Genomic DNA, 57,671 nt, shown 5'->3' on the forward strand with positions numbered 1-57,671 from the left:
CCTGCTTAATACAAAAAAGCCAGATACTCAGGGTATCTGGCTTAGCAAAAACTATCAATCTATTTTAGGACGAGACAATTAACTAATTTCTACTAACTTATTTCTTTCATAGCCTGCTTAAGCATTGGCTTTAAGAACTCACCAGTATACGAGCCTTTCACTTCCGCCACTTCTTCAGGTGTACCTTCCGCGATAATAAGTCCGCCACCTTTACCGCCTTCAGGGCCAAGGTCAATCACCCAATCCGCCGTTTTGATAACGTCAAGATTGTGCTCGATGACCACGATGGTATTACCTTTATCGCGTAGGGTATGCAAGATATTGAGCAGCTTATCGATATCATGGAAATGCAAACCAGTGGTGGGCTCATCCAAGATATAGAGCGTCTGTCCGGTATCACGTTTGGCAAGCTCACGTGCTAATTTAACCCGCTGCGCTTCACCACCTGATAACGTCGGTGCAGACTGACCCAAGCGGATATAGCTAAGACCAACATCCATTAATGCTTGCAAACGACGGTAAATCGCTGGAATAGCTGAGAAGAACTCAGTGGCATCTTCAACGGTCATATCGAGCACGTCGGCGATGTTTTTACCTTTATAGTGAATCTCTAAAGTCTCGCGGTTATAGCGCTTGCCTTCACAGGTATCACACGGCACATACATATCAGGTAAGAAATGCATCTCAACTTTAATGAGACCATCACCTTGACACATCTCACAGCGTCCGCCTTTGACGTTAAAGCTAAAGCGACCGGCTTTATAACCACGGGCGCGCGCTTCTTGCGTTTGTGCAAACATTTCACGAACTGGTGTAAACACGCCGGTATACGTCGCTGGGTTTGAGCGCGGCGTACGACCAATCGGGCTTTGATCGATATCGACCATTTTATCCAAATGCTCAAGACCACTAATGCTGTCATGCTTATCCGCAATGAGCGTTGAGGCATTATTTAGCTGTGTTGCGGCAAGTGGCATCAAAGTACGGTTAATCAGCGTCGATTTACCAGAGCCAGACACGCCAGTGATACAAGTCATGATGCCAATAGGTATCGTCAAATCCACGTCGTGTAAGTTGTTGCCTGACGCGCCTTTCAGCTCAATCGTCATCGGGACTTGTTTAGGCTTGGCTTTCCCTTTGACTTCCATATCGATCGTTTTGGCTTTATGGCGTATGCTTGGAATCTCGATTCTTTTCTTACCAGACATATATTGTCCAGTCAGCGATTCTTTGTTTGCCATGATGTCATCGACCGTACCTTGAGCGATGATATGACCACCATGTATGCCAGCGCCCACTCCGATATCGATAACGTGATCCGCTTGACGAATCGCATCTTCATCATGCTCAACGACCAATACCGTATTACCCAAATCACGCAAGCGCGTTAAGGTCTTGAGCAAGCGATCATTATCACGTTGATGCAAACCAATCGATGGTTCATCGAGTACATACATCACACCCATCAGACCTGCGCCGATTTGGCTAGCCAAACGAATACGCTGTGCTTCACCGCCCGATAGCGTTTCAGCAGAGCGTGCAAGTGATAGGTAATCAAGCCCGACACTGACGAGGAAGTTGAGGCGCTCATTAATCTCTTTAAAGATTTTTTCCGCAACTTCACCTTTATGACCGCCAATTTTAATGGTCTTGTAATATTCAGCCGCATCACCGATAGACAGCTTCACGATTTGAGCGATGGTTTGATCGTCAACGCGGACGTTGCGTGAAATTTCATTGAGACGCGCACCATCGCAGACATTACAAGTGGTATCAGCCAAGTATTTGGCCAACTCGTCACGGACTAGGTTGCTTTGGGTTTTGGCATAACGGCGCTCTAAGTATGGAAGCACACCTTCGAATGGTACGGTCTTGTTGGTTTTACGACCGCGTTCATCAGTAAAGTTAAACGTCAGCTTCTCTTTACCAGAGCCTTGCATAATAAGGTCTTGCTGTTCTTTTGGTAAATCTTGCCACGGTGCATCCATGTCAATTTTGAAATGATTGCAAACGGTTGAAAGCAGACCAAAGTAATAGGCGTGGCGCTTATCCCAACCATTAATCGCGCCTTGATTGAGTGACTTTTCATGATGGGTGATTAGTTTTTCGGCTGAGAAATATTGACGTTTACCAAGGCCATCACAGCTTGGGCAAGCACCGTACGGATTGTTAAAACTGAACATGCGCGGCTCAAGCTCAGAGACTGCACGATCACAGACAGGGCAAGAATGCTTAGCAGACATGACTTGGTTTTCATCGCCGCCTTCTTTTGGATTACCATCCATAAAGTGTAGCGTCACCAAACCTTGACCTAAACGCAGAGCCGTCTCCAAACTTTCAGCGACGCGGTTACCCAAATCATCACGAACTTTAAAGCGGTCAACGACGACTTCAATGGTATGTTTTTTCTTTTTATCGAGTGTTGGTAGCTCATCAGTATCGTAAACATCGCCATCGACACGTACGCGCACAAAGCCTTGACCAATTAATTGCTCAAGCAAGACCGTATGCTCACCTTTACGCTCACGAATCACCGGCGCAAGAATCATAATCTTCGTGTCATCTGGCAATGCCATAACTTGATCGACCATCTCAGTGACCGACTGCGCGACCATTGGCTCGCCATGCTCTGGGCAAAACGGTGTACCAATACGTGCATAAAGCAGACGCAGATAGTCATAAATTTCGGTAATCGTACCGACAGTTGAGCGCGGATTATGGTTAGTCGATTTTTGCTCGATAGCAATCGCTGGCGATAAACCCTCGATACTATCGACGTCGGGCTTTTCCATTTGAGATAAGAACTGACGTGCATAAGCCGATAAGCTCTCGACATAACGACGTTGCCCTTCGGCATACAAGGTATCGAATGCCAATGAAGATTTACCAGAACCTGATAAACCCGTAATGACCACAAATTTATCTCGTGGAATGTCTAAATCGATATTTTTTAGATTATGAGTGCGTGCGCCGCGAACCTTAATATACTCGTGTGCCATCGGTGATAGGTTTCCTATTTGCTAAATGATATTTTCAAAAAAATTAAAAGGAGCAATCAATATGAGTCAAATGATTCATCAAAAACGTGGATAATTTTAAAATTGCCATTCAAATTAATACGGCTTTATAAAAATATGCAGTTTTCACAAAGCGATAGTAATGGCTGTCTATATTAGAATATGCTTTTAATACTTGAAATGGATAAAGGTAATCTAAATAAAGATTAACTAATATGAGTGGTTTGTTATAGATTTGGCAGAATAACGTCGTTTTGTAAAAAAATTATTATAAATTTTTTCAGACCACAACGTTCTCAACGTCTTACTTTATTGTCATGATAGCTGCATTATTCAAGGTGCAATGACCCATCAGATGCACTCGGTAACAAAATTATCGCGTAAAATGAATGGCTTAAGTCGGTGGCCGCTATGATGCTGAAGTGGGAGGGCAAAAGTCTCGGCAAGCAAACGGCGAATGTCTTATACTAGTGAGCTTAATTTGTAGGCTAAAGCCTTGATACAGTCGTAATAATACAAGCAGAGCTGCCGTGATAAACCAGCAATGATGAACCAGTGAGGCAAGTATGAATAGCGTAGAAAAACGGGCAATCCTCGGGGTCGGTGGCATCTTTGCCTTGCGGATGATTGGTTTGTTTATGATTGTGCCAGTATTTTCTGTGTATGGTGATAATTATGCGCATGCGACCCCGTTTCTGATTGGTTTGGCAGTCGGTATTTATGGGTTAGGACAAGCGATATTTCAGATTCCGATGAGCCTTGCCGCGGATAAGTTCCCGCGTAAGCCGATTATATTTTTAGGTCTTGTCTTGTTTGCCATCGGCGGTATTATTGCTGCCAATGCCACAGATATTTACGAGGTCATTATTGGTCGAGCACTGGCAGGTAGTGGCGCGGTCTCTGCGGTATTGATGGCGTTACTTGCCGATGTAACTCGTGAGGAGATGCGCACCAAAGCGATGGCGACGATGGGTTTGACGATTGCGACCTCTATCATGCTTGCTTTTGCCTTTGGGCCTCTATTAGTAGGCTCGCTTGGCATCTCAGGATTGTTTTGGTTGACTGCAGGCTTTGCAGTTTTGGCGATGTTATTGTTACTGTTCGTCCCGACACCGCTACGGGTACTTAAGCACAATTTAGACAATAAATCGATTGGTCAGCAGTTGGCAACAGTCCTAAAAATTGGCGATCTAAATCGCTTGCACATTGGCATATTTGCTCTGCATCTGACCATGACCGCTATCTTTGTTATTTTACCGCATCAGCTTAATGACGTACTAGGGTTGTCGGTACGTCAGCAAGGCTTGGTCTATTTGCCTTTATTGTTCATCGGTTTTGCCGTCGCGATACCTTTTATTATCATTGCCGAAAAGAAACGCAAAATGCGCCAAGTATTCTTGGCCGCGATTGCACTGATGACGGTTGCCTTAGTATTATTGGCGCTCGGTGGTCAGGTTGGCGTCGGTATTATATTAGGATTATTGCTGTACTTTATGGGCTTTAACTTGCTTGAAGCAACGATTCCTTCGTGGATATCCAAGCGTGCACCAGTTGCCAATAAAGCCACGGCTATGGGGTTAAATTCATCCAGTCAGTTCTTTGGCGCTTTTGTTGGTGGCGCGATGGGCGGGTTGTTATTAAGTCAGCCTAATTTGTTGGCATGGGGCATATTGGCAATTATAATGGCCGCCTCTTTATTGCTGATTATTCCTATTGCTGATCCACCATATTTGTCAAGTACGACTGTGACGATACCAAAGAATATCGATATTCAGGACTGGTCACGGCAAATGCTGGCAGTAGATGGTGTTGATGAGCTGGTGGTCATGGCAAAAGAACAGGTCGCTTATTTAAAATTGGACAAGACGCAGCTCACAGATACTTCGCGACAGGAGCTGTCGCATTTGGCACAAAGCACTCTAGATATTTAACAGAAAAATGGTTAAAGTAAAAGTATATTACTGCTAAGATTGAGGCTTTATATTAAAGACTCGATTAAAGCTGGTAATAAAATTATTCATAAGTAAAAGGACGATATCATGCGCGGTGTTAATAAAGTTATCATCATCGGTAACCTCGGTGCAGACCCTGAGGCACGTCAATTCAATAACGGCGGTAGCGTGACCAATATTTCGGTTGCGACGTCAGAGCAGTGGACAGACAAGCAAAGCGGTGAAAAAAGAGAAGCAACGGAATGGCATCGTATCTCACTATTCAATCGCTTGGGCGAAATCGCTGCGCAGTATCTTCGTAAAGGCAGTAAGGTATATATCGAAGGCAGCTTACGTACCCGTAAATATCAAGATCCTAACGGACAAGACCGTTATATCACTGAAATTCGTGCTGAACAAATGCAAATGCTAGATGGCTCGACAGGTGGTAGTAATGATGCTGGTGGTGGCTTTGGTAGCAATAACCAAGGTGGTCAAAGCAACCAAGGTAGCTATGGTAATCAGGGCGGCGGGTTTAGTAACCAAGGTGGCCAGAATGACTATGGTCAGCAAGGAGGTAATCAGCCCGCTCAACAAGGCGGTTATAATCAAGGCGGCAGTGCGTCACAGGGTGGTCATCAAAATAGCTTTAACAATCAGAATGCGCCCGCTCAGCAGAATCAATTTAATAAACCGACTCAAGCACCAGCGCAGTCGAAGCCTACAGCGATGCCAGATGGCCCTGTAGACGATGACATTCCGTTCTGAGGAATACATAACTAGTAACTGTTGATTAAATCAGATGGGGTCTATATAAATAGACCCTTTTTTTATATTTAAAGAAAGATTAATAAATAAAGCTATTTATTTAATATCATTGATTGTCATCGAATTAACTGTCATTTACTGATTTTAGTAGAAAATAATGATAAGTCATTGTTATTGTCAGTATTTTTGTTTATATTAGCGTTGCTTATAATTTTAAGCATTCACACCATATTTATCAATAGACAATCAAATTTTTATCAATATGCGAAAGATTTATTATTTAATAATTACTGTATTTAGTAGTTCTTGATAAATCTATTTTTAGTATAAATGCTATTTATTTATACCCTTTATTTTAATGTGGAAAATACTATGAACAAAAGTAATGTTATTGATTTAAACAGCTTAAATGTTGATGAGCTACGTGCTATTACTGAAAATGCACAGCAGCTTATTGCTCAAAAGCAACACCAGCGCTTGTATGATGCTTATACGCAGTTTGAAAAAATCGCTGAAGAAAGCAACGCCAGTATCGAGGAGATTTTACAAGCGGGCGAAAAACTAGAAAAGAAGCGTAGCATTAAATACCGTAATACCGACAATGACGAAGAAACATGGACTGGTCGCGGACGTAAACCAACATGGTTAGTAGAGGCCTTAGCTGGAGGTCGTCGTCTTGAAGATTTTGCTATTTAATTTTCTAATGGATAGTCGCTGTTATATTTAGCAACGAACGCTCTGTCTGTAAAGTTCTGTTTGATTAACAAGTAGATCGAACCTTTATAGGCAGATAAAAGCCAGTATCTTTTTACCAAAATAGTGGTAAAAAGATACTGGCTTTTTTGCTGTCATCTGTATGCTATTGTTTGCTATGATAATGACGTTTTTACCTGATATAAGAGTTATGCCATCGTGCCCCAAGTATCTGCCTCGTCTCATAAGCATCCCCGTAAGCTGTGGTGGTTGATTGGGCTTGTCTTGTTCGCGCTATTTGCTGTTTTGCAAATGCCCGCAGCATGGCTACTTGAAAAATATGCACCAGAGACGCCTTATATACAGCACGTGTCCGGTAATGTATGGCAGGGCGCTGCAATTTGGCAGATACCTCTGTCAGCGACGCCATTGATCGGGGCGGCTGAATGGTCATGGCAGCCGTGGCATTTATTATTGGGTAAGTTTGGTGCGAAGATTGATATTTTATCAGAGCAAACTCGCCTCAATGGTCAGGTAAAAATAGGCGCAAATTCTTGGGAAGTAAAAGACATGAGCGGTAAAATTGCGCCTGAGACTCTGACTCGGGTTGTCGATTGGCAATTACCAAATACGCCAATTCAGGTCAATAATATCTCGCTCAAACGTCAGTCTGGTTCAAACGATGGTGACTCAAACAGTGACTCTAATAGAAACACGTCGGGCTTTCGTCAAGCGTCAGGTCAGCTGACATGGATTGGCGGCGAGCTTGGCTATCCTAGCGGCGGCAAAATATTTTATCTCACCATACCTGCGCTGCGTGCTGAGCTGAGCACCGAGCAAAAAAATAACAAAAATCTGCTGCATATCAATCTTGTCAACAATCAAGACAAGCGTTTAGGCGACTTGTATCTTGATGGCGATAATATGTTGGATGTCAGCTTGACCCAGCGTCTGCTCGAGAGTATGCCTGAATACAAGGGGAAAGCGCCGCAAGATACGCCTGTGGTTAGTGTGCGTCAACCACTGTTAAATGGGCTAGGGGCACGCTAGATGATGACGCTCCCTACAAGTTTAAAACCTGTGCTAAATACTTTTAACCGCTTTGCCGTTTGGCTGCTATTATTGGCAATCACTTGGTTAAGCTGGACGGCAGCGCGACTCCTATGGCTGCTGCTTGCGCCACCGTTAGCGCCGGCATTACCACTGGTACCTTTACAGGATAACGCCTTATCCGCTCCAGATTATAGTAGTCTATTTGCTATTTTTGCTGACCCTGATCCTATCGCTGCTGTAGTGCAGCCGCCGCCTAATATTGTGCTAAAGGGTGTATTGCTGGCCATTCCAGAGAGTTTGTCTTCGGCACTTTTAGAGGTCAACGGTGAAGTCAAAAACTACCGAATTGGTGACACCTTAAAAGACAGCGATTACACGTTGGTTGCGGTTGCTTGGAACGAGATTATTATAGCTGATACTATTGACAAGGAAACGGTGATTCGTATGCCAGAAGCCATGCCACTTGATCAAAGTGCGATGATCGCAGGCGGGGTCAGTAATCAGCGCTTGCAAGATGGCAATATGCTACCTAATGCGCCTGTGCCTGACCTAAGCAATACTGGTAATCAACCGGCTGCCGAAGCACCTAGCGACAGCGCGCCCAAATCTGCAATTGACGAAGCAGTGACTGAATTACAAGAAAACCCTGCCAGTTATTTAAGTAGAATGGGTGTAATGGCGGGAGGCGATAACTATCAAGTCACAGCAGCGATGCCTGCTAATATACGCAATCGCTTGGGACTTGAATCTGGTGATCGAGTGCTGAAAGTCAACGGGCAAAGCGTCGGTAGTAATCCTGCTCAGGATGCTCGCGTATTACAACAAGTGAAGCAATCAGGGGAAGCACAGATAGAAGTACAACGTGGCGATCAAGTTATTACGATTCGGCAGCAGTTTTAGCATATATAAGTGACAAAAAGGATTCTTCAAAATAAATATTTGTTGGTTGATATGATTGGCGATATGATGGCCAACATAACTTAGTATCAATTAAAATTATGACTTATCAAAAGAATTAAAGAATCAGGACTTATCAAATCCAGTAACCATTAAATTCAATAGTCATTGAATTCAGTACATACCAAGCGCCATCACTGTAGGTAATCATCAATATGGTCAGTTCTTATAATTTTTCAGTCACACCTTTGCATCATATTTTGCAGCGTTTGATGCGATTGTGCCGTCCTCTCTGCTTGGCCATACCACTATGGGCGGCTAGTACTGGGCTGGTGAGTGCTGAAAGCTGGAAGGTCAATTTGCAAGATGCTGATATCAAAGCCTTTATCAATGAAGTGGCGACGATTACCAATCAAAACTTCGTCCTTGATCCGCGCATCAACGGTAATGTGACTGTGATCTCCAACAAGCCTTTATCGCGTGATGAGATTTATCAGCTATTTTTGAGTGTGATGCAAGTCAACGGTATCGCTGCTATTGATTCAGGAACAACGATTAAACTGGTGCCAGATAACGTTGCCAAACAAACCGGTGTTGCTGTTGATTTACGTGGTGAGAGCGTCGGTGAAACCTTGGCAACGCGGGTGATTTATCTGACCAATACCCAAGCAGCAGAAGTCTTGGGCGTTATCCGTCCGCTCATGCCACCGTCTGCACATGCCGCTGCTGTGTCTGGAGTCAATGCCTTAGTGCTGTCCGATCGTGCTGATAGCCTAAATCAGCTGACAGCGCTTATCCGTGATTTAGACAGTAATGTGAATGACAGCTTACAAGTCATACCACTACGTCATGTCGATGCCGAACGTATGATGGAGTTGATTAGCGCACTGGTGGCGAGTGCTGGTAGCGGGCAAGCGCAAGGTGGCAACAATCAGCTAAAGGTTATCGCCGACACGGCGAGCGATAGACTGTTGGTTAAAGGCAGTCCTGAGATGATTGCCAAAGTTCAAGAGATGGTCAATCAATTGGACACAACGCCATCAAGGCGCTTAAGTGGTCTGCGTGTTTTCCGCCTAAAATATGCCAGTGCCGGTCATATTGCTGAGATGCTGCGCGGTCTCCTTGCCAGCCAATCCATCAATAGCTCTGGTGGTTCTTCAACATTAGAGTCAGCATCATTGAATGATGCCGCTGCTACAGGGTCGTCGCTAACTGGTGGCGCTAATAGTAAGGTAGGTAGCAATAGTATCGGTGGTACTGCTGCTACGCCTTTACCGAATAATAGTTCCGCGGGTACAAGTATCGGTATCGGTGGTCGACCTTTTAGTATTATCGCTGATGAAACTCAAAACGCCGTCATTGTTAATGCAGCACCTGAGCTGATGTTTGAGATTGAAGATGCTGTCAATCAGTTAGACAGCCGCCGCTCGCAAGTATTGATTCAAGCAGCTATTGTTGAAGTATCAGGCGATGATGCAACGCAGCTTGGGGTTCAGTGGGCGCTGGGTAATGCCAATAGCGGTTATGGCGTGGTGAACTTTAATAACGTGGGCGCAAGTGCGGTTTCACTTGCCGCTGCTGCTTTGTCAGGTGGTACAGGGATAAGCGCGGCAGCAGGCTCCATTGCTGGTGCTTTGTTAGGTATTGGCAGTAGTAGTAAAGACAGCAAAGGCAATGCGCAATTCTATGGTGCTATCTTGCAAGCGCTTGATTCTTCTACCAGCGCCAATCTGCTATCTATGCCATCGATTTTGACCTTGGACAATGAAAAAGCCAGTATCTTAGTGGGTCAAAACGTGCCGTTTGTGACAGGCTCCTACACCACGGGTAGTGACTCTTCGACGAACCCCTTTCAAACCATCGATCGCCAAGATATTGGTATCAATCTAAACGTCATCCCGCATATTGGTGCAAACGGCACCGTACGTTTAGAGGTATCACAGGAAGTTTCTTCAGTCGTACCGGGTAGTGCTGGGAATGCCAGCGGTCTTATCACCAATAAAAGCCTGATTAATACCACGATTTTGGCAGATGATCAGCAGACCATTGCTTTAGGTGGCTTGATGCGCGACAACTCCACTACGCGCCAACAAAAAGTGCCAGGTTTGGGTAATGTACCCCTTATCGGTCGACTGTTCCGCTCGGATAATGACAATAGCCAAAAAAGCAATTTAATCATATTTTTACAGCCGACTATCCTCCGTGATGGCGGCGCAGTAGCAAGCGTGACAGAGCGTAAATACAATCAGATGCGCGTTCTTCAGCTGGTTATTGATAAAAACGGTACGATTAAACAGCTGCCATTAAGCGGTACCGAAGGTTGGAATGGTGATATTAGTGCCGATTACGAGCTCATGCCACTCAATCCTTTGATTCCTAAACGGGATCAAAAGCCAAAAACAACTTCCAAAGGTTTTACTCGTGTTGATAGTCCAAGCACAGGTATCACAACTTATCCCTTAAATCGTTAAGCGCTTTTATGGCTGTTTGCTAATAAGTCTGCTAATAATCTAGCTAGGATTTTAGCGCTTACCAAACTCTGCTTTCATATCTCTCTCAAAGTTTTACTATACTTAAAAGTACGGTGTATTACATACACCGTACTTTAGTTTGCGTATTCATATAATAGATAAACATATGCCTTGGCTATACGCGTATAATAAAAACAGATAACATAGGTATGTCACGCTTTTGCTGATAGTACGATATATTTGTTAAAATAAATAAAGGTCATCTATAAAGCCGTATTCATCAGATATCAGCTAAGTACTATTCGTCAGTTAATTTTAAAAGGTAACTATAATGGCAAGCACTAATAATAAAAAAAAGTGGCTGGCATTAAGCGTAGTGGGTATTGCATTGGTACTGATACCAAGACGCAGTAGTCAAAAGGCGCACAAACCAGTGCCTGAAAATTATGACCCTATAAAAAAAGCTAAAAGTACAGATAGTGAGTAAAATGATTCTTTAGAAAGTAGTTAATGGGAAAGCTGACTTATCATAGCAATGATGAATTTTGGAGTTTCTTGATGACAGAGATTGATACATCAGCTATCAATAATAAAGTAAGAACGAAGATTTTTCCTTTAATTGATACTCATACGCATTTTGATGCTCCTGTGTTTGATGAGGATAGAGGTGAGCAGGCGCAATTTGCCTATGATAAAGGTGTGCGCCATTTAGTTTTGGTTGGCTACTTGCACCGATATTTTTCACGGCTTTATGAGAATCAGCAGCAGATAAATAATCTTTGTCAATTGGATAAAAAAAATTGTTTGAACCAAAAAAAACGTTTTCCTAAAGTACATATTGCACTAGGTTTACATCCTTTTTATATTGAGCAGCATACAGAAGCCCATTTGGAAGAAATGGCGCAAATGCTAAATGAACAACGTCCATTGGCCATTGGTGAAATAGGTTTAGATACTTTTACCGATGCCATGAAGCAGCCTGAAACGTTTGCCAAACAACAGCGGTTTTTTATTGCGCAGTTAGATATGGCAGTGGCACATCAGCTACCTGTTATGCTGCATATTCGTAAAGCACATGCCGAAGCACTGGCTTTACTAAAAGCGCATAATTATGACGCGCATAAGCTTGGCGGCATTGCCCATAGTTTTAGTGGCGGTGTACAAGAAGCCAAAGCCTTTGCGAAATTAGGGTTTAAGCTTGGCGTGACTGGGCAAATAACCAATCCCAATGCGAAAAAACTGCGCCTTGCCATTCAAGCTGCGGTTGAGAGTTATGGTATTGACTGTTTGGTTATCGAGACAGATTGCCCCGATATGATGCCTATCCTAGGCCAGACGCTAGATAATAATTTAGAAGGTGCGTCATCTAATAACGCGTCTGTGCTTGGACGAGATAAAAATAGCGAACGGGGTGATACATCTATGCATAGTAGGAATGTTCCTGCTAATTTGCTTTACGTATTACATAGCTTGAGCGAATTACTAAATGTTTCTGCGGCTATTCTCGCTCAGCAATTGTGGCTCAACAGTTGTAATGCTTTGCAAACTAAGTGGTCTTATTCACTTTGAAGTTTTTAGCGAATACTGATTAATATACAAATGGTTTAACAATAAGATTCTTAAGAGTTTCTACATCGTTATGAATGAAGATATACAGATGCAGTCAGATATTATCCAGCCAGAGCCTATTGAAAAGCAGATACTTGTACCTGAAGTATTGACAATACCCGATAGGGATGCCACGCAATATGAGCGTCGTTTTAAAGGCACTCAGACACTGTACGGTAATGCCGCAGTAGATACATTTTTTGCTGCACATGTCTATGTTATTGGTGTTGGCGGTGTGGGTTCTTGGGCAGCAGAAGCTTTGGCGCGTACGGCTGTTGGTACTATTACGTTAATTGATTTGGATATATTGGTAGTATCCAATGTCAATCGGCAGCTGCCCGCTTTAGATAGTACCTTTGGGCAAAGTAAAATTGAGGCGATGGCAGCCCGTATCCGTGAGATAAATCCGAAAGCTACCCTGCATTTGGTTGATGATTTTTTGACCACTGAAAACGTCGCGATATTGCTGCCCAGCCGCGCACAAGCAAAAATGACGGCTCAAACGGCTCCGATTGTGATTTTAGATTGTGTCGATGATATGGAGGCCAAACTTGCTATTGCCTTGCATTGCCGCTTTAACAAACTAAAATTGGTTTGCGCTGGCGGGGCAGGGGGTAAAATAGACCCCAGTCAAATTAGAGTCGGCGATTTACGTGACACCTATCAAGATCCGTTATTGGCCAAATTACGTAATAAATTACGCCATGAAAAAGGCATCAATAGTGCCTTAAAAGAGAAATTTGGTATCAAGTGTGTCTATTCGACAGAACCTCCCCGCGTAGACAAAAGCTGTCAAACAGGTGGTTTGCACTGTGGTGGTTATGGTTCGGCGGTCGTCGTCACCTCAGTGGTTGCCATGCTTATGGTGAGTGAGGCATTACAATTATTGCTTAAGCAGGCGGCTGTTAAACCAAGCCTCTGATATGAATTTATGGAGTCCACCTTGTCTATATCCAACGTACCAGACTTTGATTACCCTATCGCAGAAGATGATGCGGAGCGTATCAATAGGCTCAAAAAATATCAGGTATTTAATACCAATCAAGAGTCTTCTTTTGCACGTTTGACTGAGCTTGCGAAACTGTTTTTTAATGTGCCGATGGTGGCGATTACTTTTATAGATGAAGAAACTCAGTACCTAAAATCTGGTATTGGTCTTGACGAGGTATGTACCACGACACGTAATGTGGCTATTTGTAATTATACTATATTGTCTGATAGCATTTTTGTGGTAGCTGATTTGGCAAACGATGAGCGCTTCAATACAAATCCATTTGTCGCCCAATGGCCTAACCTACGCTTTTATGCTGGCGCTCCTATCATTATGCATGAAGATGGCAAACAGTACCGTTTTGGCTCTTTATGTCTGATGGATATAGAGCCTCATCATGATTTTAGTGATGAAAAAGCCGATGTCTTATCCCAATTTGCGACGATGGCAGCCGACGCTTTAAAGCTACAAGAGCAGCAGCGTAATGCTAAATATGCCAATGAGATGAAGTCAGCGTTTTTGGCCAATATGAGTCATGAGATACGCACACCGATGAACGGTATCATCGGTATGGTTGAGATGCTCAGTGACACCATGCTGAGCGTTGAACAAAGAGAGTATATCGAGAATATAAAAGTATCAAATGAGCATTTGCTCGCGATTATCAATGGTATTTTAGACTTATCAAAAGTCGAAGCCGGTAAAATGACTATCGATTCTATCCCGATGAATCTATCTAGTCTCTGTAATGAGGTCGTTAGCTTATTTGCTATCAAAGCTCGCCAACGTGGCTTGGTTTTAGACTATCACTATACCGAGTCACTATCGCCTTATGTTAAAGGGGATCCCGTACGTCTTAAGCAGGTCATGGTAAATTTGGTCAATAATGCGATTAAATTTACCCGTGAAGGCGGGCGTGTAACGATTGATGTTAAACATATGCAAGACAATCCTTGTCTAGATAATAAGGATTGCGATCAGACTAAAGGCAGTAATGATAGTCGTTTAGATTTTGCCATTGATGATAAAAATGACACAACGATTCATCAAGAAATGACTTTATGTATTGAGGTTACGGATACGGGCGTCGGTATTAAGTCTGAATCATTAGAGGCAATATTCGATGCTTATGATCAAGCAAATAAATATACCCATAGGCTTTATGGTGGTACCGGACTTGGATTGTCTGTTTGTAAGTCTCTAGTGGAGCTAATGGGTGGCTATATTGAAGTAGATAGCGTAGTCGGTATTGGCACGACCTTTAGAGTATTATTGCCGCTACCGTGTATTGCTACAGAAGATTATGAGATATGGCAAGCGGACAATGACTTTACAATAACGTTGCCGAGTGATGAGCTGGTCGGTCATATCTTGTTGGTTGAAGATGATAGTGTGAACGCGATGATTGCCAAAAAAGCCCTTAATAATGGTGGTCATACGGTCACTCACGTCAATGACGGGCAACAAGCTATCGAGATATTTGCCTTATATCCTGAGCGCTATGATGTGATTTTGATGGATCATCACATGCCGATTATGGATGGGGTACAGGCAACCATCAAACTTCACGAGCTCTATGCTCCTCAAGACTTGCCGCCTATTATTGCGTTGACTGCCAATGCAATGGATGGCGAGCGTAAAAAATACCTTGATGTGGGTATGCAGGATTATTGTACAAAGCCTTTCAAACAAGAGCAGCTGAATGCGTTGGTGCAATATTGGTTGATGCATAAGCAATCATTAGAACAATAACTGGCAGTTTAATTCCACCCTTTATTATTCATGACTTATTTGCTAGCCATTAAAAAGCTTAACCTCTCTCTGAGCGGTTAAGCTTTTTTGTTTTTACAGACAGACTAGAGCTATCTATTAATAGCTTTAGCTAACGCGCGTTTGATAATCGCCAGTACGAGTATCTACACGTACTACTTCACCTTGCTGCACAAATAATGGTACACGTACCACAGCGCCAGTCTCTAACGTTGCAGGCTTGCCGCCGCCGCCTGAGGTATCACCACGTACACCCGGATCGGTTTCAGTGATTTGCAATTCAACGAAGTTTGGCGGTGTTACTGAAAGAGGAGCACCGTTGAATAAAGTGATGGTACATAGTGCATTGCTGTTTTCTTTTAACCACTTTATTGAATCGCTCATCGCTGTTTTGTCCGCTTGAATCTGCTCAAAACTCTCAGGATGCATGAAATGCCAAAATTCACCATCGTTATAGAGATAGTTCATTTCAGTGTCCATGACATCAGCAGCTTCTAAGCTATCGCCTGACTTAAAGGTTTGTTCTAATACTTTACCACTACGAAGATTGCGCAATTTAACACGGTTAAAGGCCTGTCCTTTACCTGGTTTGACAAACTCGTTTTCAAGAATGGCACAAGGGTTGCCATCGAGCATGACTTTGAGACCAGATTTAAATTCATTGGTAGAAAAACTTGCCACGGAAGACTCCTAAGGGTTTAGAAAAAGGGTTGAAAAAAAGGATGGTAAATATTTTTAGTGAAAATGGAGTGCCAGATTTACCGTGCTAAAAGATATGAGCCATTCTGCTACATAAACGATAGGACGTTTGCTTTGATAGGCGACGCCCTAACAGCGTATAATATCGGCTTTTGGGCACAGGTATTAGGTTGTCATGATAAACCATTTAATCACACAAAAAAACTGGCAAACGCAATTATCCGAAGCCATTACCTCTATTGATGAGCTGCTTGAGATATTAGAGCTACAATCTCTGCGCTCAGAAGTCTACGTGCCTAAGCATTTTGAGCTGCGAGTACCGCGTGCCTTTGTGGCAAAAATGACCGTTGGTGATCATGATGATCCTTTATTAAGGCAGGTGTTACCCAATCATAAAGAGCAAATGGCAGTAGCGGGCTATGTGGCTGACCCACTAGCCGAAAATGCGCATAATCCTGTCAAAGGCGTACTGCATAAATATCAATCAAGACTGCTATTAACCATTACTGGTGCTTGCGCGATTCATTGTCGTTACTGCTTTCGTCAGCATTTTGACTATAGTGCCAATATGCCAACTGCCAGCGCAAAACAGGATATTATCGATTATATCAGCGCCCATCCTGAGATTAATGAAGTTATCTTAAGTGGCGGTGATCCATTAAATGTGACCAATAGACGTCTATTTGCTTGGCTAGATACTTTAGAGGCGATTGGGCAACTGACAACCATTCGTATACATACCCGTCTACCGCTCGTGATTCCAGCAAGGCTTGATGATGCGTTATTAGAGCGTTTGGCACAAAGCCGTTGTCAAATCGTTATGGTCATTCATGGTAATCATGCCAATGAGATTGATGCGTTGACCGCAGAGTATTTGCAGCGCGCTCGTGCCGCAGGAATTACTTTATTAAATCAAGCGGTACTTTTAAAAGGTATCAATGACAGCGTTAGTGCGCAAACGGCATTGAGTCAGCGTTTATTTGCAGCGGGCGTGTTGCCCTATTATCTACATGTACTAGATAAAGTGGCGGGCGCGGCTCATTTTGACAGTGATGAGAAATTTGCCATTGAGCTTTATTGGTCGCTATTGGCTAAATTACCGGGCTACCTAGTACCCAAACTGGTCAGAGAATTGCCAAACGAACCTTTCAAGGTGCCAATTAATGTTTACAATAATAGGTAAATTGTGCACTATGATAGGGTTTTTATTTTGGCAAATACATAACAAGAAATAGATTTGAGAAAATTATAAATAAGCAACATATATAGAAGAATGGTTAGGTATGATAGCAATATTCTTTTTTAAGAATATATCCTTCTACACTCATGGATAACTTACGCAATTACTAAGGATGGTAATGGTAAATTTATCGACGTTTCAAGCGTATTTAGCGGCTGAACCCCCTTTTTTAGAAGCTTGCAATAAGTTTAAGAGTAGCAATGAGCCGCACTTGCATAAATGGGCGGCACTATTGCCAGCGCAAACAGAGGCCCAGCAAGTCGAACAAATAGAAAAAGTATTAACAGAATTGCGCCTGATTCCTACTGATGATAGGCAGCGTTTAAGATTGATTAAGATTGTCACTAATGCCGCCAGTCAGCTAATTGCGGCGCTACGCCAACAGTACATTTATGAGACAGGGGCGCTCAATGAGGCTCAGCTTGGCTATGTTGCTCAGGTGAAGTCGCTGTACTATTCATTGATTATGACCTATGACGGCGTGATACGCCGCGAAATTACCCTTTTAAAGGATAAGCAGCAAGCACCTTCAAGTAATCTGTTGCAGCGCTATTTTACCAGTGAAAAATCATCTCCTGTTACCTTGGCGATTGCCACTTACCAAACGCTACTGATGTATCAAAAACTGCTATTTGAAGATGGCTTTTGTTATCAAAAGTCGCCAGCCTATATATGGGCCAATGTAAATAACTTATATCTTAACGCATGCCAGCAGCGAGTCTCACATATTGTACTGAGTGCTTACATTCCAGCGCTGCAAGGTGATACTATCCATCATTTATATTGCCAAATATGCTTGCATGAGTTGCTAAATGTACGAGCACTGCGTCGACCTCATATCTTACTGCTACAGCGTCTGCTGCCAGCGTGGAGTGCACATATAATTGCTACCATAGAGCCGCGCACAGCAACGCGAGTGTTCGTCAATCTACAGAGTAAAGAGCCGCCTACTTATTTAACTGCATTATCTACTATCAACCCATATGATGCTCATCACACCTGCTTATTTATAGAGCTTGAACCTTTAGTGACGTATTTACAATCGCGTATGAAAACCTTAACTGATACTGATCGAAGAGGGGTTGAATATTTTCTGATTAATACCGTTTCAATGGCGATAAGATATCGTTATATTCAACCAAAGCGCATGCCTCCTATTGATCAGAATACAAAGCAGACGGTAACGATAATAGCGGGTTTTAATGAGATGCATTATCGTATCAGTAACGGTGAAGCTTTCAGCAATTTAATAGCATCTAAAAACCTGCCAGAGTATCAGCAGCCGCGTTATGATACCTTACCAAAAAATTTTGCTACCCATAAAGAATTAAGGGCGGATACATCTGAGGGTGATAATCAGTTGTCACACTTTCGTACCCTACGCTTATTTCTAGATTCATCTGAGCCAATTGATAAAATTGATGATCTCACTTCCATCGCACCACCTTTACAAATAATGAGCCTTTTTTTATTGTGTCGCAAAGATAAGGCTACCGCGCCTAAATGGTCCATGGGAGTAGTGCGTTGGCTTAATTTGGATAGCGCAAAACTCGAGCTTGAATGGCAAATCCTTGGTCATAAGATAATCGCCTGTGGAATTTGTCTACAAGATAGACAGAATCGCAGTCAGCATTTTGTGCCAGCGTTTGTCATCGGAGCAGATGAACACTTACAAACGTCTTATAGTCTATTGTTACCAACCTCTCATTTTCAAACAGATGATAAGGTTATCATGCGTATTAATGACCAACAGAAATCTTTGCGCTTGGGTCGTAGTCTAATGGTGACTGATGAATTTAGCCAATATGAAGGGGTGCAGGGTTAATGACGTTAATCTACATAAAAGCCGGACCTCTAAAGACCTAGTTACTCGTGTCATATAAAATTGCTATGTCGAATTATTTAACAATTACCATGATAAGTTAAGCAACAGTCGGCTAAATTATTGTTTATAATGACAACAATAACTACGACGCTGTTTCTTAATATTCTGCTATCTTTTATATATTTGACGACAGCTCAGCGGCGATTCATATTATTTTTTAAGATTAAAAAGGCTTTCTATGCGTACTCAGTCTCTCTTGAACTTATTGGTTATCGATGCTGATCAGCTTTATGCTGAGCGCCTTGTAGACTTGCTCGGTTCATACTATGACAGTGTGAATTTAGGTTTTTTGGACGATAAAGATGAGTTGCTAAAATCATTGCGTCAATCATGGGATGTGTTGGTTTTTGGTCAAGCGTATGATATGAGTTTTACCGACGTGGTTGCTATTATTCAAGAGCAAGATATTGACTTACCATCGGTTTGTTTGATAAGTAAAAACACGGTAGCCAACGCTCACAATGACGAAGGCTTACCGTCTATTATGAATGGTACGATGGTTAAGGCACTCTATGTAGAGCAAGAAACGGCAGTCATCATGGCTATTCGCTTATTGCACGAAAACTTGCACAGTCGCCAACAGCTTAAGACATTGCAGTCTGTGCTCTCTGAGGCAGAACAGCGCGCAAACGTATTGATTAAAAACTCAAAAAGTGCAGTTGCATACATTGATCAAGGGATTCATATCTTTGCCAATGATCCGTATCTGCAGTTATTTGGTTTTGAGGCGATGAACGATATTATCGGTATACCTGTGATTGATTTGATTGCAGGCGGTGATAATGTTAAGGCTGTTAAACAGTTTTTACGTCAGTTCGATAAAGGGAACCGTAAAGACGTTGAGTTTAATTTTGAGAGTAGACGTAAGGATGGCAGTACGTTTGAAGCAAAACTACAGTTGGCAATAGCGACACTAGATGGTGAGCCGGTCACCCAGATTATTATTCAACAAAATAATAGCAATAGCATTGAGGTCGCCAAACGTTTGGCTGAAGCTGAGCGTAAAGACAGCTTAACGGGCATTGATAATCGCCACAGCTTTGAAGAGCAGCTGGCGGCAGCATATGAGCAGGCAAGAAAAGGGGCTTTGACGGCGGCACTTTTGTATGTGCAACTCGATAATGTCGGAAAAATTAGAAGCAGTTTAGGTCTGCAAGGTATTGATAGCACGGTGAAACAAGTCGCTAATACCTTAGATGAGCTGGTAGTCGATGGTCATGTCAGCCGCTTTAGTGATACAGCATTCACTATTTTGGTCGAAAATCAGACGACAGCTGCGCTTGAAAAGCTGGCTGAACAGATTGGTATGAGTATCAGTAAGATGCTTATTGAAGTGGATAAGCGCACAACCAATACGACAGCAAGTACTGCTATTGTTAAAATTGAAAAAAATACGCCTGAGCCTAGAGTGCTGCTTGAGCGCGCCATGGATGCCATCAATCAAATCATGATAGAGACCTCCAATCATGGCGGCCGCTATCATTTATATGATGCAAGTGAACACGCCAATAGTGACGATCATGCGCTAGCAGAATCTCTGGTTGATGCCATTACCAATAATCGCTTTGAGTTATTGTTCCAGCCCATATATGACATCAATAATGACCGTAGTGATTTCTTTGAAGTATTCCTGCGGCTACCGCTAGCAGATGCTGAGAATACCGTATTGACTCCAGAACAGTTTATGGCGGTTGCAAAATCTCATCAATTATTAGAAAAAATAGACCGCTGGGTATTAATTAATGCCTGTAAGAGAATCAATGAAGTACGTAAAACTCATCCAGAGGCGCGGTTACTGGTACAGCTAACCAGTGCGTCCTTAATCGATAAAAAACTGCCCAGTGTTGCAAGCCAGCTTATCAATGCCATCGGTGGTAAAGCTGGGGCGTTGACACTGCAGTTCAATGAAAAAGACATCTCAGATTACTTAACGGTAGCGAAATCTCAATTCACCGCGCTCAGTCAGGTAAACTGCCAGCTTAGCATCAATAATTTTGGCTCATCCATAAAATCTGTGGAGCTTGCCAATTTTGTTCATCCTAATATGGTGCGTTTAGCCCATAATTATGTCGAAGGGATTGATGCCTCTGACAATTTAGAAACGGTCAAATCAATTATCGTACGTACCAATGAGATTAATGTTGATGTATTGATACCTTATATTGAAGATGCTGCAACCATGTCTGTTGCATGGAGTGTCGGCGCACGCTACCTACAAGGCAATTATTTAGAAATGCCGAGTAACAGTATCAAAGTCTCTAATGAGAGTTAAGTCTTATTTTATATTCATAAATACTATATAGATACTCTGCATTTATGGTCTACAGACGGCTATCGATGTCTATCAACCTTTGCATTATAGAATGTTTGATGTAGACTCATCGACATCAATACCTATTAATTAAAGATGACACCATGTCTATAGTCAATAAATATCAACTGGTCGGTATGCTTGTTGCCGCTTTGCTACTAAGTGCTTGTGAGAAAACGCCGCCTGATTATCGTCCTACTGTCACGCTACCGCTTTATATTGAAGGCGATGCCGATAATGGTGCACTCATATATCAAGATGCTTGTGGTCAGTGTCATCAGTTAAACCCCGGTCTCAATAAAAAAGGCCCGCAGCTGATGAATATTTATGGCGCGCCGGCAGCGGAACTTGCAGATTATACTTATAGTGAAGGACTTAAAGCCTCGGGTTGGGTATGGGATGCTCAAACGCTTGATACTTATATTGCGGATGCTGAAAAAGCCATGCCAGATTCTAAAATGCTGTCAGACCCGATGCCAGATTCTAAAGAGCGCGCTGATGTGATCGCTTACTTGTCTACCCTTCGCGCAGCTGCCCCAAGTGTTGAAAATGATAAATAACCCTTACCTGATACCTTTTTTTCCTCACAAATTAAACCCATAATCGCCTTAACGCAGCCACTAATATGCCCCTTTCATCGAAACATCAGCTGATATCAGAAACGCGTCCTCAAACGGTGCCTAGTGCTGCTGATTATAGCCATAATCAGCAAAAAATTGCTCAGTTAATGGCGCAATTGAATCAAATCGTATTGGATAAATCGCAAGTAGTTAAGCTTGCGCTTAGTGGTATTTTAGCAGGCGGTCATTTATTGCTACAAGACTTGCCGGGTATGGGTAAGACGACCTTGGCACAAGGTTTAGCCCAGTTATTAGGCTTAAGCTTTAGCCGTGTGCAGTTCACCAATGATATGCTGCCTGCCGATATATTGGGCATGAGTATCTATGATCAAAATAAGCGCCAATTTGAGTTTCGAGCAGGTCCTATCTTTACCCAGCTGCTGCTCGCTGATGAGATCAATCGCTCAAGTCCCAAAACCCAGAGCGCTTTACTTGAAGCGATGGAGGAGCGGCAAGTGACACAAGATGGGCAAAGTTATCCCTTACCCAGGCCATTTTTTGTGATAGCCACTCAAAACCCTTTGCAGCAAGCAGGTGTTTACCCACTTCCTGAGTCGCAGCTAGATCGATTTTTATTGTGCTTATCGCTTGGTTATCCATCAGCTGCAGCAGAGCGGGCATTGTTAAAAGGTCAAGATCGCCGCGAGCTTTTAAACAGTTTGGGTGCGGTGCTTGATACGGAAGCGGTGTTATTGGCGCAGCAAGGGGTTAAGCAGGTATACATCGCAGATGTGGTCTTGGATTATCTTCAGCGTCTGGTCGCAAAGACGCGAGCAAGCCAAGAGTATCATGGGCTGTCGCCGCGCGGTTTATTGTCGCTACAGCGCGCCGCGCAGGCTTACGCCTATGTATCAGGACATATGGAGGTCACGCCTGAAGATATTCAAGCGGTATTTGCTGCAGTCACTGACCATCGTTTGGGTCAGCGTTTTGTGCCAGCCCATGTCACTGGCGGGCAAGCTACCCCGACCATTTCTCAACGTATTTTGGCAGAAGTAGCAGTTATTGTTTAAATGTTTATGATTCGATAAATGCTCATCTAAAATCATTTAACACTGAAGGCGATTCTCTAAGTGGTTATTCAACATATTGGTATCGAACGCTTTCTCTGAATATCAATGATATTGTCAATTTTATGGTAACGATAGGGTAGCCATGAGCCTTTTGCCAAAAGCTTTCACCGTAACAGCTGCCTCAGCAGCCAATCGATGGTTCGCTTCGCGTGCGCCCAAAAGTGACAGCGCCACCCTCAATTTGCGTAATGTCTATATATTTTTTAGCCGGGAAGGCATGCTATTTGCGGTGCTGCTGATCATTACTTTTATTGCCGGTATTAACTATGGCAATAACTTGGTGTTAGGTTTATGTTTTTATTTGATTAGCGTTTGGCTGATCAGCTTTCATGTAACCTTTGCGCACATTTCAGGTTTGCAAGTACGTTTGCTTGAAGTGACTATGGCAGAAGCGGGTGCGCCTGTTTGGGTAACTTTGCAGCTGCGCAGTGAGAGCCGTCAACCAAGACGGCAGTTGTTATTTAGCTTTGAGCAGACTGATGACAGGGCTAATAGCAAGAAAGATAAAAACATCAGCAAAAAAATTAAACATAACGCTGATAATAAACAGTCAATACTGGTGGCACGACTGCAAAACGAGCAAATTATTCGCTTGCCTGTACCGACGCAGAATCGTGGGCAGTTTGAATTACCACGGTTAAAAATAAAAACGGTTTACCCTTTGGGTATCATGCGGGCATGGTCCTATGTTTATTTTGCCCGTACTGCTTGGGTCTATCCAAAACCTGAAGTATTCGATTGGCAAGCGCAGTATGCAGTTGCCAGTTTGGAGGATTTACCTATAGGCGGGCAATATCGGCAAGGTCAAGATGACTTTGAGCGGCTAGATGTCTATATCGAAGGAGAGTCACTGGCACGAGTTTCTTGGGGACATGTGGCACGCGGTCAGGGTATGCTTACCAAGCATTTTGCCGATCCTGTTGGTCACGAGCAAACCTTGGATTATGCCGATATGCCAGCTGCGCAGCATGAACAGAAGCTGGCACAACTGGCTCACGGGGCGCTCACACTAGGGAAATTGGGTGTGCCGTTTAATATGTGTTTACCAAATGAGGCACCGTCTGAATTTTCCTCTGCGGTAATGACGGGCGAGGGCGACAGCTTTGCACAAGCGTGCTTACTAAGATTGGCAAAAGCGCCATGAACAATTCTAAACGATCTTCCTCAAATGACATTGAAAATGTATCGATCGATTTTCTTACTAAAAATTCTACAGAGACAGCCATTTTTGAGCAATTGGCAACGGGTCAAAGCACCCGCGCTAGTGTTGACCACGGTTACGCTAGAAAATGGTATCGCAATTTTTTAGCGCTACCAGCCTATTATTGGGTATTAATTGCCCAAGTCATTGTTATCTTACCTCATGCGGCACACTTACCATTATGGCTAATGGGTTTTGCTGTCGTCAGTATTATTGCCCAATTGCCACGCATCAAAGTGCGTTTTAAAAAAATAGCATATTTAAAACGCGTCTATCAAGGCATGCAAATGCTCGGTTTCTTGCTGGGTCTTGTCGGTCTATGGCTGACCTACAATACTGCATTTGGACTGGATATGGGCGTGGCATTTTTAGTGCTCTGCCTTATCAGTAAACTGTGGGAGCTTTACAAGCGGCGCGATGCTTATGTGGTGTTGAATCTTTCACTGTTTGTACTTGCAGCGTTGTTTTTGATGGATCAAGGGTTAATAACGACGTTAGAAGTGATTGTTGGCACGATTGTTGTGTTGCTGGCATTTATCGCGCTAAATGATGATGGGAATAGTCGCGGTGATGGTCGTCTGCGCACCTTGGGTGTATTGGGTATTGGAGCATTGCCATTATTGGTGGTGCTATTCCTATTCTTTCCGCGTTTGCCCCCACTATGGTCAGTACAGTTATCAGGTCAGCAAGCGACCACAGGCGTCTCTGATAGTATGTCGCCAGGTGATTTTGCTAATTTAGGTCAGTCAACCGAATTGGCTTTCCGCGTAGAGTTTACAGACAATAGACCCCCGCAGCAGGAGTTGTATTGGCGAGGCTTGGTATTTAGCGATTTTGATGGCATTACTTGGCGTCAAAGCCCTCAGCAACAACAATGGCGACCTGGACCGCAAATGCCTGTTTGGATTGAGAACGCCTTTGCTACTATCCCCGATGAAGTGAAAGTTGCGCCTACCAGCTATGAGGTTATTTTAGAACCCACACAACAAAACTGGTTATTTGGACTCGATTATCCGTTTACCCAGCAGCAAGATGTCAGTGTCACCTCAGACTTTACCCTGTTAAAAGACCAGCCTGTTACTCAGCAATTACGCTACGATGTAGCACAGTTTACGCCGATGCAGATTGACCCTATACTCACTGACGAGGCACGACGACTAAATCTTGCCTTGCCTAATAAAGGCAACCCACAAGCACGAGCATTAGCCCAGCAGCTTTTTGCCCAGTCAGGCTCAGATCCTCTACGCTATATGGCAGCTATTGAGCGCTGGATTCATAAAACAGACTTTCGTTATACACTATCTCCGCCACGGCTGAATAATAATCGTATTGATGAGTTTTTATTTGAGACCAAAGCGGGGTTTTGTGAGCACTATTCTTCCAGCTTTACCTTTATGATGCGCGCCGCTGGCATACCTGCACGGGTCGTGGCAGGCTATCAAGGTGGCGAGCTAAGCCGCAGTGGGAATGTTTGGGAGGTGCGACAAAAGGATGCGCACGCTTGGACGGAAGTTTGGCTTGAGGGTCAAGGCTGGGTACGTGTCGATCCGACTGCGTTTGTAGCGCCTGAGCGCGTCGAGCAAGGCATGGATGCGCTGACGCAGTCACAAGGGGCTACGATGTTTGGCGATGGGGCTAGCGCGCAAATCAGCTATCAGCAGTATCAGATGCTACAAACCTTGCGCCGCCTGTCAGACCAAGCCAGCTACTATTGGCAAAAAGACGTCGTCGGTTACGATCAGGACAAGCAAGCGGACTCGCTACTCAAATGGTTCAACATCCGCTCAGTGATGCAGCAAATTATTTGGTTGGCAGCAAGTGCTATTACCGTCATGGTAATTCTCGTTTTTGTCATTTGGCAACGCCGCCGCAAGCGCTGGCATCCAGCAGATCTGCCACTTGCACAGCTATCAAAACGTATTGGCAAGAATAATAAAACGTTGGCTAGGTTTGAGAGTGAAGGGCAATTGGCATGGCTTGAACGCTTGGCAATGTCACTTGATACAAGTGCTCGTCCAAAACCTGAAGCAAACACAGGGAAAAATACTCAGAGTAGTAGTCCTAGTCAGTTGGTAGACAGCAATGCTTTAACAGTGGCTCAAATGAAAATCGAGCAGATTAAAAAGGATTATCGTCAGCTGCGTTATGGGCGTTTGAGCACGATAGATGTGAGTAATAATGAGTACCAGCAAGTACTTAAGCAGCTAAAGAAAAACGTAAGGGAATTACCAAGGTTATACTGATTTGTGTGTGGTAGATCCATTAGAGTAAAAGTACTTAGATTATTTTAAAGCAATAAATAAAGGGATAGCTCTATGGCGATATACGTCGATTTTATGCAGATAGAGTTTAAAGGCTATAAGTGGTGCCATCTGCTGGCAGATACCTTGAAAGAGCTGCATGATTTTGCTGCGCTGATTGAAGTGGATGCGCGCTTATTCCATCGTCATGCCAGTTACCCGCACTACGATGTCACCGTACAAATGCGCGAAATTGCCATTGAGTATGGTGCTATCCCTGCCGATCGAAAAAAGATTATAGAATGTGCAAAGAAATTAAAAGTAGAGTTGCATGAGCAAATAGCATGCTCTGAGCATTGCTAATAAATAAGTTAATATTCTAGAGATAGAAAAAAGGTGGGTTGCGATTTGGCTACCCACCTTTTTATTTAGTAAATTTTTTGCTAGAAATTTACTTGGCAATAGCTGCTTTACTAACACTGTTGAGCGCTTTTGAGATGTTAGCAATCTCGGTATCGCAACCTTTAATGTTATGACGATTTTTTAAATACTCAGGATTATTATATGACAGCCATACCTTTTTATCGGCATCTTCGCTGATGAGAATTTTTTGCGGTAAGTCGATGGCGACGCTTTGCTCGCATTGCATCAATGGTGTACCCGCTTTTGGATTACCAAACATAATGACTTGTGTTGGTCTTAATGTTAAATCGACACTTTGTGCATTTTTTTGATGATCGACGCGTGCGAACACCTTCATACCTTTGCTTTCAATAATCGCTGCCAGCTTATCAGCGGTATCTTGCACGGAATGAGGACTTTGCATCGTAACCAAACCTTTTTTAGCATTGATAGCAGTCATCGTGTCTGGCGTTGATGGCATCTTATCAGGTGCATTTAAAATATTTTCAACACTGGCACAAGAGGATACAGCCAAAGCTAGAGCAGCAATAGAGATAATCTTAAGCATAAAAATTCCTTTTTTATGGTGGTCATTTATTCAGTGAGTGATGGTTGGCAACATCGAGTCCTTATAGTGCATCTTTACATTGTGCGTAATAAACGGTGCATAGTAAAGAGTCGCTTTGCAACATGCCTTAACGAACTATTAAGCCAAATGATCTGCTAGATAGTCTACCAACAGCCTAATTTTTGGCGATAAATGACGATTGTGCGGGTAGACTGCCCATATCCCTTCTTCTTGCTCTCTATATTCGTCCAATACCGTCATTAAACGGCCGGTTGCTAGATGTTTTTGTACATAATAATCTGGCAATTGTACGATGCCAAGCCCCTTTAGCGCTGCATCAACCAAGCTATAACCGCTGTTATACCGTATCTTACCACTCACGCGTATATTGCGCTCTGTATCTGCTTCTTTAAAATGCCAATAATCCAGTGTACCTAATAGGCAGCTGTGTTGACTGAGTTCATCCAAGGTTTTTGGGCGACCATATTTCTCAAAATAAGCGGGCGATGCACAGACAAAGTTGGTACGGTGACTGAGTTTTTTTGCCATCATCGTAGAGTCGCTCAGCTTACCGATACGTATTGCCAAATCATAACCACCTTCAATCAAATCAATCTTCTGATTGCTCAAAAAAGCCGTCACTTCGATGTCACTATATTGCACCATAAAATTATTTATCAGTGGCAATAGCTGCTGCTCTCCATAGGTGACAGGAGCTGTCAGATTGATTCGACCTTGCGGTTTGGACTGCAAATTACTGACCGCTTGCTCTGCGGCATCGAGTCCATCAAGGATGCTGCGGCAATGCTGATAAAACACCCGCCCTTCTTCTGTTAGCGACACTTTGCGCGTGGTTCGATACAGCAGCTTGGTATTGAGCCGCTTCTCCAGTGCAGTAACCTGCCGACTCACTTGCGCTGTCGAGATGGCAAGCTTTGCCGCCGCTTTAGTAAAGCTCTCAAATTCTGCCACGTATACAAACTCACTGATACCATCCCACTTCATGATTATTACCACTGTGTAAAAGATATTTGCAAATATGCTATATTATCATTAGCAGGGAAGTAATATAAAATAATCACACTATTAAAATTCAACCATTAAAAAGAGAGACTTTTATGTCAGACAAATTTATCAAATCAAAAGCCGCCATTGCTTGGGGCCCTAATCAGCCATTATCGATTGAAGAAGTGGATGTCATGTTGCCACGTAAAGGCGAAGTATTGGTCAAAATCATCGCCAGTGGCGTCTGCCATACCGATGCTTTTACTTTATCTGGTGAAGACCCAGAAGGTGTATTCCCAGCCATTTTAGGTCATGAAGGTGGCGGTATCGTTGAGCAAATCGGCGAAGGCGTGACTAGCGTCCAAGTGGGTGACCATGTCATTCCCTTATATACCGCAGAATGTGGCGAATGTAAGTTCTGTACTTCAGGTAAAACCAACTTATGCTCAGCGGTACGTGAGACTCAAGGTAAAGGCTTAATGCCAGATGGCACCACCCGTTTTTATAAAGACGGTCAGCCAATCTACCATTATATGGGTTGCTCAACCTTTTCTGAATATACGGTATTGCCAGAGATATCTTTAGCCAAAGTTGACGCCAATGCACCATTAGAAAAAGTTTGCTTACTTGGTTGTGGTGTGACCACTGGTCTGGGCGCAGTCATGAATACCGCTAAGGTTGAAGAAGGCGCGACCGTTGCTGTTTTCGGCCTTGGGGGTATTGGCTTAGCGGCTATTATCGGTGCAAAAATGGCAAAAGCCAGTCGTATTATCGGTATTGATATTAACGAAGATAAATTTGAGTTGGCTAAAAAGCTAGGCGCAACTGATTGTATCAATTCTAAAGATTATGACAAGCCTATCCAAGAGGTCATCGTTGAGATGACCGATGGCGGCGTAGACTACTCATTTGAGTGTATCGGTAATGTCGATGTGATGCGTTCAGCGCTTGAGTGCTGTCATAAAGGTTGGGGTGAGTCGGTCATCATCGGTGTCGCTGGTGCCGGCAAAGAAATCTCAACCCGTCCATTCCAGCTAGTAACTGGTCGAGTCTGGAAAGGTTCAGCATTTGGCGGTGTTAAAGGCCGTTCAGAGCTGCCCGGCTATGTCGATCGTTATATGCAAGGTGATATTCCATTAAATGACTTTATCACTCATACGATGCCATTAGAAAACATCAACGAAGCGTTTGATTTGATGCATAAAGGCGAGAGTATTCGTACGGTTATTCATTTTTAACTTGTAGCAGTTATAAAATTAGTACTATAGACAGAAAAAAGCCGCTCCTATCATAGGTATCATAGGAGCGGCTTTTTTCTGTCTATCTTTTAGTCCTTTTTAAAGCTATGCATATCTTCTAACATCCCCGTAAACCTCTCGTATAGCCATGGCTCCATATCATCGACTACTTGATTATAAAAATGCGGACCTACGGTTTCGATGATAAAATCCAATAAGAACTTAGCGGGCAAATTACCAATATCGATATCGAATTCCTCATTCATATAAACCCGTAGTTGCTCTAAGATAAGGATCTCAGTTTCATCTGATAGGGTGATTAGTTTATCTTTATTCATACAAATGGCCCTACTAAAAAATCTTAATTTACTCTTTCATATTGGCTAGCTGCTCTAAAATATTGACATAATTGTCTACGCCTTGCGCGCCGCTAACCAAGTGCTGCTCATTAAAAATAATAGCAGGCACGCTTTGAATACCTTGCCTTTGCCAATGCTGCTCTACCTCACGCACGTCATTGGCAAACCGCTGGTCTTCTAAAACCGTCAACGCTTCTTTACCATCTAACCCAATCTCTGCAGCAATATCGGCAAGTACCTTGATATCAGAGAGGTTTCTATTATCGGTAAAGTGCGCGATAAATAATGCCTGCTTTAACTCATGCATACGCCCTTGCTGCTCAGCCCAATGCAAAAGCTGATGCAGATTAAAGGTGTTGTGCATACGCAGGTCATCAGTAAAGTTAAACTGAAAGCCGACCTCAGAACCTGCCTCGGCTATTCTGGCGCGGCTAGTATCTGACTCGGCTTTGCTTGAGCCATATTTCTCCATGATATGCTCACGCATGTTTTGACCCTCGCTTGGCATATTAGGATTTAGCTCAAACGGATGCCAATGTATCTCATGATCAGTATTGGTTTTCTCTAGTGCTGCTGCTAGTTGGCGATAGCCGACGACACACCAAGGGCAGACCACGTCTGATACGATATCGATGCGTAGTGGCTGCTCTGATGTTAACTGCTTTGAGTTTTCCATATGTTTTACCTAATTTATTGTCTGTTTTTTATCTAATGAAGTACCATTTGAAGTAAGCTTTCTTACCTGAAGCTGACTGTAATCAATATGCTTATTAAGCGATACTTATCAAACGATACTTATCAAACGATACTTATCAAACGATACTTATCAAACGATACTAAGAGAAAGGCTAGGTGATTACAATGGCGGATAAGTTACTAATGATAACTACCAGCCATAATCATAAGCCGACTATTGATTATGGCGGCTTAAACTGGGTAGCCATCATAAGAATGGCTTGAGAAATTATGTAAATAGGCAATTTAATGAGCTTTATAGAGTACCCAATGAAACCTTATATAGAAACAGAGCGTCTGTATCTTAGACAGTGGCAAGCAAGCGATTTTGCAATATTTGCTGCTATGAATGCCGATCCAGAGGTTATGAAGTATTTCCCCAAGCTTTTATCAGCTAAAGTGAGCGATATTATTGCGAGTAAATGCCAGCAGCTGATTGAAGATAATGGTTGGGGATTTTGGGCGCTCAGTCTAAAAAAGGGTTCAAACAAAAATGATGCCTTTATTGGTTTTGTTGGCTTAAATCAGACGCATGCTGATATGTCTTTTGCTCCTTGTGTCGAGATTGCTTGGCGACTGCGTAAGGAGTTTTGGGGACAAGGCTATGCAACTGAAGCTGCTCGTGCGTCTTTAGATTTTGCTTTCAGCGAGCTAGAGCTTGATGAGGTGGTTGCATTTACTGCTGTGATTAATAAGCGCTCTCAACTGCTTATGAAGCGTATCAAGATGACTGATACGCAAAACAATTTTTATCATCCTGCACTTGAGTCAAATCATCTACTCGCTGAACACGTGCTATATAAGATCACTCGGCAGCAGTGGCAGGCAGTTTAAGTAGCTTTAGAATGAGCGTTACCACATCAGAAGAGAATGCCTTAATGTATTACCATCTCATTGTGGATGGCTATTTCCATTACTTAAATGTGCTAATGACGCATTGCATATAAACAGTGTGCAATGCCTTAAATAATTTTTATAAGACAAGGTAACTATTTTCATTTAAAGTGTTATTGATAAAGCGATTGATAGCTAGATGAGGTATCAAACAGCATTGATGGTTCTTTAATAGCATTTATCGCATCAGTTTTGCCAGTGACAATAAAAGCTGCATAGCTCGAATGCGCTCTTCATCGACGTCTTTTGATAGTGCTAATGAAATCATTATTCATTGTTAAAGACAAATGCTTCAATATTTGCTTTAGTTGTCTAAAGCTTTCTAAACTAATCACCTTTTTTTAATTATTAATTTTTTACTACGCACTATTTTCAGATATTTTAATGATAAAAACTTATCCATAACTTTTGATGATGCTGATATTTACTAGACGTATACATCAAAAAAATGATATACAGTTATGAGATAAAAATAGTCTGGGCTTCTTTATCATAATTTAGCGACCCAAACCGTTGGATTCTAATCCCACCAGTTGTCATACCAGATAGCGTATAGCAGCGACATCAATCCTACATCTGTGTTCACCATCCTATCATTTTCGGGTATGCGATAGTGCGCCGGTGTAAATCAGCACGATTACAATTTCTACCCTAAGGAACCTATATGAGTATCAGTCAGGCAATCGAAAAAATCGAAGCACGTTACGCCCATCAACCTGAGTTTATTCAGGCAGTAAAAGAAGTTGCAATCACGATTGCGCCACTATATGACTCTCATCCTGAATATGATGCTTTCAAAGTTTTTGAGCGCTTGGTTGAGCCTGACCGCGTGATGGGTTTCCGTATCAACTGGGAAAATGATAAAGGTGTAGTACAGGTCAATCGCGGCTGGCGTGTCCAATTTAGTAACGCGTTAGGTCCTTATAAAGGTGGTATTAGATTTCACCCAACCGTTAATCAATCGGTCTTAAAGTTCTTAGGTTTTGAGCAAATTTTTAAAAATGCCTTGACTGGTTTGCCAATGGGAGGCGCTAAAGGCGGTTCTGATTTTGATCCAAAGGGCAAGTCAGACAATGAAATCCGTCGTTTTTGCTATGCTTTCATGCGTGAGCTGCATCCCTATATCAATAAAGATACGGACGTACCGGCAGGTGATATCGGCGTTAGCGGACGCGAAATCAGCTATATGTTTGCCATGTATAAAAACCTGACCCGCGAATACGGCGGTGTATTGACTGGTAAAGGCGTAGGGTTTGGTGGCAGTTTGATGCGTACGGAAGCGACGGGCTATGGCGCGGTTTACTTCTTAGAAAATATGCTAACGGCTCAAAATGAGCGCATAGATGGTAAGCGAGTACTGGTTTCAGGCGCGGGTAACGTCTCTCTACATGCTGCTGAAAAAGCTCATATGCTGGGCGGTGTTGTGGTCACCGTATCTGATTCGCAAGGTACCTTGTATGATGGGGCGGGTCTAAATCAAGAAAAAATCAACTGGTTAAAAGCGCAAAAAGCAAAAAGCCAACCATTAGCAGATTACGTTGCGGTCTATGGTGGTGAATGGTTCGCTGGTCAAAAACCTTGGCATATCAAAGGCGATATCGCTATTCCATCAGCCACGCAAAACGAAGTGAATGAAGAGGACGCCAAGCTGATGGTTGAGAACGGCATTAAGTATGTGGTTGAAGGCGCTAATATGCCATTGACTGCAGACGCAATTGATCATATTCGCTTGCATCGTGTGCACTATGCTCCAGGTAAAGCGGCAAATGCAGGCGGCGTGGCAGTATCTGGTCTTGAGATGTCACAGAACTCAGTACGTCAGTACAAAACTTTTGAAGAGATTGATGCACGTTTAAAAGTTATTATGAAAAATATTCATGACGGCGCTGCTGAAGCCTCAGAAAAATACCATCAAACTGATAAAGGTTATATCGATTATATGACTGGCGCTAATATCGTCGGCTTTAAACGTGTTGCCGATGCCTTAGTTGCTTATGGTATCTTGAACTAAGAGCGGTTTATAGATCATAGTACAGTCGATTCAATTTAAAAAGAATACAGTACTGTTGGGATAAATTTTGCGAAGCCTCTGGAGTGCGAAGCACACAGCAAGCGAGAGAAATTTATCCCAGCATAATGCTATTCTGAATGTAACTCTTTTATATTGAACTCACTATAAGACATAAGTTGTTAATGTCATAAATTCTTTTCATAAACCAAAAAGCCTCAATCGTTCATTGATTGGGGCTTTTTACGATTTAAAAGAAAATGGTGAGGCTATAAGGTTTAACGCCATGCACCTTTGATCATAATACCTTCAATAGGATTTAGCCCCATTTGATAGGCTAAATCAGCAGGGCGAGTGATATCCCACAGCGCCAAATCCGCATCACAGCCAACTTCTATACGTCCTTTATGAGCTAGACCTAATGCTTGAGCAGCATGAACCGTTGCCCCTGCTAATACTTCTTCAGGGGTCATATAAAATAGCGTACAGCCCATATTCATCGCTAATAGCAGTGAGGTCAGCGGTGAGGTACCTGGATTACAGTCAGTCGAAACTGCCATTGGTACTTGATGTTTACGCAGTTCTTCGATCGGTGGCAACTTGGTATCACGTAAGGTATAAAACGCGCCTGGCAACAGCACAGCCACCGTATTACTTGCTGCCATTTTTTGGATATCGTCTTCTACTAAGTGCTCAAGATGGTCACTTGATAATCCTTGATATTCAGCAACTAAGGCGCTAGCGCCTATATTTGATAGTTGTTCAGAATGCAGTTTCACCGGTAAGTTTAATGAGCGTGCGACTTCAAAGACGCGCTTAATCTGCTCAGCATTAAAGGCAATGTTTTCACAAAATCCATCGACTGCATCAACTAAGCCCTCGCTATGTAAAATCGGTAGCCACTCGCAGACTTGCTCGATATAGTCATCGGCACGATTTTTGTATTCAGGTGGTAGGGCATGAGCGGCTAAATAAGTGGTGCTAACATGAATATCGTACTTTTCGCCAAGCTTGCGCGCCACAATCAGCATTTTGCGTTCAGTGTTTAAATCTAAGCCATAACCAGATTTAATCTCGATACTGGTCACACCTTCTTTGATAAGCGCCAGCAGGCGTTTTTCACTTTGTGCAAACAATTCTTCGATATTGGCTTCGCGAGTGGAACGAACTGTTGAGACAATACCGCCACCTTGGGCAGCAATATCTTGATAGTTGGCACCGTGTAGACGCGCTTCAAACTCATTGCTGCGGTTGCCGCCATAGACGATATGAGTATGGCAATCTATCAATCCAGGCGTTATCCAATGACCATCAGCGTCTGTGATTTGCTGACGCTGATAATGGGTGAAATAGGGCGTTATTTGCGTATGCGCCCCAATCCATGCAATTTTGCGGTCTTTAATGCCGATAGCAGCGTTTTCTAATTGACCATAAGGCGTGCTTTTTGCGGCTGCGGATATACTGTCTTTATTGTCAGCATAAGTATCGAAACCATATTGCGCTGAAAAAGTCGCAAGATTGGCATTGATAATAATATGGTCAAACGTTGTTAAGGCATCCATAGCATCGGTAGTATTGATAGAGTCGTCAAGTATCTGTTCGCTAGAGTTGTTCATAATAAGCTCCTGCTTAATACTGATAATCAGGTAAATATATAAAATTCATTTCTAAAGTTAAACTTATAAGCCTTTATCTATAAATTCAGTAAATGCTGCTCGATAATAGTCGCCAAAAGACGAGCAGCAACTTTACAGCTACGCGAATCAATATCAAAAGTAGGGTTGATCTCAGCAATATCGGCTACTTTTACCTTACCAGAGGACAAGATAAGTTTGACCGCGCGCTCAACGAAACTGAGCTCAATACCATAGGCAGCAGGTGCACTGACACCAGGTACGACGCTAGATGGTAAGCAATCCATATCAATGGTTAAATAAATAATATCGACGCTCTCGATGAAACTGGTTATTTGAGCAGCAATTTTTTTCCATTTTTTATTGGTACACTCTTCATCACTGATGATATGCACGCCCAATTGATCAGCACGATCAAAGAGCGCTGCCGTATTGGAAAACCGACTGACGCCTATACAACAATAATTAAATGGCTGACCTTGCTCATCAAGATGCTCGGCAATTTGTCGAAATGGCGTACCCGAGGTAGCGACATCAGACTGACGAAGATCAAGATGAGCATCAAAGTTAATAATGCCAATACGCGGTGGCGCATCTGTATCACTATTAGCGTCTGTCTGCTGCAGCGCTTGCCACAATCCTAAAAAGCTACCATAAGCAATAGCATGACCACCGCCAAGCCCAATGGGTAAGCCGCCTTGCTTGATAATCTGGTTTACCTTATCGGCATAATTAAGTTGTGCTTGTTCTAGCATGTTTGCGGCAAAGTCATCATGATCATGGCAGTGAATATCACCTGCATCACCCAGTAAGGTTGGCAGTTGATTGTCAAAGCGCTGCTGTAGTTCAGCGATGACTGGCAGTGCAGCAAACGCCTGACGAATCAATGGCGGTGCGGCTCTTGCGCCCACACGTCCTTGATTGCGCCTGACACCTTGGTCACAAGCGAAACCGACCAGCCCAATACGCTGGCCGTTTTGCTGACTGGTGCTATCAAAGGCATAAGGCTGAGCCAACTGATACCAGTAACGAGCGCGAGCTGTCTCAAATGGCTCTGCACGTCCTGTCCACTGGGTCATATCAGCAGGTGTATGGCTAATGTGAGTGGTAGTCGTTGCTGTTGTTCTCGCTATTGTCATCGCTGTTCTCCGCCCATCAATATTTATTTAGACTCGTACCAGTCGCTGCGTAGTGACTGCCAATGTTCGGCAAGCGTACCGTCTAATACTAACTGCTTGGCCGCTTCGATATCAGGGGCTAGATAGCGATCTTTATCATAGAAAGTCACTTGTTCACGTAGTTTCTGATGCGCCACAGTCAAAGGCTCTGAGGTCTCTAACCCACGATGGAAGTCGATACCTTGACCAGCAGCCAAGAGCTCAATACCGATAATGGTGGCGGTATTTTGCGCCATCTCATATAAGCGACGGGCGCAATAAGTTGCCATCGACACATGGTCTTCTTGATTGGCAGAAGTTGGAATACTATCGACACTACCTGGATGGGCGATAGATTTATTCTCTGATGCCAGAGCCGCTGCCGTCACATGAGCAATCATAAAGCCTGAGTTGACCCCAGCATTATCAACTAAGAATGGCGGCAAACCACCTGATAAAGTAGCATCGATTAGCAAAGCGATACGGCGCTCAGACATAGAACCAATCTCAGCAATTGCCAATGCTAAAATATCAGCAGCAAAAGCCACTGGCTCAGCATGGAAGTTACCTCCAGAGATGGCAACTGGACCGTCTTCATTGTTAAAGATCAGTGGATTGTCCGTGACGGCATTTGATTCAATCAATAGCGTCTTGCCTGCTTGATTGATGATATCAAGGCAAGCACCCATCACTTGTGGCTGGCAACGCAAGCAGTAAGGATCTTGTACTCTGTCGTCTTGCTCGCCATCGTGTGAGGCGCGAATGGCACTGCCTTTAATGAGCTGACGGTGTGCTTTGGCGATTTCGATTTGACCATGATGACCACGTACTGCGTGAATACGCGCGTCAAATGGCGCATCTGAGCCTTTAGCCGCATCGATAGACAGTGAGCCGACGATGGTTGCCGTCTCAAGCAAATCACGTGCTAAGAAATAACCACGCAATGCCAGTGCGGTGGATACTTGAGTGCCATTAATCAGGGCAAGACCTTCTTTTGCCGCAAGGGTGATTGGCTCAAGACCATGCTGTGCTAGTGCATCAGCGGCCAGTACTTTTTTACCATCAACATAAACATGACCTTCGCCCATCATCGCCAGTGTCATATGCGATAAAGGCGCGAGGTCTCCTGAAGCACCTACTGAGCCTTTGGCAGGGATGTTTGGGGTAATTTGGTTATTAATTAAGCCCAGTAAGCTGTCGACCACGGCGCGGCGGACGCCAGAAACACCTTGTGCCAAGCTGGTCACCTTCATCACCATAATCAGTCGAACCACGTTGGCTGGTAATGCTTCACCAGTACCCACCGAGTGAGACACGATAAGATTGCGCTGTAGTAATTCTAATTGATCATCGCTGATACGGGTTTTTGCCAACAGACCAAAACCGGTATTGATACCATAAGCGCTTTTATCACGGCGGATGATCGTTTGTACATCTTCGTGTGAGGCGTCTATTGCCTCATAAGCGCTATCAGGTAAGGTCAATATGACGGGCTGTTCATAGATATCGCGTAGTATCTCAAAGCTAAGCTGACGTGGCTGTAGTGTTAATTTTTTAATAGCAGTCATGATGGTAATCCTAGTGTTAAATGTTATTAGCTGTATTTATAATATGGTGAGGTATTGATGTTGTGCCTGTATTAATAGGTGCAATCTATCCTAACTTATCCAGCCGAAAGACATTGCCAAATGTCCAAAAGCTGCTGCCAGTAAGATACTAAGTGCTACACGCTGGAACCAAACGATGACCATTTTCCCAACAGAGATAGGAATCTCAGTTGCTAGTACACAAGGAATCATGGCAGAAAAAAATAGCACACTGCTAATAGAGATGACGCCTGCGACATAACGGGTCAACATATCCGCATCACTGAGCAATAATGCGGGCAAGAACATCTCAGCCAATCCTGCAGACATACCTTTGGCAGCCACGAGCGGCTCTGGCAAACCGCCCAACCAGGTAAAGGGGTAAAGCAGTAAACCTAAAGCGTCAAATACTGGCGTGTACTTGGCCAATAATAAACCAGTGAGTCCAACGGCGATAATAGAGGGCACAATAGCGGCTGCCATTGTCAAACCATCACGAAAATTAGTCCATAGAATTTGTTTAAAATCTGATGCACGGCGTGACGTGGACAAACCTAGCTCATATGCCGCTTTTAGACGCGTGCCTCTTTTGTAGTCTAAATTTGGACGCTCAACCTCATTATCAAACTGACTAATTGGTGGAATACGGGCAGTGATAGCGGTGACGATAAAGGTAATCACTAGCGTTGACCAAAAAAACAGATTCCAAAATTCCATCAATCCCAGTGTTTTGGCAACAATTACCATAAACGCGGCTGATACAGTTGAAAAGCCGGTCGCAATGATAATGGCTTCACGCGCAGAATATTGCTTTTGCAGATACACACGATTGGTAATTAACAGCCCAATCGAATAACTGCCAACAAAAGAAGCAACTGCATCAATCGCTGATGCACCTGGCGTTTTCCAAATAGGTTTCATAATCGGCTGCATCAGCACGCCAACCATCTCAAGCAAACCAAAACCCACTAAAAACGCCAGAATCAAAGCCCCAAGCGGCACAATCATACCAACGGGTAGCGCCAGTTTTTCAAATAAAAACGGCAGCATATCCTTTTCCATCATAAAGGCTGGAGCGTTACCAGTGATATACATCACAGCTAATACCAGTCCCAGTACTTTAAAGACAGTTAGGATTTTATGGGTGATGTTTTTACGCCATGAACCATCAATAAACGGTTTACTTACCCCAAATATCATCAGCATAAATAACAAAGTTACAGATAAAGTATGTTGCTGATTGACCAGATAAGTTGCGCCATGGTCGAACAAAATCGTGCTTTTTTCACCAATGGTAAATGGCACAAAAAACATCACCAAACCGATCATACTAAAGACAATCAGTTGCAGTAAGGCAATGGGTTTTGACAGTAATGTCTCTGGCGTTGTCGTATCGGGCACGGTGTTAGCGACCTGCTCAGTTTTCTCTAATTGTAGGGTATCTTGCTTGGTCATATTATCTTCCTTGATAAAATCATGTGATCTATGTGTCTATGGAGAACTACTTAATCATAGGAAGATTTAGACCGTAATCCTTAGCAGTTTTAATCGCCAACTCATAGCCCGCATCGGCATGACGCATAACGCCAGAACCACAATCGTTGACCAGTACTCGCGCTAAACGCTTAGCTGCGGCATCAGTACCGTCAGCGACGATAACCATGCCAGAGTGCTGCGAGTAGCCCATACCAACACCGCCGCCATGATGTAATGATACCCAAGTAGCACCGCCTGCGACATTGAGCATACCGTTTAATAGTGCCCAATCCGATACCGCATCTGAGCCATCTTTCATGCTTTCTGTTTCACGGTTTGGACTGGCAACAGAACCGGTGTCCAGATGGTCACGACCGATGACGATAGGGCCTTTAAGCTCGCCGTTTTTGACCATCTCATTGAAGGCAAGACCTGCTTTATCACGCTCACCAAGACCTAACCAGCAGATACGTGCTGGCAGACCTTGGAACTGAATGCGCTCTTTTGCCATGTCTAACCAGCGATGGATATGTTGGTTTTCAGGGAATAGCTCTTTGATTTTTTGATCGGTCTTATAGATATCTTCTGGATCACCTGATAATGCAACCCAGCGGAAGGGACCTTTGCCTTGGCAAAACAGCGGACGAATATACGCAGGGACAAAACCTGGGAAATTAAAGGCATTTTTTACGCCTTCATCAAACGCCACCTGACGAATGTTATTACCATAATCAGTCGTTGGGATGTCCATTGCCTGCAAGTCTAGCATCGCCTGTACATGTACGGCACAAGACTGAGCAGCGGCTTTGGTTAGATCAGCATGTTGCTCTGGGTTTTCTTGAGCGGCTTTCCATTCTTCAACCGTCCAGCCACTTGGTAGATAGCCATTAATCAAATCATGGGCGGAGGTTTGATCAGTAACCAAATCAGGTTTGATTTCGCCTGCATTGGCACGCTTTACCATCTCAGGCAAGATGTCTGCTGCATTACCAAGTAACGCGATAGAAACGGCTTCACCAGCTGCAGTATGTTGCTTAATGAGCTCATAGGCATGGTCAAGATTGTCAGCTTGTTTATCGACGTAGCCCGTACGCAAACGGAAATCAATACTAGATTGTTGGCATTCGATATTTAGAGAAGTTGCGCCAGCAAAGGTCGCCGCTAGTGGCTGCGCGCCGCCCATACCACCAAGACCAGCAGTCAAAATCCAGCGACCTGCCCAGCTACCGTCGTAATGCTGACGACCAGCTTCGACAAAGGTTTCATAAGTGCCTTGAACTATGCCTTGAGTGCCGATATAAATCCAGCTGCCCGCAGTCATTTGACCGTACATAAACAAGTCTTTACGATCGAGCTCGTTGAAATGCTCCCATGTTGCCCAGCGCGGGACAAGGTTGGAGTTGGCAATCAATACGCGCGGCGCATTTTCATGGGTTTGAAAAACGCCAACTGGTTTGCCAGATTGCACCAATAAGGTTTCATCATCTTCTAATTCTTTGAGTGACTCTAAAATTTGATCATAGCTTTCCCAATTACGGGCAGCGCGTCCAATACCGCCATAGACGACCAAGCTTTTTGGATTTTCAGCCACATCAGGATGCAGGTTATTTTGTAACATACGATAAGGGGCTTCGGTCAGCCAACTCTTGCAGTGTAGGGTACTGCCAGTTGGCGCCGCGATATTGCGACTCTCGTCACGGCGAGTATATTCAGGGGTTTTGTTCAATCCATTATCAGTAGTCATGATCCTATCCTTGTGATATCTGTTGAGGCAATATGGCAATCAAAGTGAGTCTTGTACGGTCAGTTTGCTAAATTTACTAATACTGCCGTAAAGTTGTATATACAAATTATCAGGAATCATTTTTTCATGCAAGTTTTTTTTCTTTATTGCAGCATTATTTTTGTGAGTGATTAGACAAACATGCAGCTGCCATATGGTTTTGCTAAGGTTTGTATGATTATCTCGTGTTACTATGGCGCTATTCTTATTGGTAAAACTAACGGTTAAAAATGGATACGATAAAGGCGATTCCGGCATATCAACGCATTAAAAATGCGATATTGGACAATATTCATTCAGGTAAATGGCAGGCGGGCAATGCGATTTCTACCGAAATGGCGTTGGCAGAAGAGTTTGGTGTCTCTCGTATGACGGTCAACCGTGCTTTAAAGGAATTGAGCGAAGAGCGAGTATTGGAGCGCCGGCAAGGGTCGGGGACGTTTGTTGCGCAGCAGCAGTTTAATCATACATTTGTAGAAGTTCGTAATATCGCTCAAGATTTAAAGTCTGCCAATCGTGATTATCAAGCAAAAGTTGTCAGTAAGCGCGGCATTACTGCTGCTATGCTAAACGATGAGCTACGGCGTAAATTTGGTCTTGAGAAGGTGGTTGAAACTTCTGAATCGAAAGAAGGTAAAAGTATTGATAGCGAAGTCGCTGTTTTATATGAGGTTAAGATCATCCATTTTGCAGATGGTCAGCCGATACAGTTTGAAGAGCGTTGGGTAGATGCTCTAAAGGTTCCAGAGTTTATCGAGCAAGATTTTAGCGTGGTCAATACCAGTGATTATCTTATTGCAAAAAGCCCACTGGAGCGTGGTAGCTATACTATTCGAGCACTAGCCGCACCCGATGAGATTGCAGCGTTACTACAGATTACCGCGCAGTCGCCTACATTGGTACTTTGTCGTCAAACTTACTCAGCGGGTCAAGTATTGACTTTTGTCAAAATGTGGCATGCAGGTGAGCGGTACCAGTTTTCAGGTGAACTATAACAACCTTACGCATATTCACTATTTTTGTACGTTTATTCTTTCTAAATTGCGTTAATATACACGTGAGCAGGTGTTTAATGGGCAGATTTAGAATAAGTATTTGTCATAAAATGCCTCAAATTTTCAAGAATAAAATAAAACCAGCATTGAAAAATATGCTGTGTATCCTCAAATTGAGCAGTCACAGTCAAATAATACCAAGCAGATATTTATGATGATATCTGCTTGTTCTTCAGTACGATTTTATTGGCAGGACATATTTTGCTTTATTTGACTCAGTCACTTTTATTTACTCACTATGATAAGGACGTCTTATGAAACGTCGCACGCTTTTAGCCCTTGCCGCAAGTACCGTATTGCTTGCCGCTTGTGGTCAATCACCTACCAATGATGCTGAAACCAAGGCAACTGATACCGCTGCGAGCAGCGGTTCTGATTTGCTACAGCGTATCAATAACGGCGGCACTATCAACGTCGGTACCGAAGGCACTTATCCTCCATTCACTTATCATGATGAGAGTGGCAAACTGACCGGCTATGATGTCGAAGTGACGCGTGCCGTTGCTGACAAACTTGGCGTTAAAGTTGAGTTTCAAGAAACTCAATGGGATGCAATGCTCGCAGGTTTGGACGCCAAGCGTTTTGATATGGTTGCCAACCAAGTCAGCTTGACCACGCCTGAGCGTTTAGCAAAATATGATAAAGCGCAAGCGTATAGCTGGTCGGGCGCAGTGGTTTTAGCGCCAAAAGATGATAACCGTTATAGCTCGTGGGAGGCTTTAAAAGGTCTGCGTAGCGCTCAGTCATTGACCAGCAACTATGGTGAGCTTGCAGAGCGTTATCAAGCTGAAGTCATCCCTGTTGATGGTATGGCTCAAGCGATCCAGCTGGTTAAACAAGATCGCGCTGACTTCACCATGAATGACAATCTTGCCATTTTGGATTATCTAAAAAAATTCCCAGATGCGGCGCTTGAGATTAAATTGACGGCCCCTGTCAGTGAGCAAACCGGTTCGGGCTTGGTATTGATAAAAGGTGATGATGAAGTATTGGCAAAATTAGACGAAGCCATGGCAGCATTGGCCGCTGATGGAACGCTCACCAAACTGAGCCAAGAATTCTTTGGTGCTGATATAAGTCAACAAAAATAATGCTAGCTTCTATAACGTCAGTGTTAGCAGATTTATTGGCATTATTGCCATTTATGAGTCCTGATCGGGCGCAGATTGTTATCTCGTCTTTTTGGCCGATGCTTAAAGGCGGTATCTATTATTCGATACCGCTGGCATTGATATCGTTTGCGATCGGTATGGCAATTGCGCTGACCGTGGCACTGATTCGTATCGTGCCGCGTGCTGGTTGGGTTCATGAGATTGTCTATAGACTTGCTCGCATCTATGTGTCTGCCATTCGCGGCACGCCGATGCTGGTACAGCTATTTATTATCTTTTATGGGTTACCGAGTGTTGGGGTCAAGCTTGATCCTTTTCCGTCAGCGATCATCGCTTTTTCGCTAAATATTGGTGCTTATGCGTCAGAGACGGTGCGCGCTTCCATTTTGTCTATTCCAAAGGGACAGTGGGAAGCCGGTTCAACTGTCGGCTTGACGTATTTGCAGACCTTTCGCCATGTTATTTTGCCGCAGGCACTACGCGTATCTGTACCGCCGCTATCTAATACCTTTATCAGTCTGGTAAAAGATACTTCGCTAGCATCGCTCGTATTGGTGACTGAGCTGTTTAAACAAGCGCAGATTATCACCGCGCGTAACTATGAGTTTATGTTGGTCTATATCGAAGCGGCCGTTATCTATTGGGGTATTTGTCTGTTTTTGACCTTTATCCAAGGTAGGCTTGAAACGCGTCTTGATCGTTATGTTGCCAAATAATATCGCTATCAACCCATGATATATTTCTCGCCCCTTTAACCCATGTGTTTTTTAATTTGCAAGTGGACGTCTTATGATTCAAGTCACCAATATTCATAAAGCCTTTGGGAGCAATCAAGTGCTTAAAGGTATCGACTTGACCATCGAAAAGGGCAAAGTGGTGGTCATATTAGGACCATCAGGTTCTGGTAAGACGACGTTTTTGCGGTGTTTGAATGCGCTTGAAATTCCAGATCAAGGTATCATCGCTTTTGATGATGGCAGCCTGACGGTTGATTTTGCCACTAAACCTAAGAAAAAAACCTTACTGGCACTACAACGTAAGTCAGGTATGGTGTTTCAGTCTTATAACTTGTTTCCACATAAGACAGCCATCGAAAACTTAATGCTTGGACCTACGGTGGTACAAGGGCAAAGTAAAGCGCAAGCACGTGAGCAGGCATTAGCATTACTCGATAAAGTGGGTTTGTCTGATAAGGCAGATCTCTATCCGTTTCAGCTATCGGGTGGTCAGCAGCAGCGTATTGGTATTGCTCGTGCATTGGCAATTGAGCCGTCTTTACTACTATTCGATGAGCCAACGTCTGCGCTTGATCCTGAGCTAGTACAAGATGTGCTTGAAACCATGAAACAGCTGGCATCAGAAGGTTGGACGATGGTTGTTGTTACTCATGAAATAAATTTTGCCCGCGATGTCGCTGATCATGTGGTTTTGATTGAAGATGGTAAGATTGTCGAAGAGGGCAGTGCTAAGCAGTTATTCGAGGACTCCAAGCATCCGCGTACGCAAGCGTTTTTACAGCGTATTGAACAGTAATAAGCTTGAAAGATGCTAAATAAAAGTCCCAACTATGATGTCATGGTTGGGACTTTTTTTGTTTGATAAAAATGGCTGTAAAGCTATTTAAAATGATTAAAGGCTATCGATAAATCTTTTGCCGTCTTTTTAGCCAACGTGGTACACGAGTAGTAGTACCATTTAGCACAGCGTTAAATAAAGCTGCTAGCAGAATGAGTATGACGCCGACATATTGAATCCAAGATAATGATTGATGCAGTAATAGCGTTGCCAAAGCAATCGCGGTTAGAGGCTCAAAGATAGTAAACACTGATGCACGGGTGGCAGGTAGCTTCTCTAATGCCTTCATATAAAGTGCAAAGGGTACGACGGTTCCAATCAAAGACAATCCTAATGCATAGCCCCAAGTAGATAAGGGTAAGGTTAGTAATTGTCCATAAGTTTTATAGGTTTCAGGTAGTAGTAGCAGTATGCCAGCACTGATGATAATAGAGGTAAAAAATACTAAAGGAGCAGGGTGCGCGTCATGCATAGCGCGCTTACCCAATACCCCGTATAGGGAATAACATATGCCTGATAATAAACCTAATGCTATACCCCAGTTGACTTGCGCCTGCTCACCTAACATCGTCAAGCCGACACCAAATACTGCCATGAGTGCCAGTAGGGCTGACTGCCGAGTAATGGATTCATTAAGCAAGAATGCTGAAAATAATAAGCTAAAAACGGGCGCAGTATATAGCAAGGCGACTGCAGGGCCAGCACCGACATAGATAACGGCAAAAAAATAGCAAACCGACATACCGAGTACACCAATCAACGACTGTAGTGCCAGTCCGAGCCACTGTTTTGGACGCAACTTTATTAGCTGTGGCCATAGTTTTGGTAGCATAACAAGGATAATAAGAGCGGCGGTCACGATACGTAAAATGGTCGTTTGCCAGCCACTAAAGCCATTTTGGTTGAGATAGGTTGAGAATATCCCTAAAGTACCCCAGCAGACAGCGGCTGTAATGATTTGAATGGTGCCTATCCATGACTGCCGTGCTGACATTGCGCTATCGGTATGTGCCATATCGCTCTCTATTTTTATTTGTTACCAAGTTCAAAGAATAAGCGGTCCAAGCCTTCTGGCTGATTACTTAATAATATGCTGAAATAACAAAAGACAACCTGATTAAAGGCTGCCTTTTGTTTGTTTTTTCAGTCTATCATTAAAGCGTTAATTAAGTACTAACACAAGTCAGTTAGACATAAAATGCAATTTATTTGAGTTAGGTGCAGGCTTCACTTCAGCTTATTACCCTTTAGCGTCATATCCTCCAAACCAGCTTAAGCATCGTGATTTACACCTGAAGTAAAAAATTCGTCAATAAACGCTTGGCACCTTCGGTCGCAAATGACTCTGGGTGAAACTGCACGCCTTGAATCGGATAGTCTTTGTGCTGCACACCCATTATCTCATCACCAGCCAGCGCCGATTCAGTCAACTCTAAATCGTTATGTTCATCATTGGCGACGACTGCGGTGACAGTCAAACAATCCGGTAGTGTGTCTGCTTGTACCATCAATGAATGATAGCGCATGATTTCTAACTCCTGCGGCAAATCATTATAAATGCCCGCACCATCATGACGAATGGCTGAAACCTTGCCATGCATCGGTACACTGGCGCGTATCACATCACCGCCAAATACATGAGCAATGCCCTGCATGCCTAAGCAAACGCCTAATAGTGGCGTCGTTTTGCCCATCACTTCAATCACTTCGGCACAAATGCCAAAATAGGCAGGATCATCAGGTGACCCAGGACCGGGTGAGATAATAATACGGTCAAGACTCATCGCTTGTACGTCTGCTAAGGTGATTTCATTATTACGCTTGACGATGACATTTGCTTGTTTATCACTGTCCATCGTCTGCAAAATCTCACCGATATACTGGTAAAGGTTAAAAGTAAATGAGTCGTAATTATCGATAATTAAAACATTCATGGGTAGCCAACTCTTTGATAAATTATATGTGGTTATGGGTTCATAAAGCTGTCTAGTACCACTTTCATAGCAGAAAGCTTACGCTGGATTTCTAGATATTCATCAGCAGGATTGGAATCGTACACATTGCCGCCACAAGTCTGTGCATAGGCCGATTCACCATTGATAAATAAGCTGCGAATAGGAATAGCAAAAATACAATCACCGTTAAAGTTAAAGGATCCTAATGCGCCGCCATAAGCACCACGACCATCTGGTTCAAGCTCGTTGATGACTTTTATCGCTTCAACTTTTGGTGCGCCTGACAATGTGCCGGCAGGGAAGTTGCTGGCAAGTGCGCTAAACATATCCTCATCGGGATGCAGAATACCGACGATTTCAGAGGAGATATGCTGTACGTGTGAGAAGCGTTTGATATCCATCAAATTACGCACTTTTACCGTACCAAATTGTGCGACGCGTCCGATATCATTGCGATGCAAATCGACCAGCATATTGTGCTCAGCAATCTCTTTGGCATCATTCAGTAGGGCACGCGCAAGTTTGCGGTCTTCGGCAACATCAACACCGCGCTTGGCTGTACCTGCGAGCGGATAGGTCTCCATCTCGCCCTGACGCAAGCGAAATAGCAATTCAGGTGAGGCACCGATGATGCATTGCTGAGCAAATTTCATAAAATACATATGGGGTGATGGATTGACTGCCCGTAGCTTTTCATAAATTGGCATCTTATCGCCCGCAATACGATATTTGGATTTAAAGCCGACTTCACATTGAAAAATACGCCCAGAGATGATGTCTTCTTTGACTTGCATGACGACTTTAGCGTGCTCTTCTTGACTCATACCATCACCTAAGAACTCTACGGTGGGCGGTTTATAGCTTGGGATAGGTACATCAACTAAGGCTTTGATTTGCTCGATGCGATTGTCTTGCTGAGCGGTTGGGTAGTAAAAATAGAATATCTCACCGGTCATTTTATCGAGCGTCAAGCCATCTAGATAGACACCAAATTTGAAAGGTTCAAAATCATCGCTTGGCTTGGCATTGAGACTTGGCTCAAAGAAATTGACACAGTCGTAGCCTAGATAGCCGACAAGACCGCCACTTTGCTCACGAGCAATAACGTGCTGCGGAGTAATAGTACGTAGAAGCTGATAAGGATTGTCAGTCTGATAATTTTTGGTTTCAGCGGTTTTATTATCGGTAATGGCAAGGGTAGTGCGGTCGATAGCAGCAATGGTCATCACCGGATCAAAACCAATTGCATGGTGACGTGACATATGGCTGTCTTCGCCTAAGGATTCGAGCAAATAACAAGTATCGAAAACCCGTTCAATGCGTTTAAATAACGCGAAAAAATCAATATCTTGCGTCAGCTTTATCCGCTGCGGCTTGCTTGGAATATCAATAGTAGCAGGCTGGTCATATTGTAGTGTAGGAGAGGTCATAATGAGGTCCAAAGTAATTCAAATAGGTCTTATAAAATAAATTCAGCTAACATTCTTGGCGTTAATTGTCTTGTCTGTGGGTGGCTAGCAGTGCGCTTACATCGTGAATTTGCATGGCTTTGGCGCCGCGAGAGACCGTTGCGATGCCAACGCCCAACTGTTCGGAGATGTCACGCTGGGTGATGCCACGCTCGAGCAAATCAAAAATACAGATACGATTGGCAATCTCGTGTTGCTCTTTAGTCGTTAGTAGCGCTGTTAATAGCTCATCGATATCATTACTGTCATTGCAATGGGCTAAATGCGTCAACAAGCTACGATAAGGGTCAGTGCTCATAATATTTAATCTTAATAAAAAAGAGGTAAGTGGCTATCTTGTTTCAGTATTCTAGTACAGTAGTACATAAAAAACAAGTAAAGTGATTAATGTTTTAGCATTGCTTGATTAAAGCGCTGTTTAAAAATATTAACTTCAGCATAAAAATAAAAAGCCAGCTAATCGTAATGAGCTGGCTTTACTATTAAAAATTTTGCTGGTGTTCTAAAGAACAATGAATGATAGATTCGAATGAACGACTATGCCTTTATATTGCTTATTTTACTGGACGAATAAACGGCATATGTCTATTTACATCTTTATATAGTAAGTATCTAAATGGACCCGGTCCGCCAGCGTAACAAGATTGTGGGCAGAATGCGCGTAACCACATAAAGTCACCTGCTTCAACTTCTACCCATTCACCGTTTAAGTGATAGACGGCTTTACCTTCTAATACATACAAACCATGTTCCATAACATGCGTTTCATCAAATGGAATCACGCCACCTGGTTGAAACGTCACGATATTTACATGCATGTCGTGACGCATATCAGACTGCTCGGTAAATCGAGTGGTTGTCCATACGCCATCAGTACCCGGCATCTCAATAGCTTCAACATCGTGATCGCTAGTTACAAACGCTTCAGGCACATCAATACCTTCACAATGTTGATAAGCTTTACGTATCCAATGGAATTTAACGTGCTTATCGCTATTGTTTTTCAGCGTCCATTTGCAGCCAGGTGGTAAAAATGCATAACCACCGGCTTCAAGATGATGCGACACGCCTTCAATAGTCATATCCATTTCACCTTCAACGATGAATACGACACCTTCGGCATTTGCATCTAGCTCAGGCTTTTCTGAGCCGCCATTAGGCGCAACTTCGACGATATATTGTGAGAAGGTTTCAGAGAAACCTGACAGTGGACGGGCAAGTACCCACATCCGCATGCCTGTCCAAAAAGGTAAATAACTAATCACGATGTCGGTTAGTACACGTTTAGGAATAATCGCATAAGCTTCGGTGAAGATAGCGCGATCGGATAGTAATTGTGTTTGTGGAGGCAATCCGCCAGTTGGTGCGTAATAAGTACTTTTTGTTGTCATGGTTCGTGTTCCTTAGGGGTTTAGTGCCGCGATAAATTTGTGTCTGAACCTTTGATTTTTTATGCGATTAATGCTCTGACATTAGCACAATTCTTCGTCAGTTGACGATAGCCATTAGGCCTGATCTTTAGCTTGCTCAGCAGAGATATCAATGCAAACTTCCCAATCATCAATCTCGAATTCATGGCAGTTGTTACCATCACCATTAATACGATCAATAACTAAAAAGTCACAATCCGCTTTTAGTGCCAGTAGCGGATGATGCCAAACACTGGCGTCATACTGTACACCTTGATGTGAACGGGCATAAAACACCTCTAAATCATCAGCTGATTTTGGTGGCTCGCCAGCTTTTGCCACTACAACTATATAGTCTGTGCCATTCATAGAAAAGAAGGCTTGCGTACCAAATGGATGGTATTCCATAACCGATAACGTAATAGGGCAGTCACGTCTTTTGGTACGGAAAATACTAAAACCGACTTCTCCGCCATCATGAGTGACTTTTGAGATGGCATTATGGCGACAGGCAAAGCCACGATTGATATCCCAGCTGTTTTCAGGACATTTTTCTTGATCATCATAAGGCTCAATAACTGAGCCATAAGGCACAAAAGCAGCTTTAGTTAAAGGTTTAGCAATGATTGTGGTTTTCATAAGTTCACCTTTAGATTAATTAGCAATATTATTTATTTGTTCTAGCAACTTATTAAGTGATAGATCTATTTGAGATAAGAAAATACCGGACATAAGATATCGTTTTTAAGCAATTACAGCACTCAGGTATCAACTACCTTGAGCGTATCATCCGTTAGCTTACGTGGTTGCTACTACGTACGTGCTTATTAATATGATTATACGTCTTATGATTGTTGTTACGGCTACATCCAGTTGGCGGTGTTATCAGCCGTGGCTGGATGATTTTCATACCAGTGCTTGGCGATTTCATCGCGGCGGCAGATCCAAACGTCGGGTTTACTGGTGATATATTGTAAAAACTGTTTAAGCGCTTTAATGCGACCAGCACGACCAATGATGCGGCAATGCAAACCAATGGTTAGCATCTTGGGAGTGTCTTGACCTTCTTCATATAGAGTGTCAAAGCTGTCTTTTAAGTATTGATAAAAAGGTTCAGCATTGGTGAACCCAGGACTTGAAGAAAAACGCATGTCATTGGTCTCAAGCGTATAAGGAATGACCAGATGCGGTTTGCGAGCAATTTTGTTGCCTTCTTCTACTTTAACGTTGAGCCAGTACGGCAGCTCATCAGCATAAGAGTCAGAGTCATAAATGTAGCCGCCTTGTTCTGCGACCAGCTCGCGAGTATTTGGGCTATCGCGACCGGTATACCAGCCAAGAGGCTGATTGCCGACCATACGCTCAAATATTTCAGTGGCGCGGCGTACATGTTCACGCTCGGTCTCGCGGTACATATATTGATAGGTGATCCAGCGCAGTCCGTGACTGGCAATCTCATGACCATCTTCTAGAATGCGCTCAACAATATGCGGTGTTTTTTCGGCAGCGGCTGCACAAGTAAAGGTAGTAATAGGTAAACCATATTCTTTAAAAGTATCTAGTACGCGCCAAACACCCACTCGGCTACCATATTCAAAGGCGGATTCAATCGACTGATGGCGGTTGTTAAATTCTGGCGTACCTAAAACATCTGATAAAAAACGTTCTGACTGACCATCACCATGCAAGACACTGTTCTCTGCGCCTTCTTCGATATTTAGCACAAACTGTACGGCAATCTTAGCGCCGCCCGGCCAATTGGCTTTGGGTGGATGGTCGCCATAGCCTTTTAAATCGCGTAGATAAGCGGCTTGATCAAAGTCGCTGGTTATCTTTTTTTTCATGGTGTTTTATCCTTTATAAAAACAGAGTAATAGGTCTATTAGAAATGTAATAACTATTTTTTATTCTACTCTTGCACTTCATGTTTCTGACTTCACCGCCTTATTCTACTATGGTGTCAGGATCTACTGCATAAGGGCGCATCAATACCCAATACACGATGCCACCTATTGCCGCGCCTAATAAGAAACCATAACCTTCAAGCTTAGTCAGTGCGGGTATCAATACCGTGGCGATAGAGAATAAAGCGCCGATTGCAAAGGCGATAAGCGCACGGATGTTCCAGCCTTTGTAGTAGTAATAAGCACCAGTTGGGTGAGCGGAAAATAAGTCATTCATATCGATATGTTGACGTTTAATCAGGTAATAATCGATGACTAAGATACCAAAGAATGGAGCGATGACCGCACCAATAGTATTTACAAAACCGACAATACCGATCTTACTGATGAATGATAACCACAATGCACCAACGAAAAAGGCGATAACAGCAGTAATTAAACCGCCCATGCGAAAGTTAATATGCTTAGGAAATAAGTTAGCCAAATCGTAAGCAGGGGGAATAAAGTTTGCAACCATATTGATACCGACGGTTGCGGCAAAGAAGGTCAGCGCTGCAATAATGGTCAAAGGTAGAGAATCTACACGATCAACAATATCCGATGGATTGGTCAATGCTTCGCCAAATATTACTAGGGTTCCAGCGGTAATGACCAAGGCGATGAACGAGAAAAATACCATGTTAATCGGCAAACCGAGTAAGTTACCCAAGCGCATATCGCGCTCACTACGCAAAAATCGTGAGAAATCACCGAAGTTTATGACGACTGCTGCGAAATAAGCAACCATCGTACCGACGATAGCAGTAAATGCCTGTATGGAATTTCCACTATAATCGCTGCCACTAGCGAAGATAGAGTTAATCGCAGGTAACAACTCAGAGCCTGATTGATACCAGATGACGGCCATCAGGATGACCATAACGACATAGACTAGCGGTCCTGCCCAATTCAAAAAGTGCTTGATCGGCTCGATGCCTGCCCAAAACAGTAAAATCTGAAATACCCAAACGATGACAAAGGCAATCCAAGCGGTACTATTCAAGCCTAAAAATGTCGTATCTGGGCTACCTATGACAATAGTCAACAAAATGGCAACTGCAGTTGAGGCAAAGTAGGTCTGCACCCCGTACCAAAAGATACCGATAATAGCGCGTAAGATGGCAGGTAAGTTAGCGCCATTGATACCCATGCTGGCACGTATTAAGACTGGAAAAGGGATGCCATATTTGACACTAGGTTTACCAGTTAAGTTGACCATCAGCATGACGATGAATCCTGAGCAGATAATCGCTGCCATGACCCACCACCCATTCAGTCCATAACTCAAAAATAAGGAGGCCGCTAAGGTATAACCGAATAAGCTCTGAATATCATTGGACCAAACATTAAATATCGCAAACCAACCCCAATTACGCTGTTCAGGCTGTAGTGGGGCAAGATCTTCATTATATAATCTTGAGTTTTTGCGTTCTGGATTAAAGGTATTGCAATCATAGAGCGCGCTATTGGATTGAGTACTGAGCTGACTTCCTTGCTCATTCGCAGTGGACATCCTTTTCTCCCTTTAGATTGGAATCAATCGAAATAAACATTGTTAACACTTATTAATGTTTATTGTTAACACTTTAAGGATGTCTAGGTCATTGGTCAAGATAATTGTTTGATCAGCGTTTACTCTTCTTTGTCTAGAATGCTCATTTATAACCCTGAAGCATAAGCAACCAGTTGTTGGCGCTCTTCATCGCTTAGCTGAGTGATATTACCCAGTGGCATATAGCCACTTTGTACGGCAGTCACAATCTTAGCTTGATGAGTTTTTATGTCTGCAGGGGTTTGGATAATAATACCCGCTGGCGGCGCATTAAATCCAGCTTGTGTTGGTTGTGCCGCATGGCAAACGCTACATTTTGCTTCTACTACTTTAATGATAGCGTCGTCAGCTGAAGGAGCAACAGGTATTACTTCGTCGGTAGCGGCAGTTCCGCCAGCAACCGCATTGGGATCAGCCTCTGTAGCAGTAGCAGGTGCTACCGTATTTGTATCTTGAGTGACAGCAGCAGGCGGTGTATCTGTCGGTGCTACTTCAGTGACAGCAGGCGTCTTGATTGGAGAAACTGGTAATGGCTCGATAGGTGCTGGACGCATCCAGATAATCAATAGTACGGTTGCTATCGCAGGAATTACTAAGAATTTTGGTCTATGGCGACCCAAGTGTTTTTCGTTGAAGTAATGACGAGCTGTTGCCGTGATGACACCAATGAATACCAATATTAACCAACCATGCGCATGTGAATACATCATTGGATAGTGATTACTAATCATGATAAAGATGAGCGGCAAGGTAAAGTAGTTATTCATCAATGAGCGGTTTCTGGCCATCAATGCCAAATCTGCTACTTCTGGACCTGGTTTGACACCGCGGCGTACACAATCTACGAGTGCGCGCTGAGCTGGCATAATACCGAAGAAGACGTTACCTGCCATGATAGTACCTAAAATGGCACCGACATGGATAAAGGATGCACGATCACTAAACAGCTGGTATGAGCCCCAAGTGGCGATAATCATGAGTACAAAGATAGTGATACTGAAAGCCAGTTTATTTTTGCCGACATTGCTGCGTACAATGACTTCATAAATAAAGTAACTACCGAATAAGAACAGTAAACTGGTCGATATAGCACCAATGCTACTACCAAAATCAACTTTGCTCGGATCAATCAAATAAGCTGTGGCATTGATGTAGTAGACAATAATGAGCATCGCCATACCAGTCAGCCATGTGGTGTAAGCTTCCCACTTAAACCAATGCAGCGTTTTTGGCATCTCTTCAGGTTCGAGCTTGTATTTGGCAATTTCATAGAAACCACCACCATGTACTGCCCAAAGATCGCCTGAAATGCCTTTTTTGGCTTTCCATTCTGGTGGCTTCTGAAGACTCATATCTAGCCATACGAAATAAAATGATGCGCCAATCCATGCTACACCAGCGATAACATGAAACCAGCGGAAAAATAAGCTTAGCCAATCGAGAAGATATGCACCCATGTTGTCAATGTCCTTTTATATTATTATATCTTGGTAACTCGTAACGACTTTTGCTCACCTTCGTTATTATAAAAGATTGTGATACAACGTAGCGATACCAGCATTATTCATTTGGTCTTAAATCACTGACCTCATTGTCAGGTGTTTAAAGTTTCCAGCACTCGTTTAGCCTTGTTTTTATAAGGTTTCGAGTCATAAAGCTATAGAATCATGATCCGCGATAAGTGCCGTAGCCGTGTGCGCTAAGCAGTAGCGGCACATGGTAGTGACCGTTATCTTGTATCATAAAATCGATGACCACTTGCGGATAAAATACTGTGAGGTTTTGCGTATCAAAATATGCTTGGGTATCAAAGGTCAGCGTATAGCGACCGATATCTAAATGATACTCGGCAATATCAATTTCTGGGTTAAATGCCCAGCTATCTGGCGTCACGCGACCATCAGCGTTGGTGATACCGTTTGCCAATAATGACGGCTCGCCACTGGCACTAATACGATGTAACGTCACTGCGATGTCAGCGGCAGGCTTGCCAAGATGGGTGTCTAAAATATGTGATGAAAGAGTACCTGACATAATAATTCCTTTTATGTATGAGAGAGACAAAGCAAGATTTAAGCGTCGCCTAACAGTTTTTGTAAACGTAAACACGTGATTTTATTTTGTTCAGTAGCCGCATTGAGCAATTCAGTCTCGCGATCATTCGGCAGGCGTGCTTGCAATAGATCAAGCATTTGCTGCGCGCTTTTACCAGTTGCAAAGACAATAAAGATAAAGCCGAATTTATCGAGATAGTCTTGATTGCCTTGTGCTAACGCTTCAAGTACCGCATCTTCAGCGTCATTGGCGCCTGATTGCTCATGAGCGGCACTGTCTTGCGTATTGCGATACTTCTCTTTTAATGAGTCGACATTGCCAATCTGTGGATGACCATCAAAGGCTTCTAGTAAGTTAGCTTCATCCGCTTTAGCTTGTTGCCACGCGTCATCGCTTGCACTCAGTAGCGCTTTTATATCTGCAAACGGACGTGCGTCTGCCAAGGTTTGCGCCCATTGGCTACTGGTACAGCAAGTTAGAAATTCTGAGGTCGCATCGGCTTGCGAGAGGGCGTTCAGTTGCGGTAGTGATAAGCTCACAGTGATATCCTTATCTGTTGACACAAAGTGTTGACGGATACACATTTATCATTTGAGTGATATGAATTTATAAGGTACAGACAGTATCGTGTGCTGATATTAGTCTGTTGATTACTGAACTCAGGGAAAAACTCAGGTGAAAGTAGTATCGATTGAGTCATAATTGGTTAATATATATCCATTCTGCTTAAACCTGACTAAATGGTCAACTACTTTATGCAAAATATTTTTATTTTTTACTAGATATGCTAATAATCGGTGTGTTTATTCACAGTTTATCTTAAAGTCACGCTAGAATATGGTACTTACTGATATAAATGTCTAATGGTGCAACCTATGACTCAAATTTCTAAAGCAAAAGCTTCATCCGCCTCTGAGAGCGTGGTTCATCGCAATCAGCATGATATTCGTGCCCAAAACCAAGCGGTGATTTTGACTGCCGCTGAAGAAGAGTTTGTGCTGAAAAGCTATCGCGGTGCCACCATGCAAGGTATCGCCGATCGAGCAGGGCTGCCAAAAGCCAACGTGCATTACTATTTTAAAAGTAAGACCAATCTGTACAAAGTAGTTTTGCGTGCCATCATTCAAGAGTGGAATGATGGCTTGGTGACGATGACAGTAGACAGCGATCCGAGAACCGTTATCGAAAAGTTCGTCCGCACCAAATTGCATCAAGCATTTGCAAACCCAAATCGCCATAAGCTATTTGCGTTAGAGGTCATCGGCGGTGCCCCGCATTTACATGATTTTATGTCGACGGCGATGAAAGATTGGGCACTGGATAAGACACAAGTCATGAAGATATGGCATGAGCAAGGCAAAATCGCCATTGCTGACCCTTTACAGCTATTGATTTTGATTTGGGCAACCACGCAGCGCTATGCAGAGTTTGAAACAGAAATCGTCGGCTTAATGCAAAAGAGCGCGTATGATGAGACAGACGAGGCACGCGCTGCTGACTTCTTAATACCTTTTATACTACGAGGTTGCGGACTCGAGTAGGGGTAGATTGGAACAACTACTATTAATGAATGGCTTGACGCATAAAGGATTGCTTTAACGATATCGCCGCTAATTAGCGCTTTATCATTAAGGCAATCCTTTTCTTTTGTCACTCAGCAAAGTCTTTTACATTGTCTTAAAAAATCATCTAATCCTTCACTTTTAAGCGGCTTCACGAGCAGGCTTCACGTCATCCTCAGCATGCTGGTCAGCCGTATCAAACTCCGCACCAAAACTTTTTGGTAAAATCATATCAAGCGTAATCGCGATAATACCCGATACGGTCACTGCTGAACCAAAGATATTACGGAACATCTGAGGCATTTGTGCAAATACATCAGGCACAAAGGCAACACCCATCGCCAAACCTAGAGAAGTGGCTATGATTAAGATATTACGATGGGTAAAGTTTACGGTCGAAAGTATGCGAATACCAGCAGTCGCTACGGTTGCAAACATAAGCAGTGTCACACCACCAACTACTGGTTTTGGCAGCTGAGTGAAGATAGCACCTAGGATAGGGAATAAACCCATAAAAAATAAGATACCGCCGACATAGAAGCCCACATAGCGACTAGCGATACCCGTCATCTGAATAACGCCATTATTCTGACTAAAAGTAGTGACTGGGAAGCTGTTAAAGATACCAGCAATGGCAGAGTTGACACCATCGGCCAGTACCCCACCTTTGA

Annotated in this window: 49 protein-coding genes (1 of these 49 running past the window's edge); 26 read left to right on the forward strand and 23 right to left on the reverse strand. The window is 43.3% G+C overall.

What is annotated here, in order from left to right:
* Positions 1 to 92 precede the first annotated feature (92 nt).
* On the reverse strand, positions 93 to 2,999 hold the full coding sequence (gene uvrA / locus JMX89_RS02900; RefSeq protein WP_201550814.1) for an excinuclease ABC subunit UvrA: 2,907 nt from the start codon (positions 2,997 to 2,999) through the stop codon (positions 93 to 95).
* Positions 3,000 to 3,583: 584 nt separating this feature from the next.
* Here uvrA and JMX89_RS02905 point away from each other — a divergent pair.
* From JMX89_RS02905 to JMX89_RS02950, 10 genes are all read left to right on the forward strand, one after another.
* Positions 3,584 to 4,948: an MFS transporter gene (locus tag JMX89_RS02905; RefSeq protein WP_201550816.1), complete on the forward strand. Its 1,365-nt coding sequence runs from the start codon at positions 3,584 to 3,586 to the stop codon at positions 4,946 to 4,948.
* 108 nt (positions 4,949 to 5,056) lie between these two features.
* Positions 5,057 to 5,716 (forward strand): single-stranded DNA-binding protein, encoded by a 660-nt coding sequence (ssb, locus tag JMX89_RS02910; RefSeq protein WP_020444130.1) that lies wholly within the window; start codon positions 5,057 to 5,059, stop codon positions 5,714 to 5,716.
* 372 nt (positions 5,717 to 6,088) lie between these two features.
* Positions 6,089 to 6,412, forward strand: a complete 324-nt coding sequence (locus tag JMX89_RS02915; RefSeq protein WP_201531030.1) for an H-NS family nucleoid-associated regulatory protein — start codon at positions 6,089 to 6,091, stop codon at positions 6,410 to 6,412.
* Positions 6,413 to 6,628: 216 nt separating this feature from the next.
* The gene (gene gspN / locus JMX89_RS02920; RefSeq protein ID WP_201531029.1) at positions 6,629 to 7,459 is read left to right on the forward strand and encodes a type II secretion system protein N; all 831 of its coding nucleotides are present in this window, start codon (positions 6,629 to 6,631) and stop codon (positions 7,457 to 7,459) included.
* Positions 7,460 to 8,362 carry a type II secretion system protein N gene (locus JMX89_RS02925; RefSeq protein WP_201531027.1) on the forward strand — a complete coding sequence of 301 codons (903 nt, stop codon included), beginning with the start codon at positions 7,460 to 7,462 and terminating at the stop codon, positions 8,360 to 8,362.
* A gap of 212 nt (positions 8,363 to 8,574) precedes the next feature.
* On the forward strand, positions 8,575 to 10,830 hold the full coding sequence (gene gspD, locus JMX89_RS02930; protein WP_201531025.1) for a type II secretion system secretin GspD: 2,256 nt from the start codon (positions 8,575 to 8,577) through the stop codon (positions 10,828 to 10,830).
* A 331-nt stretch (positions 10,831 to 11,161) separates the two neighbouring features.
* Positions 11,162 to 11,317 (forward strand): hypothetical protein, encoded by a 156-nt coding sequence (locus JMX89_RS02935; RefSeq protein ID WP_201531023.1) that lies wholly within the window; start codon positions 11,162 to 11,164, stop codon positions 11,315 to 11,317.
* A gap of 71 nt (positions 11,318 to 11,388) precedes the next feature.
* Positions 11,389 to 12,399, forward strand: a complete 1,011-nt coding sequence (locus tag JMX89_RS02940) for a TatD family hydrolase (protein WP_201550819.1) — start codon at positions 11,389 to 11,391, stop codon at positions 12,397 to 12,399.
* 70 nt (positions 12,400 to 12,469) lie between these two features.
* Positions 12,470 to 13,360: a ThiF family adenylyltransferase gene (locus tag JMX89_RS02945; protein ID WP_201550821.1), complete on the forward strand. Its 891-nt coding sequence runs from the start codon at positions 12,470 to 12,472 to the stop codon at positions 13,358 to 13,360.
* A gap of 21 nt (positions 13,361 to 13,381) precedes the next feature.
* Positions 13,382 to 15,181: a GAF domain-containing hybrid sensor histidine kinase/response regulator gene (locus JMX89_RS02950; protein WP_227672987.1), complete on the forward strand. Its 1,800-nt coding sequence runs from the start codon at positions 13,382 to 13,384 to the stop codon at positions 15,179 to 15,181.
* A gap of 126 nt (positions 15,182 to 15,307) precedes the next feature.
* Here JMX89_RS02950 and efp read toward each other — a convergent pair whose 3' ends face one another.
* Complete coding sequence (efp, locus tag JMX89_RS02955) at positions 15,308 to 15,880, reverse strand: elongation factor P (protein WP_011514270.1); 573 nt, start codon at positions 15,878 to 15,880, stop codon at positions 15,308 to 15,310.
* Positions 15,881 to 16,073: 193 nt separating this feature from the next.
* On the opposite strand from efp, the gene epmB reads away from it, so the two are divergent.
* The 8 genes from epmB (at position 16,074) to JMX89_RS02995 (ending at position 26,831) form a co-directional block, all read left to right on the forward strand.
* A complete protein-coding gene (epmB, locus tag JMX89_RS02960; protein WP_201531017.1) occupies positions 16,074 to 17,081 on the forward strand; it encodes an EF-P beta-lysylation protein EpmB in 1,008 nt (335 codons plus the stop codon).
* 175 nt (positions 17,082 to 17,256) lie between these two features.
* Entirely contained in the window at positions 17,257 to 18,963 is a 1,707-nt protein-coding gene (locus JMX89_RS02965; RefSeq protein WP_201531015.1) for a hypothetical protein, read from the forward strand.
* 238 nt (positions 18,964 to 19,201) lie between these two features.
* Complete coding sequence (locus JMX89_RS02970; protein WP_201531013.1) at positions 19,202 to 21,295, forward strand: EAL domain-containing protein; 2,094 nt, start codon at positions 19,202 to 19,204, stop codon at positions 21,293 to 21,295.
* Positions 21,296 to 21,438: 143 nt separating this feature from the next.
* A complete protein-coding gene (locus tag JMX89_RS02975) occupies positions 21,439 to 21,894 on the forward strand; it encodes a c-type cytochrome (protein WP_181209752.1) in 456 nt (151 codons plus the stop codon).
* A gap of 65 nt (positions 21,895 to 21,959) precedes the next feature.
* A complete protein-coding gene (locus tag JMX89_RS02980; RefSeq protein WP_201531011.1) occupies positions 21,960 to 22,967 on the forward strand; it encodes an AAA family ATPase in 1,008 nt (335 codons plus the stop codon).
* Positions 22,968 to 23,109: 142 nt separating this feature from the next.
* A complete protein-coding gene (locus JMX89_RS02985) occupies positions 23,110 to 24,171 on the forward strand; it encodes a hypothetical protein (RefSeq protein ID WP_201531009.1) in 1,062 nt (353 codons plus the stop codon).
* The gene (locus JMX89_RS02990; protein WP_201531007.1) at positions 24,168 to 26,471 is read left to right on the forward strand and encodes a transglutaminaseTgpA domain-containing protein; all 2,304 of its coding nucleotides are present in this window, start codon (positions 24,168 to 24,170) and stop codon (positions 26,469 to 26,471) included. The genes JMX89_RS02985 and JMX89_RS02990 overlap by 4 nt, the downstream gene beginning before the upstream one ends.
* Before the next feature lie 72 nt (positions 26,472 to 26,543).
* Positions 26,544 to 26,831 carry a DUF4031 domain-containing protein gene (locus JMX89_RS02995; RefSeq protein ID WP_201531005.1) on the forward strand — a complete coding sequence of 96 codons (288 nt, stop codon included), beginning with the start codon at positions 26,544 to 26,546 and terminating at the stop codon, positions 26,829 to 26,831.
* Positions 26,832 to 26,919: 88 nt separating this feature from the next.
* Here JMX89_RS02995 and JMX89_RS03000 read toward each other — a convergent pair whose 3' ends face one another.
* Both JMX89_RS03000 and JMX89_RS03005 read right to left on the reverse strand, forming a co-directional pair.
* Complete coding sequence (locus JMX89_RS03000; RefSeq protein ID WP_201531003.1) at positions 26,920 to 27,438, reverse strand: DUF302 domain-containing protein; 519 nt, start codon at positions 27,436 to 27,438, stop codon at positions 26,920 to 26,922.
* Between the two features lie 138 nt (positions 27,439 to 27,576).
* A complete protein-coding gene (locus JMX89_RS03005; RefSeq protein ID WP_201531001.1) occupies positions 27,577 to 28,443 on the reverse strand; it encodes a LysR family transcriptional regulator in 867 nt (288 codons plus the stop codon).
* A gap of 113 nt (positions 28,444 to 28,556) precedes the next feature.
* On the opposite strand from JMX89_RS03005, the gene JMX89_RS03010 reads away from it, so the two are divergent.
* Positions 28,557 to 29,681 (forward strand): S-(hydroxymethyl)glutathione dehydrogenase/class III alcohol dehydrogenase, encoded by a 1,125-nt coding sequence (locus tag JMX89_RS03010; RefSeq protein WP_227672988.1) that lies wholly within the window; start codon positions 28,557 to 28,559, stop codon positions 29,679 to 29,681.
* A gap of 89 nt (positions 29,682 to 29,770) precedes the next feature.
* On the opposite strand, the gene JMX89_RS03015 is transcribed toward JMX89_RS03010, so the two are convergent.
* Together JMX89_RS03015 and JMX89_RS03020 are read right to left on the reverse strand one after the other, a co-directional pair.
* Positions 29,771 to 30,019, reverse strand: a complete 249-nt coding sequence (locus tag JMX89_RS03015; RefSeq protein ID WP_201530999.1) for a DUF2164 domain-containing protein — start codon at positions 30,017 to 30,019, stop codon at positions 29,771 to 29,773.
* 28 nt (positions 30,020 to 30,047) lie between these two features.
* Positions 30,048 to 30,716, reverse strand: a complete 669-nt coding sequence (locus tag JMX89_RS03020; RefSeq protein ID WP_201530997.1) for a DsbA family protein — start codon at positions 30,714 to 30,716, stop codon at positions 30,048 to 30,050.
* A gap of 329 nt (positions 30,717 to 31,045) precedes the next feature.
* Here JMX89_RS03020 and JMX89_RS03025 point away from each other — a divergent pair, with 329 nt between their 5' ends.
* Both JMX89_RS03025 and gdhA read left to right on the forward strand, forming a co-directional pair.
* On the forward strand, positions 31,046 to 31,609 hold the full coding sequence (locus tag JMX89_RS03025; protein WP_201530995.1) for a GNAT family N-acetyltransferase: 564 nt from the start codon (positions 31,046 to 31,048) through the stop codon (positions 31,607 to 31,609).
* Between the two features lie 724 nt (positions 31,610 to 32,333).
* Positions 32,334 to 33,680 carry an NADP-specific glutamate dehydrogenase gene (gdhA, locus tag JMX89_RS03030; RefSeq protein ID WP_201530993.1) on the forward strand — a complete coding sequence of 449 codons (1,347 nt, stop codon included), beginning with the start codon at positions 32,334 to 32,336 and terminating at the stop codon, positions 33,678 to 33,680.
* A gap of 275 nt (positions 33,681 to 33,955) precedes the next feature.
* Here gdhA and hutI read toward each other — a convergent pair whose 3' ends face one another.
* The 5 genes from hutI to hutU form a co-directional block, all read right to left on the reverse strand.
* Positions 33,956 to 35,293 (reverse strand): imidazolonepropionase, encoded by a 1,338-nt coding sequence (gene hutI, locus JMX89_RS03035; RefSeq protein ID WP_413786619.1) that lies wholly within the window; start codon positions 35,291 to 35,293, stop codon positions 33,956 to 33,958.
* Between the two features lie 77 nt (positions 35,294 to 35,370).
* Complete coding sequence (gene hutG, locus JMX89_RS03040) at positions 35,371 to 36,450, reverse strand: formimidoylglutamase (protein WP_201530991.1); 1,080 nt, start codon at positions 36,448 to 36,450, stop codon at positions 35,371 to 35,373.
* Positions 36,451 to 36,473: 23 nt separating this feature from the next.
* Positions 36,474 to 38,036 (reverse strand): histidine ammonia-lyase, encoded by a 1,563-nt coding sequence (gene hutH, locus JMX89_RS03045; protein WP_201530989.1) that lies wholly within the window; start codon positions 38,034 to 38,036, stop codon positions 36,474 to 36,476.
* A 90-nt stretch (positions 38,037 to 38,126) separates the two neighbouring features.
* Positions 38,127 to 39,509 (reverse strand): YjiH family protein, encoded by a 1,383-nt coding sequence (locus JMX89_RS03050; protein ID WP_201530987.1) that lies wholly within the window; start codon positions 39,507 to 39,509, stop codon positions 38,127 to 38,129.
* Positions 39,510 to 39,555: 46 nt separating this feature from the next.
* The gene (gene hutU / locus JMX89_RS03055) at positions 39,556 to 41,274 is read right to left on the reverse strand and encodes a urocanate hydratase (RefSeq protein ID WP_020444102.1); all 1,719 of its coding nucleotides are present in this window, start codon (positions 41,272 to 41,274) and stop codon (positions 39,556 to 39,558) included.
* A gap of 269 nt (positions 41,275 to 41,543) precedes the next feature.
* On the opposite strand from hutU, the gene JMX89_RS03060 reads away from it, so the two are divergent.
* The 4 genes from JMX89_RS03060 to JMX89_RS03075 all read left to right on the forward strand — a co-directional run bounded on the left by JMX89_RS03060 (position 41,544) and on the right by JMX89_RS03075 (position 45,013).
* A complete protein-coding gene (locus tag JMX89_RS03060) occupies positions 41,544 to 42,308 on the forward strand; it encodes a UTRA domain-containing protein (RefSeq protein WP_201530985.1) in 765 nt (254 codons plus the stop codon).
* A gap of 314 nt (positions 42,309 to 42,622) precedes the next feature.
* Positions 42,623 to 43,459 carry a transporter substrate-binding domain-containing protein gene (locus JMX89_RS03065; protein ID WP_201530983.1) on the forward strand — a complete coding sequence of 279 codons (837 nt, stop codon included), beginning with the start codon at positions 42,623 to 42,625 and terminating at the stop codon, positions 43,457 to 43,459.
* Between the two features lie 53 nt (positions 43,460 to 43,512).
* Positions 43,513 to 44,196 carry an amino acid ABC transporter permease gene (locus JMX89_RS03070; protein WP_181209871.1) on the forward strand — a complete coding sequence of 228 codons (684 nt, stop codon included), beginning with the start codon at positions 43,513 to 43,515 and terminating at the stop codon, positions 44,194 to 44,196.
* 73 nt (positions 44,197 to 44,269) lie between these two features.
* Entirely contained in the window at positions 44,270 to 45,013 is a 744-nt protein-coding gene (locus JMX89_RS03075) for an amino acid ABC transporter ATP-binding protein (protein ID WP_011514246.1), read from the forward strand.
* 103 nt (positions 45,014 to 45,116) lie between these two features.
* Here JMX89_RS03075 and JMX89_RS03080 read toward each other — a convergent pair whose 3' ends face one another.
* The 11 genes from JMX89_RS03080 to uraD form a co-directional block, all read right to left on the reverse strand.
* On the reverse strand, positions 45,117 to 46,070 hold the full coding sequence (locus JMX89_RS03080) for a DMT family transporter (RefSeq protein ID WP_201530981.1): 954 nt from the start codon (positions 46,068 to 46,070) through the stop codon (positions 45,117 to 45,119).
* A gap of 271 nt (positions 46,071 to 46,341) precedes the next feature.
* Positions 46,342 to 46,989, reverse strand: a complete 648-nt coding sequence (locus JMX89_RS03085; RefSeq protein WP_201530980.1) for an anthranilate synthase component II — start codon at positions 46,987 to 46,989, stop codon at positions 46,342 to 46,344.
* Positions 46,990 to 47,021: 32 nt separating this feature from the next.
* Positions 47,022 to 48,440, reverse strand: a complete 1,419-nt coding sequence (locus JMX89_RS03090; RefSeq protein WP_201530978.1) for an anthranilate synthase component I family protein — start codon at positions 48,438 to 48,440, stop codon at positions 47,022 to 47,024.
* A gap of 61 nt (positions 48,441 to 48,501) precedes the next feature.
* On the reverse strand, positions 48,502 to 48,777 hold the full coding sequence (locus tag JMX89_RS03095) for a Trp family transcriptional regulator (RefSeq protein ID WP_011514242.1): 276 nt from the start codon (positions 48,775 to 48,777) through the stop codon (positions 48,502 to 48,504).
* 256 nt (positions 48,778 to 49,033) lie between these two features.
* Positions 49,034 to 49,870 carry a bifunctional allantoicase/(S)-ureidoglycine aminohydrolase gene (locus JMX89_RS03100; RefSeq protein ID WP_149409246.1) on the reverse strand — a complete coding sequence of 279 codons (837 nt, stop codon included), beginning with the start codon at positions 49,868 to 49,870 and terminating at the stop codon, positions 49,034 to 49,036.
* A gap of 114 nt (positions 49,871 to 49,984) precedes the next feature.
* On the reverse strand, positions 49,985 to 50,527 hold the full coding sequence (locus tag JMX89_RS03105) for an ureidoglycolate lyase (RefSeq protein WP_201530976.1): 543 nt from the start codon (positions 50,525 to 50,527) through the stop codon (positions 49,985 to 49,987).
* A gap of 224 nt (positions 50,528 to 50,751) precedes the next feature.
* Positions 50,752 to 51,732, reverse strand: a complete 981-nt coding sequence (gene puuE / locus JMX89_RS03110; protein ID WP_201530974.1) for an allantoinase PuuE — start codon at positions 51,730 to 51,732, stop codon at positions 50,752 to 50,754.
* 100 nt (positions 51,733 to 51,832) lie between these two features.
* On the reverse strand, positions 51,833 to 53,344 hold the full coding sequence (locus JMX89_RS03115; protein WP_201530972.1) for an NCS1 family nucleobase:cation symporter-1: 1,512 nt from the start codon (positions 53,342 to 53,344) through the stop codon (positions 51,833 to 51,835).
* Positions 53,345 to 53,490: 146 nt separating this feature from the next.
* Positions 53,491 to 54,840: a urate hydroxylase PuuD gene (locus JMX89_RS03120; RefSeq protein ID WP_201530970.1), complete on the reverse strand. Its 1,350-nt coding sequence runs from the start codon at positions 54,838 to 54,840 to the stop codon at positions 53,491 to 53,493.
* Positions 54,841 to 55,048: 208 nt separating this feature from the next.
* Positions 55,049 to 55,417, reverse strand: a complete 369-nt coding sequence (gene uraH / locus JMX89_RS03125) for a hydroxyisourate hydrolase (RefSeq protein WP_201530968.1) — start codon at positions 55,415 to 55,417, stop codon at positions 55,049 to 55,051.
* A gap of 38 nt (positions 55,418 to 55,455) precedes the next feature.
* Positions 55,456 to 55,977: a 2-oxo-4-hydroxy-4-carboxy-5-ureidoimidazoline decarboxylase gene (gene uraD, locus JMX89_RS03130; protein ID WP_265088672.1), complete on the reverse strand. Its 522-nt coding sequence runs from the start codon at positions 55,975 to 55,977 to the stop codon at positions 55,456 to 55,458.
* A 336-nt stretch (positions 55,978 to 56,313) separates the two neighbouring features.
* Here uraD and JMX89_RS03135 point away from each other — a divergent pair, with 336 nt between their 5' ends.
* Entirely contained in the window at positions 56,314 to 56,979 is a 666-nt protein-coding gene (locus tag JMX89_RS03135; protein WP_011514234.1) for a TetR/AcrR family transcriptional regulator, read from the forward strand.
* Between the two features lie 162 nt (positions 56,980 to 57,141).
* Here the strand turns inward: JMX89_RS03135 and JMX89_RS03140 are convergent, their stop codons facing one another.
* Positions 57,142 to 57,671, reverse strand: the 3' end of a protein-coding gene (locus tag JMX89_RS03140; RefSeq protein WP_011514233.1) for a uracil-xanthine permease family protein. 877 nt of this gene lie beyond the right edge of the window; 530 of the gene's 1,407 nt are visible here — the last part of the coding sequence; the start codon falls outside the window, past its right edge; the stop codon is at positions 57,142 to 57,144.

Source organism: Psychrobacter sp. DD43 (assembly GCF_904846555.1).
GTDB lineage: Bacteria > Pseudomonadota > Gammaproteobacteria > Pseudomonadales > Moraxellaceae > Psychrobacter > Psychrobacter cryohalolentis.

Bases quoted from the DNA above. Each gene is read 5' to 3' on its own strand.
- uvrA (WP_201550814.1), bottom strand. From the start codon at position 2,999: ATGGCACACGAGTATATTAAGGTTCGCGGCGCACGCACTCATAATCTA.
- JMX89_RS02905 (WP_201550816.1), top strand. From the start codon at position 3,584: ATGAATAGCGTAGAAAAACGGGCAATCCTCGGGGTCGGTGGCATCTTT.
- ssb (WP_020444130.1), top strand. From the start codon at position 5,057: ATGCGCGGTGTTAATAAAGTTATCATCATCGGTAACCTCGGTGCAGAC.
- JMX89_RS02915 (WP_201531030.1), top strand. From the start codon at position 6,089: ATGAACAAAAGTAATGTTATTGATTTAAACAGCTTAAATGTTGATGAG.
- JMX89_RS02925 (WP_201531027.1), top strand. From the start codon at position 7,460: ATGATGACGCTCCCTACAAGTTTAAAACCTGTGCTAAATACTTTTAAC.
- gspD (WP_201531025.1), top strand. From the start codon at position 8,575: ATGGTCAGTTCTTATAATTTTTCAGTCACACCTTTGCATCATATTTTG.
- JMX89_RS02935 (WP_201531023.1), top strand. From the start codon at position 11,162: ATGGCAAGCACTAATAATAAAAAAAAGTGGCTGGCATTAAGCGTAGTG.
- JMX89_RS02940 (WP_201550819.1), top strand. From the start codon at position 11,389: ATGACAGAGATTGATACATCAGCTATCAATAATAAAGTAAGAACGAAG.
- JMX89_RS02945 (WP_201550821.1), top strand. From the start codon at position 12,470: ATGAATGAAGATATACAGATGCAGTCAGATATTATCCAGCCAGAGCCT.
- epmB (WP_201531017.1), top strand. From the start codon at position 16,074: ATGATAAACCATTTAATCACACAAAAAAACTGGCAAACGCAATTATCC.
- JMX89_RS02965 (WP_201531015.1), top strand. From the start codon at position 17,257: ATGGTAAATTTATCGACGTTTCAAGCGTATTTAGCGGCTGAACCCCCT.
- JMX89_RS02970 (WP_201531013.1), top strand. From the start codon at position 19,202: ATGCGTACTCAGTCTCTCTTGAACTTATTGGTTATCGATGCTGATCAG.
- JMX89_RS02975 (WP_181209752.1), top strand. From the start codon at position 21,439: ATGTCTATAGTCAATAAATATCAACTGGTCGGTATGCTTGTTGCCGCT.
- JMX89_RS02980 (WP_201531011.1), top strand. From the start codon at position 21,960: ATGCCCCTTTCATCGAAACATCAGCTGATATCAGAAACGCGTCCTCAA.
- JMX89_RS02985 (WP_201531009.1), top strand. From the start codon at position 23,110: ATGAGCCTTTTGCCAAAAGCTTTCACCGTAACAGCTGCCTCAGCAGCC.
- JMX89_RS02990 (WP_201531007.1), top strand. From the start codon at position 24,168: ATGAACAATTCTAAACGATCTTCCTCAAATGACATTGAAAATGTATCG.
- JMX89_RS02995 (WP_201531005.1), top strand. From the start codon at position 26,544: ATGGCGATATACGTCGATTTTATGCAGATAGAGTTTAAAGGCTATAAG.
- JMX89_RS03000 (WP_201531003.1), bottom strand. From the start codon at position 27,438: ATGCTTAAGATTATCTCTATTGCTGCTCTAGCTTTGGCTGTATCCTCT.
- JMX89_RS03005 (WP_201531001.1), bottom strand. From the start codon at position 28,443: ATGAAGTGGGATGGTATCAGTGAGTTTGTATACGTGGCAGAATTTGAG.
- JMX89_RS03010 (WP_227672988.1), top strand. From the start codon at position 28,557: ATGTCAGACAAATTTATCAAATCAAAAGCCGCCATTGCTTGGGGCCCT.
- JMX89_RS03015 (WP_201530999.1), bottom strand. From the start codon at position 30,019: ATGAATAAAGATAAACTAATCACCCTATCAGATGAAACTGAGATCCTT.
- JMX89_RS03020 (WP_201530997.1), bottom strand. From the start codon at position 30,716: ATGGAAAACTCAAAGCAGTTAACATCAGAGCAGCCACTACGCATCGAT.
- JMX89_RS03025 (WP_201530995.1), top strand. From the start codon at position 31,046: ATGAAACCTTATATAGAAACAGAGCGTCTGTATCTTAGACAGTGGCAA.
- gdhA (WP_201530993.1), top strand. From the start codon at position 32,334: ATGAGTATCAGTCAGGCAATCGAAAAAATCGAAGCACGTTACGCCCAT.
- hutI (WP_413786619.1), bottom strand. From the start codon at position 35,293: ATGAACAACTCTAGCGAACAGATACTTGACGACTCTATCAATACTACC.
- hutG (WP_201530991.1), bottom strand. From the start codon at position 36,450: ATGACAATAGCGAGAACAACAGCAACGACTACCACTCACATTAGCCAT.
- hutH (WP_201530989.1), bottom strand. From the start codon at position 38,036: ATGACTGCTATTAAAAAATTAACACTACAGCCACGTCAGCTTAGCTTT.
- JMX89_RS03050 (WP_201530987.1), bottom strand. From the start codon at position 39,509: ATGACCAAGCAAGATACCCTACAATTAGAGAAAACTGAGCAGGTCGCT.
- hutU (WP_020444102.1), bottom strand. From the start codon at position 41,274: ATGACTACTGATAATGGATTGAACAAAACCCCTGAATATACTCGCCGT.
- JMX89_RS03060 (WP_201530985.1), top strand. From the start codon at position 41,544: ATGGATACGATAAAGGCGATTCCGGCATATCAACGCATTAAAAATGCG.
- JMX89_RS03065 (WP_201530983.1), top strand. From the start codon at position 42,623: ATGAAACGTCGCACGCTTTTAGCCCTTGCCGCAAGTACCGTATTGCTT.
- JMX89_RS03070 (WP_181209871.1), top strand. From the start codon at position 43,513: ATGAGTCCTGATCGGGCGCAGATTGTTATCTCGTCTTTTTGGCCGATG.
- JMX89_RS03075 (WP_011514246.1), top strand. From the start codon at position 44,270: ATGATTCAAGTCACCAATATTCATAAAGCCTTTGGGAGCAATCAAGTG.
- JMX89_RS03080 (WP_201530981.1), bottom strand. From the start codon at position 46,070: ATGGCACATACCGATAGCGCAATGTCAGCACGGCAGTCATGGATAGGC.
- JMX89_RS03085 (WP_201530980.1), bottom strand. From the start codon at position 46,989: ATGAATGTTTTAATTATCGATAATTACGACTCATTTACTTTTAACCTT.
- JMX89_RS03090 (WP_201530978.1), bottom strand. From the start codon at position 48,440: ATGACCTCTCCTACACTACAATATGACCAGCCTGCTACTATTGATATT.
- JMX89_RS03095 (WP_011514242.1), bottom strand. From the start codon at position 48,777: ATGAGCACTGACCCTTATCGTAGCTTGTTGACGCATTTAGCCCATTGC.
- JMX89_RS03100 (WP_149409246.1), bottom strand. From the start codon at position 49,870: ATGACAACAAAAAGTACTTATTACGCACCAACTGGCGGATTGCCTCCA.
- JMX89_RS03105 (WP_201530976.1), bottom strand. From the start codon at position 50,527: ATGAAAACCACAATCATTGCTAAACCTTTAACTAAAGCTGCTTTTGTG.
- puuE (WP_201530974.1), bottom strand. From the start codon at position 51,732: ATGAAAAAAAAGATAACCAGCGACTTTGATCAAGCCGCTTATCTACGC.
- JMX89_RS03115 (WP_201530972.1), bottom strand. From the start codon at position 53,344: ATGTCCACTGCGAATGAGCAAGGAAGTCAGCTCAGTACTCAATCCAAT.
- JMX89_RS03120 (WP_201530970.1), bottom strand. From the start codon at position 54,840: ATGGGTGCATATCTTCTCGATTGGCTAAGCTTATTTTTCCGCTGGTTT.
- uraH (WP_201530968.1), bottom strand. From the start codon at position 55,417: ATGTCAGGTACTCTTTCATCACATATTTTAGACACCCATCTTGGCAAG.
- JMX89_RS03135 (WP_011514234.1), top strand. From the start codon at position 56,314: ATGACTCAAATTTCTAAAGCAAAAGCTTCATCCGCCTCTGAGAGCGTG.